We start from the raw sequence: 56824 nt of genomic DNA on the forward strand, positions 1-56824 counted from the left end.
GATAGGCCGCGCCTTCCGGGCCGGCGACCAGCGGCAGGCCGGAATCCACCGCCAGCGCCTTCAGCCCGGCGTCGACGACCACCCGTCCACTGGGCGCCGTGCTGAGCACGCCGGCCAGCACGAAGAGGCTGTGGCCGAACGTCGTCTCCGGCGTCCCTTCGGGTCCGAGATTGCGGGCGTAGTCAGCGTCCATGAAGATATAGGAGCCTGCCTGCAGCTCGTGCCAGAGGCCGCTCCCCGCTTCGAACTCGAAGCTGCCGGTCCCGGCGCCGGTCACCCGGACGCCGCCAAGGCCCGCCTGCTCCAGATCCGCCAGCACAACGCGTACCGCCTCGCCCGCGCGGGCGATCGCCGCGCCCCGTTCCCGGTGATCGCGTATGTGCTGCGCCCGGCCGTTATAGGCCTGCAGTCCGGCGAAGCGGACGCCCTCTTCGGCGGCGGCGGCACGGCACAACGCCCCCGCCTTCTCGGGCGCCACGCCGCAGCGGCCCATGCCGACCTCGACCTCGACATAGATGTCCAGTTCGGCCCCCGAATGCCGCGCCGCCGCCGCGATCTCGGCGAGGTTGTCGGTATCGTCGACGCAGACCCCCAGCCGGACATGCCGCGCGAGCCGCGACAGCCTGCCGATCTTGCGCGCACCGACGATCTGGTTCGTGACCAGGATGTCATCTACCCCGCCCGTGGCCATCAGTTCGGCCTCGGAAATCTTCTGGCAGCAGATCCCGACGGCGCCGCACGCCATCTGCCGCCGGGCGATGTCGGCCGACTTGTGACTCTTCGCATGGGGCCGCAGCGCCACCCCACGGGCGTCGGCGATATCCTGCATCGCAGCGATGTTGCGATCGAGGACCTCCAGGTCGATGACCAGCGCTGGCGTGTCCACCGATTCGAGAGGATCGCCGACCCGCGCCGGCGGCGGCAGTGACATGATGCGGAACCCTCCCTTCGATGTCGCCGGTTCGTGAACGATGGCGCATGGTATGCGCATCGGCGAGCGGATACGATGTGTCGGTGGAGACTATCCGATGACCTGCAAGGCGTATGTTGCGATCGTCATGGTGCTGCTGGCCCTGGCGCCGGCGGACCGGGTGGCCGCCCAGTCCGAACGCGACCCGGAGCGCGTGTTCGACGCGGTGACCGCCGTGACGGCCGAGATCCCGGCCGACGCCCGCACCGCGGAAGCGCTGGGCACCGCGCGCGCGGGTACTGGCGTCGTGATCGACGATTCGGGTCTGGTGCTGACGATCGGCTACCTCATCCTGGAAGCCATGGCCGTTACCCTGAGCGATCTCGACGGCCACCCGGTCGCCGCCGAGATTGTCGCCTATGACCACGACACCGGCCTCGGGCTGCTCCGGGCCGTGACGCCGCTGCGGCGGCCATCGATTCGTCTGGGCGATTCCGGGACGCTGTCGCCGGGCGATTCCGTGCTGGTGGTGGCCAGCCCCGGACGATCGGCGGCCCTGCCGGCGACGATCGCCGATATCCGGCGCTTCACCGGCTATTGGGAGTACCTGCTGGAGAGTGCGGTTTTCGCCTATCCGCCGCATCCGGACTGGCAGGGCGCGGCCCTGGTCGGCCCGGACGGCCGTTTGCTGGGAATCGGATCCCTGTTCGCCAACGACGCCCAGCGCCGCCCCCGACGGCGCCAGGGCAACATGTTCGTGCCTGTGAACGCGCTGAAGGCTGTACTGGCCGATCTGCTCACAGCCGGCCGGGCGCCGGCCTCCGACCGGCCATGGCTGGGCGTCTTCTCCGCGGATCATAGCGGCTATGTCGTGGTGACATACGTCTCCCCTGACGGGCCGGCGGCGACCGCCGGCCTGCGGCGCGGCGACATCATCCTGGAGGTCGACGACCAGCCCGTGCGGTCCATGGCCGAGTTCTATCGGGCCGTGTGGAAACGAGGGAAACCGGGGGTGACCGTGCCGCTGACCCTCGGTCGCGAAGACCACGTTACCCGGGTGCGGATCGTCTCGGGCGACCGTTACCGCTACCTCAAGCTGGAGAAGACGTACTGAGCCGCGCCGGGCCGAAAGGTTAAGTCCTTTTTTACTCCCTGAGCCTAAGAGTGGCAGGACGAAACGGGCCACTCCCGCTCGCCGCATGGGGACGAAGAATTGTCCCGCACCCCCAATCACCGCAGAAACGCGGGCAGAGTCACGGGGCACACGGATTTGAGACCTGGCATGATCAAGGGCCGATTCCAGGTTCTGACGATCGCGAAGGGCGCCAGCGTGCTGGACAATGTCGCACCGCGCCTGAGCATTTCCGGCGCGCGCGTCGTCACGGAGCGCGTGACCTCGGCCGAAGAAGCGGCCATCGCTCTGGACGTCGGCGACTATGATTGCATCCTGTTCGACGTCGGCAGTGACCCGGCGCCGGCCAAGGAGCTGCAGGCCAGCCTGCTGGACAGCAAGAAGAAGGTGCCGCTGCTGGTGATTTCGGACCGGCTCGCCTCCAACGACATGGTGGATCTGCTCCGCTCCGATATCGCCGACTGCATCAATTCCGACGAACTCAAGATCGACCGCCTGGTGCGCGCAATCTGGAACGCGACGCGAGCGAGCCGCACCGAGCGCGCGCTCGACATGGCCGAGTCCCAGCGCTCCTTCAATGCGCTGCACGACGGCCTGACGGGTCTGCCCAACCGCTCGCTCTTCTTCGACCGGCTGGATCAGGCCATAACCTTCGCCGAGCGCCAGCGGGAACCGGTCGCCCTGCTGACGCTGAACATCAACGGCTTCAACCGCATCAACGGCGAGATGGGGCACAAGATCGGCGACATCCTGCTGCAGCAGCTCGCCGACCGGATGAAGACGGCGCTGCGCCGCTCCGACACCCTGGCCCGGATCGGCGATGACGAGTTCGCCGGCATACTGCCCACGGGCGCCACAAACAAAGGCGCCGAGAAGGCCGCCAGAAAGCTGATCAACGCCCTCGAAGTGCCCTTCGAGATCAACGACCACAGCTTCACCATCGGCGTGCGCATCGGCCTCGCCTTCTATCCGCAGCACGCGACCTGCGCCTCCGACCTGATGATCCGCGCGGAGAACGCCATGCGCGATGGCCGGCGCACCAACAGCCGCTTCGCGATCAACATCGCCGGCGATGGCGCGCACGAGGCCAGCAACCGCCCTCTGGTGGAGGATCTGCGCCGGGCGCTGAACGACGGCGACCGCCAACTCTTCGTCACCTTCCAGCCCAAGATCGACCTGCGCAAGGGCCGCGTCGACGGTGTAGAGGCGCTGGTCCGCTGGCGCCATCCGGCGCGTGGCCTGGTGTTCCCCGACGCCTTCATCCCGCTGGCCGAGGACGCCGGGCTGATCGACCGGCTGACGCTGCACGTGCTGAACCATTCGCTGGCACAGCAGGCCGCCTGGCGCGCGGAAGGCATCGACCTGTCGATCGCGGTCAACGTCTCGGCCAAGACGCTCCAGAACCCGCGCCTGCCGCTGCACGCCAAGAACATGATCGAGGCCTGGTCGGCCGATCCCTCGCGGGTGATCTTCGAGATCACCGAGAGCGCCATCATCCTGGACGTCGAACGCGCCACTGCGACGCTGCAGGGTCTCGACCGTCTCGGCGTCGGCATCTCCATCGACGACTTCGGCACAGGCTATACCTGCCTGTCCTACATCCGCCGTCTGCCGGTGGAGGAGATCAAGGTGGACAAGTCCTTCGTCATGGGCATGTCGAAATCGCCCGACGACTGGGTGATTGTCTCCTCGCTGATCGAGCTGGGACACAATCTGGGCCTGTCGGTGGTCGCCGAGGGCGTCGAGGACGCCCGCACCCTGGCGGCGCTGACCGAACTCGGCTGCGACGTGGCTCAGGGGTACCACATGTCCCGCCCCCTGCCCGCCGACGACCTGGTAGGCTGGCTGGTCAACTCGCCCTGGGGTCCGGAAAGCGCGCTCAGGCTCCGCCCCTCGGCGAAAGAGAGCGACAATGTTCACCAGTTGCACCTGACCGCCGGTTCGTGACATCTATGCCCTCCTTCGATGGAGGGCCGAATGAACCGGGGAAAGCAGCGCTTCCTCGTCACACCGCAGAACGTTCTCAACCGTCTCCGGACCGCCGTTCCGGCCGCTTTCGCACTGATCGCCGCATTCGCCGTCCAGGCCGAGGAGCCGGGCCGGGAAGCCTTCGTGGCCGGCGACTATGCGAAGGCGCTCGAGATTTGGCAGCCCATGGCCGAGGAGGGGGACGCGCGCGCGCAGTTCAACGTCGGCCTGATCTATGACGAGGGCCTGGGCGTCGACCGCGACCGCGAAAAGGCGCGCGAATGGTGGTCCCTGGCGGCCGAGCAGGGGCTGCTGACGGCGGGCTACAACCTGGCGCTGCTGGAAATCGAACAGTCCACCGCAGACACCGGCGGCGGCGACATCGAACAGGCGCTGGCCGACCTGCGGAAGACCGCCGAGGCCGGCCATCTGCCCGCGCGCTACACACTCGGCAAGATCTATCAGTACGGCGTCGGCGTGGCAGAGGATCCTGCCGCGGCCGTCGAGCATATCCGGGCGGCGGCCGAAGGCGGCCTCGCCAAGGCTCAGTACAGCCTGGGCAAGGCCTATCGTGATGGCAGCGGCGTCGAACAGGACGCCGCGCAGGCCGCGAAATGGTTCGGACAGGCCGCGCTGCGCGGTCATGCCGGCGCGCAGGACCACTATGCCCGCCGTCTCGCCAACGGCGAGGGCCTGGAAAAGGATCCGGTTCGCGCCATGACTTTCGCCGTGCTGGCGATGCGCGCCGGCGTCGAGGATGCGGCGGCGCTGGCGGAGGAAATCCGGAAGGAACTGACGATCGAGGAGCTCGACGCCGCCTTCCGGGCCGCGGACGGATTCGAAGCGCGCGCCGAATCCCCGGCGGGCGAGGAATAGCCAAGCGCCGCGCCGGGCGGTTCCGCTTGGCAAGCCGGCGCGCCGCATGCCACGCTGCCGCCCGCAACGAACATGAAACCGGGGGAGATTCATGCCGATCTACGGGCCCGACGTCACGCTCGACAACCCAGCCTATATCGACGAGACCGTGCGCATTTTCGGCAAGGTCACGATCGGCGATGGCGCCTCCGTCTGGCCCAATGTCGTCATGCGCGCCGAGCAGCACGAGATCGTCGTCGGCCGGCGCACCAACATCCAGGACTTCACCATGGTCCATGTCGGCTCGGCCAGCGGTTCGATCATCGGCCAGGACTGCTCCATCACCCATCACTGCACGATCCACGGCTGCACCATCGGCGACGCCTGCCTGATCGGCATCAACGCGGTGATCATGGACGGCGCGGTGATCGGCGAGAACTCGATCGTCGGCCAGAACGCCTTCGTGCGCGAGAATCAGGAGATCCCGCCGAACTCCATCGTCGTCGGCGTGCCTGCCGCGGTGAAGGCGGAGCGCAACAGCCGCATCCCCAACAGCATGAACGCATTTCTCTATTACGAGAACGCCATCGCCTATTCGAACGGCTACTACCGGCGCTGGAGTGACGACAGCTTCTGGCAGCTCGCCGCCGACGAGATGGACCGCCTGAAGGCGGAAATGGCCCGGGAGGCGGAAGCAGGAAAATGACCGACGCCATCGAGATCGCCGCGCCCTATCTGATGTTCCTGGGCGACGTGCACGACCAGCTTGCCGCCAAGACGGCGACCGGCGTGGTGCACTGGCGGCGCGCCGACTGCATCGGCCAGGTGCGCTTCGATGGCTGCCAGGCCAATCTGGGCCTGCCGGACATGACCGTCGCCGACGGCGCGGCCTCCGGCGCGCGCACGCTGGTGATCGGCGCGGTGAACCCCGGCGGGGTGCTGCCCCAGCACTGGGAGAGTGCGGTCCTGGAGGCGCTCGACGCCGGCATGGACGTGGCCTCGGGCCTGCACATGCGGCTCACCGACAATCCGGTCATCGCCGGCCGCGCCGCCGAGAGGGGCCGCCAGCTCTTCGACGTACGTCATCCGCGCGGCGCCTTCCCGACCGGCAAGGGCGAGAAGCGGCCCGGCAAAAGGCTGCTCACCGTCGGCACCGACTGTTCGGTCGGCAAGATGTACACCTCGCTGGCGATCACCGAGGAGATGCGGCAGCGCGGCTGGAAGGCGGACTTCCGCGCCACCGGCCAGACGGGCATCCTGATCGCCGGTTCCGGCGTCTCGGTCGACGCCGTGGTTTCCGACTTCATCTCGGGCGCGACCGAGACGCTCTGCCCGGCGAACGACCCCGACCACTGGGACGTCATGGAGGGCCAGGGCTCATTGTTCCATCCCTCCTTCGCCGGCGTCACCATCGGGCTGATCCACGGCAGCCAGCCCGACGCCCTGGTCATGTGCCACGAACCGACGCGGACGCGGATGCGCAATGTCCAGCATCCCATCCCGCCTCTGGCGAAGTGCATCGACTGGCATGTCGAGGCGGCGACGCTGACCAATCCCGACTGCCGCTGCATCGGCATCGCCGTGAACACCAGCGCGCTCGACGACGCCGCGTCGGCCGATTGCCTGAAGCGAATCGAGGACGAGGCCGGACTGCCCGCGGTCGACCCCGTGCGCACCGGTGTGGCGCGCCTGGTGGACGCATTGTCTTGAGGCGGCTCGCCGTCGCGCGGGAGGAATGGCCCATTCGCGGGGCCTTCCGGATATCGCGGGGAACCAAGACGAAGGCCGAGGTGCTGGTCGCCACCGTCGAGGCCGGCGGCGCGGCCGGGCGCGGCGAATGCGTGCCCTATCGCCGCTATGGCGAGACCTTCGAGAAGGTCGAGGAGCAGATCGCCGGCGCAAAGGCCGCGATCGAGGACGGCGCCGGCCGCGAGGACCTGCTGTCGCTGCTGCCCGCCGGGGCGGCGCGCAACGCCGTCGACTGCGCGCTCTGGGATCTGGAATCGAAACAGGCAGGCCGGCCCGTGCACGAACTTGCGGGCCTGCCCGCGCCGGGACCGGTGACCACCGCCTACACCATCACCCTGGACGACCCGGCGAAGATGGCCGAGGTGGCGCGGGCCGAAGCGCACCGGCCGCTGCTGAAACTGAAGCTGGGCGAGACGGCGGGCGACATCGAGCGCGCCCGGACCGTGCGGGAGGCCGCGCCCGAGGCGACGCTGATCGTCGACGCCAACGAGGGCTGGAAGCCCGAACAGCTGGACGAGCTGTTCGCCGCCTTCGCCGAACTCGAGGTCCGCATGATCGAACAGCCGCTGACCGCCGGGCGCGACGAGGCATTGGAACGGGTCTCCCGCGCCGTGCCGATCTGCGCCGACGAGAGCTGTCACGACAGCGCCAGCCTCGCCGGGCTGAAGGGCCGATACGACATCGTCAACATCAAGCTCGACAAGACCGGCGGTCTGACGGAGGCCCTGCGCCTGCGCACAGCCGCGCGGGAGGCCGGGTTCCAGGTGATGGTCGGCTGCATGGTGGCGACCAGTCTGGCGATGGCGCCGGCCCTGCTGGTGGCGCAGGGCGCGGATTTCGTGGATGTCGACGGGCCGCTGATGCTGAAGCGGGACCGTGTGCCCGGTCTCGTCTTCGACGGCTCCACCGTGCGGTCCGCCGGCCGCGACCTCTGGGGCTGACGGACCGAGATCATGCCGACGCCCGTCATCGTCGCCTTCTGGATGTTCTTCGGCGCGGTCGGCTTCGCCGCGATCCTGGTGATCGTGCGCGAGCTGTCCCAGGACCTGCACGTCTTCGTCCTCAACTTCTGGCGCAACATCTTCGCCGTGGCGATCTTCCTGCCCTGGGTCTTCCGCGTCGGGACCGCGGGCCTCAGAACGAAGCGGATGCCGCTCTTCGCGCTCCGCTCCCTGATCATGGTCACGTCATCGATCATGCTGTTCTACTCGGCGGTGCTGATGCCGATCGGGGAGGCGACGGCGATCACCTTCACCGCGCCGCTGTTCACCACCCTTCTGGCGGCGCTGCTGCTCAAGGAGCACGTCGGCTGGCGGCGGGCGATGGCGCTGGCGGTCGGTTTCTGCGGCGTCCTGATCATGCTCCGGCCCGGCGTGGAGGCCGTCGGTCTCGGCGCGGCCATGGCGATCGGCGCCTCGGTGGTCTTCGCCTTCGTCGTCATCATGGGCAAGCAGCTGGCGGCCAGCGAAAGCCCGGAACTGGTGATCCTGATGCTGGCGATCTGGAACATCCCGGTTTCGGCGGTGCCGGCGTCCTTCGTCTGGGACATGCCGTCGGGCCGCGAGTGGTGGCTTCTCGCCGCCCTCGGCGTCGCCGCCAACATGAACATGTACGGCATCCAGCGCGCCATCTCCGCCGGCGACGCCAGTCTCAGCCAGGTCTTCGACTTCATGCGCCTGCCGCTGGCCGTCATCGGCGCCTGGTGGGCGTTCTCCGAAGTGCCCGATCCGTGGATGTGGGCCGGTGCGGCGGTAATCTTCACGGCGACGGTCTACACGACCCGCCGGGAGTCGCGGCTGGCGAGAGCGCGTCCGCCCGCCAATCCGCAGCCCTGAAGCGGCGCCAGATGTCTTGCGGCCCGCGATTTCGCTGGCAGACTGTCTCGCACGCTTTTCCTGGGGGACGAAAGCCATGATTCCGGACGACAGGCTGATCGAGGATTTCCGCCGCGATGGCGCCGCGGCGCTGCGCGGGGTGGCCGACGCCGGCTGGCTCGAGCGCCTGCGCGGCGCGCTGGAGGCGAACATCGCCGACCCCGGCCCGTTCGGGAAGATCTACACGCAACCGGGCGAGAGCGGCTTCTACTTCGGCGACTACTGCAACTGGAACCGCTTCTCCGGCTATCTCGACTTCGCGGTCGAAAGCGGCATCGCCGAAGCGGTGGCGGCTCTGATGGGCTCGTCGAAGGTCAACCTGTTCCACGAGCATGTACTGGTGAAGGATCCGGGCACCGAGAACCCGACGCCGTGGCACCATGACCAGCCCTACTGGGTCGTCGACGGCGATCAGGTGCTCTCGACCTGGGTCGCGCTCGACCCGGTGCCGGCCGACGTCGGCATGGAGTTCGTCGCCGGCTCACACCTGGACGGCACCCATTACAATCCCCGGTATTTCATCGATCAGCGCGACTTCGAGGACCATCACGGTCCCTCGGTGCCGGATATCGACGGCAACCGCGCGGCCTACCGCATTCTGAACTGGGATCTGGAGCCCGGCGACTGCGTCGTCTTTCACGCCCGCACGCTGCACGCCGCGCCCGGCAACCGCGGCCAGCACCGCCGCCGCGCCGTGGCCTATCGCTGGACCGGCGACGACGCCCGCTTCGCGCGGCGCGAGGGACGCATGTCGCCGCCGTTCGAGGAAGTTTCGCTGAAGCCCGGCGATCCGATGGACAGCGAGACATTCCCCGTCGTCTGGCCGCCCGAGAGGCGCATGGTCGGATGAACCTTCATCTCTACGACTATTTCCGCTCCTCGGCGGCCTACCGGGTCCGTATCGCCATGAACCTGAAAGGGGTTCAGGCGGAACGGTCCTACGTGAACCTGTTCCGCGGCGAGCAGGCCAATCCGGAGTTCCGGTCGCTCAGCCCCTCGGGCCTCGTGCCCGTGCTGGAGCACGACGGGCAGCGCATCTACCAGTCGCTGGCGATCATCGACTATCTCGACGGCCTCCATCCCGAGCCGCCGGTGCTGCCCGCAGACCCGGCAGGCCGGGCGCGGGTCCAGGGGCTGGCGCTGGCCATCGCCGCCGACATTCACCCGCTGAACAATCTCAGAGTCCTCAACTTCGTCGAGAACGATCTGGGCGCGGGCAAGGAGGGCCGCATGAAATGGCTCGCCCACTGGTGCCATGTGGGCCTGGAGGGGCTGGAGGCCCGGCTATCTGCCGAACCGGCGACCGGCCGCTTCTGCCACGGAGACCAACCCACCCTGGCCGATATCTGCCTGGCGCCGCAGGTCTTCTTCGCCCGGCGCTTCGACCTCGATCTCTCGGCCTATCCCACGGTGCTCCGCATCGACGCGGCGTGCCAGCAGATCCCCGCCTTCGCCGACGCCGCGCCGGGAAAACAGCCGGACGCGGCTTGAACGATCTCTTCGGCGTCCTGGAGTTCGCCGGGGCCCTGGATCACGCCTGCGCCAGACATGATCAGGGGTCAATTGGCGCGTGGGTCAAGCGCCTCTGGCCAAGGCAATCCTCGGAGTGTTGAACCGCCACCGCCACTTCTGTGTCATGCCCGCCTACGTGCGGGCATCCGGTCAGGCGGTCGACACGCCGCGAAGCCGCTCCGGACCCCCGCGCGAGGCGGGGGTGACACCATGAGGGCGCATATAATCTACGCCCGCTCCAGCCGCCGCAGCATCTTCTGCAGCAGCTTCGGGCCGACCTCCGGCCGGCTCCAGGGGCAGACGGCGATGCAGATGCCGCAGCCATAGGTCTGGTTGAAATACGGCACACAGCGGTCGAAATCGACGTACCACTTCTCGGTTCCGCGCACCGTCTGCTTGGCCGGCGCGATGGCGTCGGGCGGACAGGCCTGCTCGCAGACGCGGCAGTTCATGCAGAACGCGTCGACGCCGAAGCTGTCGGGGTTGTCCACTGATAGCGGCATGTCGGTCAGCACGCCGGCGAGCCGGAACGATGCGCCGAACTCACGGTTGATGATGGAGCCGTGCTTGCCCAGTTCGCCGAGTCCGGCCTCGATCGCCGGCGGGATCATCGTCACCGGTCCGGCCATTGGTCCGCCATGAGGCTCGGCGCGGTAGCCCTGCTCCCGGATCCAGTCCGCCAGCGATCGGGCGGCGCGGGTTCCGCGGTTGTACTGGCGGCTGACCTCGACGATGGAAGGCGGATCGGGGGCGTGCGCCAGCGCCGCGTGGTCCATGGCGACGGCCAGCACCACGATTCGTGGCAGGTCGACCTCGAAGCCCTCGAAGACCCATTCCGGCTTCATCCGGGCAATGCCCGCCGCATCGGCCTCGTGGGCCAACGCGAATCTCTTCGCGGCCTCGGCGAAGGCATCCGGCGTGGCCTCCGTCCTGCGTTCCGCCACAGACGTTCGCTTCCTGGACCCGCGGCCACCAAAGGCGGTCTCCATGTCCGCGGTCTCGGGCACATCGGCGCTGGTCTTGCGCAGCATCCACATCTGCATAGCACCATGCGGCAGGGACCGCGGGTCGTGCCAGTAGATCGGCGTCGGCCGGCGGACCTCCGTCTCGCCCAGGCCGTTTATTGCGTTGCCGGAAACGTTCGGGATCAGCGTGCGTTGCTCGGGATCGATCGTGGCCTCCAGCACCCGCCCGTCGAAGGCGCGCCCTGTCATGGCTTCAGGACCTGCCGCCCGCTGACCCGGCCCTCGATCAGATCCTGCAGCGCCTGGTTGGCCTCGGCCAGCGGCCTCGGCTTCACCGGGATCGGCGGCACCTTGCCTGCGCGGACCAGTTCCATCAGTTCCGTCATGTCCTGCAGATCGCCGACATAGGAGCCCTGGACGGTGAGCTGGAAGATCGGCATGCGCGGCAGGGCCAGCGGCAGGGCCTCGCCATAGAGCCCGACGAGAACGAGCTTGCCGGTCTTGCCCAGGCAATCGAGGCCGAAGCCGGCTGTCTCCGGCCGGCCGACGAAATCGATGACGCCGCGCAGGCCGCCGCCGCATTTTGCTTTCAGCTTTTCCGCCGCGTCCGGCTGGCCGTTGTCGAAGGTATCGAAGGCGCCGGCCTGGCGTGCGACCGAGCGCTTCTCCGGATCGGTGTCGGCGACGATGACCTTCGCCTTCGTCACGTGCTCCGCCAGCATCACGCCCGAAAGACCGACACCGCCCGCCCCGATGATGACGAGATGATCGTTCTCGGTCAGGTAGTCGAGCTTCTTCAGCGCGCTGTAGGCGGTCAGCCCCGAGCAGGCGTAAGTGCAGGCGAGGTCGATCGGCGCGTCGCCATGATCGAAAAGGTAGCGCTTGTCGGGACAGATAACATGGCTGGCGTAGCCGCCGTCGCGGCGCGTCCCCAGCGGCCGCGTCGTCAGGCAGTCGATATCGCGGCCCTTCCGGCAGTGCTCGCAGTCGCCGCAGCCGATCCAGGGATAGACGACGTACGATTTGCCGACTTCCACGCCATCGACGTCGGGACCGACCGCCTCGACCACGCCGCCGATCTCGTGGCCCATGGTCATGGGCAGTTCGACGCCCATGTCGGCGAGGCGGGCGAAATTGCCCTGCCCCATGTTGAAGCCGCCCTCGTGGAGGTGAAGGTCGCTGTGGCAGACGCCGCAGGCGGTGATCCGGATAAGGATCTCGCCGCCCTGCGGCTCGGGTGTCTCGTAGTCCCGCTCCTGCAGGGGTTCGCCCCACTCGATGATCTGCTGCGCCTTCATCTCAGGCCCTCCCCAGATAGTCCTTCGAACAGTTGAGCCCATCCCCCTCCTTCTCTTCAAGGCGGAAGACGGTGCGCAGGTGCACTTCGTCGGGACCGTCATAGATGCGGAAGGCCCGCGCCTGGGAGAGTGACTCGGCGAAGGGCGTTTCGTCGGTCAGGCCCATGGCCCCGAAGATCTGGATGCCGCGCTGGCAGATGTCGTGATAGGCGCGGGCGACGGCGATCTTGATGAGCGAGATATCCTTGCGCGCCAGCTTGTTGCCCTCCCGGTCCAGCCGCCAGGCGGTGCGCTGCACCAGCAGGCGGGCCTGCTCCAGGGCAAGACGTGAATCGGCGATGGCGTCCTGCACGGAACTGTAGTCCCGCAGGTCCGTGCCGAAGGTCCGGCGGCTCGCCGCGCGCTCCACCATCAGGCGGATCAGCACCTCGCAGCGGCCGATCGCGCGCATGCAATGGTGCACGCGGGCCGGGCCCAGCCGCGCCTGGCCGATCAGGAAGCCCGCCCCCTCCTCGCCCAGGCGGTTCTCGACGGGCACCTCGACATCTTCCAGCAGCAGTTCCGTGTGCGGCGCGACATGCTCCACATGGTTCATCACCGGGATCTTGCGGACAACCGTGACCCCCGGCGCATCCTTCGGCACCAGCACCATGGAGTGCGTGCGGCCGCGCGGCGCGCCCGGATCGGTGACGCCGACGACGATCAGGAGACTGCACTTCGGATTGGCCGCGCCGGTGGCGAACCACTTGCGGCCGTTGACGACATAGCGGTCGCCGCGGCGCTCGATCCGGGTGGCGATGTTATTGGCGTCCGAGGACGCCACATCGGGTTCGGTCATGGCAAAGGAGGAGCGCGTCTCGCCAAGCAGGAGCGGCGCCAGGTAGCGCGCCTTCTGCTCGGGCGTGGCGAACATCTGCAGGATCTCCATGTTGGGCACGTCGGGTGCGTGACAGTTGAAGACCTCCGACGCCCAGCCGACGCGCCCCAGGATCTCGGCGATGGGCGCGAACTGCAGGTTGGTGAGCCGCGTGCCCGGTTCGTCATCCGCCAGGCGCGGCAGCGCCATGTTCCAGAGCCCCTCCGCGAAGGCGCGGCGCTTGAGGGCCTTCAGGAATCCGGGCTCCAGGTCCCCGTCGACATCGACGGCGCGGTCATAGTCGGCCCGTCGCGGCAGGATCTCGTCGCGGAAGATGATCTCCACCCGGTCGGCGATTTCCCGCGTCATGGAATCGGTTTCGAAATCCATCGTTCCTCCCCTCAGGCTGGCGGTCGTATTAATGCAATCGGATTAGAGCCCCATATGCGCCGATGATGAAATGAAAATCCCGCTTGCGTGCATAATTCAGGCGCATTAATCTTGCCGGCAAGCGGCGCGAGATCGCGGACATCCGAACGAGATGACGGGGAGCGGACGGTTGGACACCCGCGAACGATTGCTGCTGACGGCGGAGAAGCTGTTCGGCCAACGGGGAGTAAACGGGGTTTCCCTGCGCGAGATCGTGCGCGCGGCCGGCCAGCGAAACGCATCGGCCCTGCATTACCATTTCGGCTCCCGCGAAGGGTTGATCGACGCGATCTTCGACAAGCGCATGCGCGCCATCGAGAAGCGCCGGATGGAGATGCTCGACCGCATCGAGGCGGAGAACCGCACGGACGATCTGCGCGCCATCGCCGAGGCGATCGTCTGGCCGCTGGCGGAAGTCATGGCGCGGGAAGAGGAGGGCGCCAACTACGTCCGGTTCCTGACCGAGATGTTCCTGACGCCCGATTTCGATATCGCAAAGATGGTCGAGGGCCGCCTGAACCATGGCGTCGGCCGCGCCTTTCGCATGATCGAGAAGAACCTGGGTGAGATGCCGGCCGCGATCCTGCGCCAGCGCCTGCCGCTGATCATGCATGCCGGCAGCTACGCCATCGCCGACATTCACGCGACCCGCCAGCGCCATCAGACGGCGGGACGGGAGCTCGATCTGGATCAGGCCATCAACAACCTGGTCGACATGTGGGTCGGCGCGGTGTCCGCGCCGGTCAGCGAGGAAACGCTCGAATCGCTGCAGAAGAAGGAAGCCGCCAGACGAACGGCCGCTGCGTAATTGGGGAGGAGACGTCATGACCTACGACCTTATCGACGTGAAGCCGATCGCCGGCGCGCTCGGCGCCGAGATCGAGGGCATCGACATGTCGAAGCCGCTCGGCAACCAGGCCTTCAAGGAGGTGCATGACGCGTTGATGGCGCATCAGGTCATCTTTTTCCGCGATCAGGACATCACGCCGGGCGAACACGTCGCCTTCGCGCGGCATTTCGGCGGCCTGCACGTGCATCCCTATGCGCCGAGCCACCCGGAGCATCCCGAGGTGCTGATCCTGAAGTCGTCGAAGGCCAATCGGTCGGCGGCCAACGCCTGGCATTCGGACGTGACCTTCCAGGAAGAACCGCCGCTGGGCTCGATCCTGCTGGCGCGGGAGGTCCCGGAGACCGGCGGCGACACGATGTGGGCCAACATGTACGACGCCTACGAGACGCTGTCGGCGCCGATGAAGCGCTACCTGGAGGGCATGAAGGCCCTGAACACCGCCGGCCGGGCCAGCTTCGAGAAGGCCTATGACAACCTTTCGAAGGAAGAGCAGGCCGAAATCAGGGCCGGCCGCATGTCGGAGGGCGGCGTGGAGCACCCCATCGTCCGCACCCATCCGGTAACCGGCCGCAAGGCGCTCTACGTCAATTCGATCTTCACCCAGAAGATCGTCGGCGTATCGAGCAAGGAGAGCCGGGCAATCCTGGGCTACCTGCTCGATCACCTGCAGAAGCCGGAGTTCACCTGCCGCTTCCGCTGGCGGAAGGGCTCGGTCGCCTTCTGGGACAACCGTTGTACCCAGCACTACGCCGTCGCCGACTATGGCGACGCCACCCGCGAGATGCACCGCGTCACTGTCAACGGCGACCGTCCTTTCTGAGGCACAAATGAGCACACGTTCCGACCTGGAGCCCGATCAGCCGCTGCCGGACGACGGGGCGATCCCCCCGCCGGCAGACCCGATCTCCCGCGCCTTCCGGATCGTCGGCCTGGCGCTGGCGGCGCTGATCGCCGTTCACGCGATCTACGTCGCCTTTGTCGGGCAGTATGTAAGTCCGGAACTGATCCGGGCCGGCGCACTGTTCATCTGCGCCGCCATCGTCGTCTTCACCTCGCCGCTGGCGGCCAACCTGAAGGTCACGGCGGCGCCGTTGGTGGTCCTGCTCTGGGCCGTGGACCTCGTGCTGCTCGCCAATCTGGGCTTCGCGTGCTGGAACTTCCTCGACAAGATCGACGACATCGAGAATCTCGTCGTTTCCTTCTCGGACTTCGATCAGGCGACGGCGCTGCTGGCGGTGCTGACCCTGCTGGAACTGACCCGCCGCGCCTTCGGCATCGTGCTGGCCGGCGTCGGGCTGATCACCCTGCTCTACTGCCTGTTCGGCCAGGACCTGCCCTGGATCTTCCGCCATTCGGGCTTCAGCCTGGAACTGACCATGGAGATCATCTGGTTCGGTGTGCAGGGTATCTTCGGCGATCCCGTGGGCATCGTCGTGCTGCTGATCTTCATCTTCATCGTCTTCGGCGCCCTGCTGGAAGGCACCGGCGCGGGCAACGTCATGATCCGCATGGCGCTGGCCGCGACGGCGGGGACGCGCGGCGGGCCCGCGCACTCCGCGATCATCGCCTCCTCCATCTTCGGCATGTCGTCGGGTTCGGTGGTGGCGAACGTCGTCGGCACCGGCGTGGTCACCATACCGCTGATCAAGCGCCGCGGCTTCAAGGGATCCTTCGCCGGTGCGGTGGAGGCCGCCGCCTCGACAGGCGGCCAGATCATGCCGCCGGTGATGGGCGCCGCCGCCTTCCTGATGGTCAGCCTGGCCGGCGTCCCCTACCAGACCATCTGCATCGCGGCACTGATCCCGGCGCTGCTTTACTACGGCAACCTGTTCGTCTCGGTCGGTCTTGAGGCCCGCCGCCTCGGCCTGAAGCCGACGCCCAGGGCCGAACGGCTGAAGATCACCGCCGACGACTGGCTGAAGTCGCTGATGTTCTTCATACCCATCGGCGCGATCATCGGCACCCTCGCGGCCGGCCGCTCGCCTTCGATGGCCGGTTTCTGGGCCGTGGTCGCGACCATCGTCGCCGGCTTCGCGCTCAACGCCGCGCTTCGGCGCGATCCGGCGCGGCTGCTGACCGCCCTCGCCAAGGGGGGCGTCGCGGGCGCGCGGATCATGATGGCGGTCGGCACCATCGGCGTCCTGATCGGTGTCTTCAACCTGACCGGCCTGGGGCTCAAGTTCGCCACCCAGGTGGCGCTGCTGGGCGACCAGTCGCTGTTCATTGCGCTGCTGCTGGCGGCCGGGTCGTGCCTGATCCTCGGCATGGGCATGCCGACGCTGCCGGCCTATCTGATCATCGTCCTGGTGCTCGGCCTGGCGATGAAGAAGCTGGGCGTGCCGGACCTCTCGATCCACCTGTTCGTGTTCTACTTCGGCGTCCTGTCCGCAGTAACGCCGCCGGTGGCGCTCGCCGCCGTGGCCGCCGCGCCAATCGCCGACGCCGAACCGATCCGAACCGGGATCGATGCACTGAAACTCTCGCTGGTGGGCTTCATCATTCCGTTCGTCTTCATCTACGAACCGTCGATCCTGCTGGTGGTGGTGGAGTTCGATCCGGTGGCCTTCGTCTGGGTCATGGCGCGGCTGTTGTTCGCCATCTGGCTGCTGTCGACGGCGCTGATCGGCTGCGAGATCGACCGGCTGCCCCTCTGGGCGCGCGCAGCCCGCCTGGCCGCCGGCTTCCTGCTGATCGTCGACTACACCCAACTCCAGTTCGCCGGCGTTGCGCTCGGGGCCGTTCTCATCGCCACCGAGACCTTTGCGGTGCGCCGGCGGCTGGCCGCCCAGCAGGGGGGCGGCGACGACTGACCCCCGCACGACCAACCGTCTTCAACAGGGAGGAACCCAATAAATGAAACGACGGACATTCCTGGCCGCTGCGGCGGCCATGACAACGGCCCTGGCGCTGAGCGGCGCCCAGGCCCAGGACAAGAAGTTCATCACGATGGACAGCTTCCCGGCAGGATCGACGCCGGGACAGTTCAGCATCGCCTTCACCCAGATCGTGCAGAAGCACCTGCCGATCGAAATTCAGGTGTCGGTGGGCAAACCGGCCACCAAGTCGGCGGTGGACGCGTCGCAGCAGAAGGTCGACCTGTTCCTGACGGCGCCGACCATCAACCAGTTCATGCAGACCAAGACGGCGATGTTCGCCAAGGTCGAGAACGCGCCGGAGCTGAACAGCAACCTGCGCAACATCCTGAACTACAACCTGGGTCCGTATCACATTGTCGTCTACGAGGATTCCGGCATCAAGTCGCTCAACGACTTCAAGGGCAAGAAAGTCTTCCTCGGTCCGCCTGCCGGCGCGGCGACCAAGGTCGCGACCCAGATCATGGAGGCGGCGACCGACCTGGTTCCGGGGGAGGACTACGAGGTCATGCGTTATGACTGGCAGTCTGCCGAGACCGCGTTCCTCGACCGGCAGATGGACGTCTATATCGCGCCCACCACACTGCCGAGCCCGTCGGTGCAGCAGTTTGCCCTGGTTTCGCCCATCCGCATCCTCGGCATTCCGGAACACGCTTGGGACAAACCGTCCATGAAGGCAGCCCTGGGCCTGCCAGGCCGGACCATTCAGGACATTCCAGCCGGCACCTACGACAACCAGGCGAACAAGGAAGACGTCAGGACAATCGGCTCATGGGTCGGCCTCGGCACCCACAAGTGGATGGACGAGGAGACGGTCTACAACATCACCAGGGCGCTCTGGGAGAACATCGCCGAGCTGCACGCCACGGCTGCGTGGATGAAGGGCATCAACAAGGACACCCTCTTCCACGAGAGCAACATCCCGCTGCACATCGGCGCATACCGCTATTACAAGGAAGCCGGCTTCGACGTGCCGGAAGACCAGATCCCGCCCGAGGCGAAATAGTCACGACCATCTTTGGGGGTGCGGTCCGTCCGCGCCCCCTTTTTGTGCCTTTCATTGACGAGTACGCATCCATGTCGAGAAAACAGAACCTGAAGCGCATGTTCGAGGCGCGTTCGATCGCCGTGATCGGCGCCTCGGGCGACGCCACGCGGATCGGCGGCCGGCCGGTCGCCATGCTGAAGTCCATGGGCTACCGGGGCGAGCTTCACCCGATCAACCCCAACCGCGACGAAGTGCAGGGCCTGAAGGCCTATCCGTCGATCGCCGAAGTGCCCGGCGCCGTCGATCTGGCCATCTGCGCCGTGCCCGGCGCGCTGGTCGAGGACGTGCTGAAACAATGCGCCGCCAGGGGCGTCGCCGGCGTCATCGTCTTCGCCGGCGGCTTCGCCGAGGTCGGCGGTGAAGGCGTCGAGGCGCAGGCCCGGCTGGCCGCGATCGGCCGTGAAGCGGATATGCGCATCATCGGGCCGAACTGCATGGGCTTCGCCAACTTCGCGCTGAACATGCCGGCCAGCTTCCATCCCGCCTTCGCGCGGCCCATGCCGGAAGGCCGCATCGGCCTGGTCAGCCAGTCCGGCGCGTTCGGGGGGCTGTCGGCCATCATGGCGATGGACCGCGGCGTCGGCTTCCGCCACGTGCTGACGACGGGCAATGAGGGGGACGTCGGCGTCGCCGACTGCCTCGACTATCTGGTCGACGACCCTGGCACCGAGGTCATTCTGCTCTATATCGAGGGCGTTCGCGACGGACCGGCCTTTCTCGACGCCCTTGCCCGCGCGAGGAAGGCGCAGAAGCCGGTCGTGGCGGTCAAGCTCGGCCGCACCGACGCCGGCGCGCGCGCCGCCCAGTCGCACACATCGGCGCTGGCCGGTGCGGACGCGATCTACGACGCCGTGTTCCACCAGTTCGGCGTTCACCGGGTCAGCTCGATCGAGGAATTCTTCGACCTCGGCGCGTCCATCGCCGTCGGCGGCCGTCCGCCCGGCGACCGCACGGCGCTTGTCACCGTCTCCGGCGGCGTCGGCGTTCTGATGGCCGACGACGCCGCGGCGCGCGGTCTCGACGTCGCCGAGCTGCCGGCTCCCACCCAGGCCAGGTTCAAGGAAATCGTGCCGTATGCAGGCGTCAACAACCCGCTGGACGTGACCGGCCAGATCATCAACCAGCCTGACCTGTTCGAAAAGGCGATGCGGTTGGTGCTGGACGAAGGCGATTACGATTCGGTCGTGGGTTTCCAGGGCGCGACGCTGTCGGTCCCGGAAAACGTCGAGCCCAGCCTGCAGATGTGGCGCTCGCTGAAGGCCGACTACCCGGACAAGACCTTCGCCGTCTCGAGCCTGATGTCCGATGAAGCCCAGCATCTGTTCGAGGGCGCCGGCGTGCCGGCCTTCCGGGAAGCCACCCACGCGACACGCTATGTCGCCGCCGGGGCCCATTTCACCCGCGCATTCGCCACGGACTTCGCCTGGAACCCGGAAGTCCGGGAAACGACGCCGCTGGCCGCGGGCCCCTACACCGAGGCGAGGGCCCTGGAGACGCTGGCGGCCGCCGGGGTGCCGGTCATGCCGACCCGGCTCGCCGGCAGCGCCGAGGCGGCCGTCGAAGCCGCGGCGGCGCTGGGCTTTCCGGTGGTGATGAAGATCGTCTCACCCGACATCGTGCACAAGACGGATGTCGGCGGCGTGCGGCTGGGCCTCGGCTCGGCCGAAGATGTGCGCGCGGCCTACGGAGAGATGATGACGACCGTCGCCGCGAAGGCGCCCGAGGCGAAGCTGGAAGGCGTGCTGCTCGCGCCGATGATCTCCGGCGGCGTCGAAACGATCATGGGCGTCCATGTCGATCCGATTTTCGGACCGGCGGTGATGTTCGGCCTGGGCGGCGTGTTCGTGGAGGTGCTGAAGGACGTGACCTTCCGCGTCGCCCCCTTCGACGCGGTGGAAGCGCGGCGCATGATCGACGAGATCAGGGGCCGCGCCATGCTGGATGGCGTGCGCGGCGCCCCGCCCGCGGACGTCGGTGCGCTGGCCGAAGCGCTGGCGGCGATGTCGCGCTTCGCTGCCGCCCACCGCGACCAGATGGCCTCGGTGGACGTCAATCCTTTCGTCGTTCTGCCCGAAGGCCGGGGCGCCATGGCGCTCGACGCCGTGATCGAGTTGAAGGACGCGTGAAATGACCTCTACCCTGCAGACACCGATCGGTGATCGCTTCGGCCTGAAATATCCGATCTTCGGCTTCGCCCACTCCATCGACGTCGTCTGCGCGCTGGCGGAGGCCGGCGGCATGGGCGTCTGGGGGGCGACGCGGGAGACGCCGGAGGAGATCGAGCGTGGCCTGGCCGAGATCCGCCGCCGCATCGGCAGCCGGCCCTTCGGCATCGATCTGGTGCTGCCGCGGGGCATGCCGAAGACCGCCGACAAGGCCGCGATCGAGGCGGAACTGCCCGAAGATCACAAGGCCTTCGTGAAGGGAATCTACGAGAAATACGGCGTGCCGGCGGCGACAAGGCCCGGCATGCGCTCGCGTTTCCTCCGCTCCGACGAAGTCGCCGAGGCGCAGATCGCCGCCGTGCTGGCGTCCGATGTCGACCTGTTCGCCTGCGGCATCGGCGCGCCGGCCGACGCCGTGGCCCATGCCAAGGCCGACGGCAAGACCACCCTCGCGCTGGTCGGCAGCGCCCGCCATGCCGAGGCCGCAATCCGCAACGGCGCGGAGATCATCGTCGCGCAGGGCTATGACGCCGGCGCGCATACCGGACAGATCGGCACCTTCTCCCTGATTCCGCAGGTTGTCGACGCCTGCGGCGACATCCCCGTGCTCGCCGCCGGCGGAGTAGCCACGGGCCGCCATATCGCCGCATCCTACGCGCTCGGCGCGCAAGGGGTCTGGCTCGGTACGGCCTGGCTGACCACCCACGAACATGCGCTGCAGGACGTCCTGGTCGAAAAGCTGCTCGCCGCGGGCAGCGACGACACCGTCATCAGCCGCGCCGATTCCGGCAAGACGCTGCGCCAGATCCGCTCCGCCTGGTCGGAGGAATGGGCCGCGCCTGGCGCCCCGGCTCCGCTGAAGATGCCCTATCAGGACATCCTGGTCGGCGATCTGCTGGGCGCCATCGACGAGCACGGCGTCGAGCCTCTGATGCACCACCCGGCCGGCCAGTCCATCGCCTACAGCCGCGAGCGCAAGTCCGTCGCCGACGTGGTCGCCGAACTCGTCGGCGAGGCCGAAGAGACGCTGACCCGCCTCTCCTGATCCGCGGCGCGCCACCTGCGCGAGACCCGGGCCACCGAACAGGCCTCAGACCGGTATCCGCATCTCCACGCGCAGGCCGCCGCCCGGCGCATCGAGCAGGCGGATGTCGCCGCCATGGCGGCGCACCACGTCCCGGGCGATGGTCAGGCCCAGCCCGGCGCCGCTCTGGTCCGGACCGCGGGCATTGTCGAGGCGGCGGAAGGGCCGGAAGACCTCGACGCGCTGGTTGGCGGGAATGCCCGGCCCGTTGTCGTCGATGCGGATGAGAATCTGGTTCGCCCGCCGCTCCGCCTGGAGCACGATGGAGGTGGCGAAGCGCCGGCTGTTGTCGAGCAGGTTGACCAGACACCGTTTCAGCGCATTCGGCCGCCCCATCATCTGCATGTCGCCCGTCACGCGCGTCTCGATGCCGACGCCCTGGCGCAGCATGTCGGCCCCGACCGCGGCGATCAGGTCGCGCAGGTCAAGCGGCTCCGCCGGTTCCTGGTCCTGGCCGCGGGCAAAGGCGAGATAGTCGTCGACCATGCGCTGCATGTCGGCGACATCGCTGCGCAGCGCCTCGATCTCCGGCGATTCCCCCAGCATGGCGAGCTGCAGCTTCATCCGCGTGAGCGGCGCGCGCAGGTCGTGGCTGACCCCTGCCAGCATCTCGCTGCGCTGCTCGATCTGGCGGGTCAGGCGGTTCTTCATCTCCAGCAGGTTGCGCGCCGCCTGGCGCACCTCCGCCGCGCCGCTGGGCCGGAAGTCCGGCGCCTCCTGTCCCTTGCCGAACTTCTCCGCCGCCGAGGCAAGCCAGCGGATCGGGCGCACCTGGTTGCGCAGGAACAGGATGGCGATGATCAGCGCCACCACGGAGGTCAGGAGCATGCCGACGATGACCACTTCCAGGGTCAGCGTGTAGAGCCGGGTATCGCGTGTGGTCATGCGCAGCACGCCGTCGGCCATCTCGACAGAGACGATGAAATTGCGCGGTTCCGTTTCCGTGTCGATCAGGAACGGCCGCTGCAACCGCTGCACCAGAAAGCGCGCCAGCATCCGGTCCTTCAGCGAGAAGTCGGATTCGTCGTAGGTCGTCGGCGTGACCGGGTTGTCCAGCGTGTCGCCGGGGAAGTACTGCACCCGCAGGCCGAGGCTGCGCGCGGCGACGTTGAAGATGTATTCGCGCGACTCCGGGTCCGGATCGCGTCGGATCTGCTCGATGATCATGACGATCTCGCCGGCCACGCCGTAGGCCATGTGGGCGGAGACGGACTTCCAGTGCCGTTCGTAGAACAGCCAGGCGACGATCGCCTGCAGCACGATCATGGGCATGATGATGATCAGCAGCGCCCTGGGGAACAGCCGCTTGGGCAGCGCGCGCCGGAGGCCCAGATCGAACGGGAAGGGAATCCGCATCAGGCCTGGTCCGCCGGCTCCGCGTGCAGGACGTAGCCTTCGCCGCGAACGGTCTGCAAATGCACGGGATTGCGCGGATCGCGCTCCAGCTTTCGTCTGAGCCGGGTGATCTGCACGTCTATGGCGCGTCCCGATGCATCGCCGTCATTGCCGATATTACCCGCCAGGGCCTCCCGGCTGAGCGTCTCGCCGGGCCGGGCGGAGAGCAGGAACAGCAGCGCCGCCTCGCCGGAGGTCAGCCGCACCGGCTCGCCCTCCCGCGAGAGACGCTTCGAACTCCTGTCGAAGCTGTAGACGCCGAAGCGGATGACGCGCTCCGTTCTGAGACGCCGCTCGCGGCGCAGGATGGCCTGGACCCTGAGCAGCAGTTCCTTCGGCTCGAATGGCTTTGGCATGTAGTCGTCGACGCCGGCCTCGAGCCCGGAGATGCGGTCGGCCGCCTCCCCAAGCGCGGTCAGCATCAGGATCGGCACGTCATGGCCCAGCTTCCTCAGCCGCTGTGCGAAACTGCGCCCGTCCTCGCCCGGCAGCATGACGTCGAGGATCAGCAGGTCGAAGACGATGCCCCGAAGCCGGCCTTCGGCGTCGGCCGTGTCCGGCGCCTCGGAAACGCGGTAGCCGTTGGCGCCGAGATAGCGTTTCAGCAGATCGCGCAGCCGGCTGTCGTCATCGACGATCAGGATGTGGGCCGCGTCCTCCAATCCGTTCAGTCCTTTTCGATCATCGCCAGCACCTCGGCCCGGTCGCCCGGATCGATCAGCGCCTTGAGCACAGCGGTATAGCCGTGCACGGCGTCGATGCCCGCTTCGGCGAAAGCCTCGGCGACCAGGCGGCGTTGCGGCGCCGAGCAGGCCGCCTCCAGCTCCCGTCCGCGATCGGTCAGGTGCAGGTGGCGCAGCCGCTTGTCGCGCCGGCCCTTGACCTGTTCGATGTAGCCGTCGTGGATCAGCGCGCCCAGCACACGCGAGAGCGACTGCTTGGTTATCCGCAGGATCCGCAGCAGCTGTTGCACCGTGATCCCCGGATTCCGGCCCACGAAATGGATCACGCGATGGTGCGCGCGCCCATAACCGAAATCGGCGAGGACCTCGTCGGGGCCGGACGTGAAATCGCGGTAGGCGAAGAACAGGAGTTCGATCGCCTGACGCACCGCGGGTTCCTCCGGCGCCAGGCTGGCCGAGCTCAACTTATTTAAGTCAACCATGTTGACATATATTCCTCACAATGTTACGAAACGCATGCCCTTGGAGACACATTCGTACAAACGAGGCCGAAAATGAGCAACTTCGCCGACCTGGACGGTCTGATCTGGTACAACGGAGAACTCGTTCCGTGGCAGGACGCCAATGTGCACGTGCTGACGCATGGCCTGCACTATGCCAGTTGCGTATTCGAGGGTGAACGGGTTTATGGCGGCGAGATCTTCAAGCTGACCGAGCACAGTCAGCGCCTGGTCCGCTCCGCCGAACTGCTGGACTTCGAGATCCCGTATTCCGTGGAGGAGATCGACGCAGCGTGCCGTCAGACGGTGGAGGCCAACAGCATCGTCGACGGCTATGTCCGGCCCGTGGCCTGGCGCGGCAGCGAGATGATGGGCGTCTCTGCCCAGTCGAATCGCATCAACCTGGCCATCGCCGTCTGGGAGTGGCCGAGCTACTTTGCGCCGGAGGAGCGCCTGCGCGGCATCCGGCTGCAGATTTCGAAGTGGCGGCGGCCCGACCCGGCGACGGCGCCGACGGATTCCAAGGCCGCCGGCCTCTACATGATCTGCACCCTTTCGAAACACCGGGCGGAATCGGAAGGCTATCAGGACGCGCTGATGCTGGACTGGCGCGGCCGGGTGGCCGAGGCGACCGGCGCCAACATCTTTTTCTCCAAGGACGGCGTGCTGCACACGCCGACGCCGGACTGCTTCCTGGATGGCATCACCCGCCGTACGGCCATCGAACTCGCGGGCCGGCGCGGCATCAAGGTGGTGGAGCGCCCGATCATGCCCGAGGAGATGGCCGATTTCGAGGAATGCTTCCTGACCGGCACCGCCGCAGAGGTGACGCCGGTGCGCGAGATCGGGCCCTACAGCTTCCAGCCGGGGACGATCTGCGAGCAGCTCATCGCCGACTATGACGCCGAGGTGCGCCGCAAGAACAGCGCCGCCGCAGCCTGAAACACGGCATTCACCTTTCGCCGGAGGGGCGGTTCTCCTATATGGGGGCCGCCCCTTTCATTTGCGGGAGACATCCCTTGGCGAACGGTCCGAAGAAGAACCAGAGCGGCGGCGAGCGGCGGCAGGGCCCGTCCGGTCCCCGGCGCACATCCACCGGCGCCCGGCACGGGTCGCCCGGCGCGCGCGGGCGCGGCCGCGGCGACGACCTCATCGTCCCGAAGGATGCGCTGACCGTGTGGCGGGACGACGGGCTGACCCAGTTCAAGTTCGCTGTCATCGAGGTCGACGAGACGCGCAGCAACCAGAAACTGGAAGCCGTGGCGCGGGCGCGGGCTGAACCCGTCGAGGCGGCGCTGACCTACGCCTATCTGCTGGATCGCCCGCAGAGCACGATCTGGTGGCGTGAATGGGCCGGTTACGAACTGGAGGACGAACTGCTGGCCGCCGCCGTCCTGGCGCGGCCCGCCATCAGGGCGAAGCTCGACGCCTTCGATCCGAAGGACAACGAGTGGGGCATCGAGGATATCGAGGACTACAGGGATGTCCTGGTCCACGCCCATCACGAGGAAATCGACGAAGCCGATATCCGCAACGGTTTCCGGCGCTGGCTACAGACCCTGCCGCCGGATGCGCGGCGTCTGCTGGCGAAGGATCTGAAGGCCTGGCGCCGCCCGAAATGAGAAACGCTCCGGACCGGGGACCGGAGCGTTCCGAATTCACAGGATGAAAGCGGAGCGAACTCAGGCGGCGGCTTCGGCCGCCTCCGGATCGCGCAGCACATAGCCGCGGCCCCACACCGTCTCGATGTAATGGTCGCCGCCGGTGGCCGAGGCAAGCTTCTTGCGCAGCTTGCAAATGAAGACGTCGATGATCTTCAGCTCCGGCTCGTCGAGACCGCCATAGAGATGGTTGAGGAACATTTCCTTGGTCAGCGTGGTGCCCTTGCGGAGCGATAGCAGCTCCAGCATCGCGTATTCCTTGCCGGTCAGGTGGATGCGCTGGGCTTCGACCTCGACGGACTTGGTGTCCAGGTTGACCGTCAGCTTGCCGGTGCGGATGACCGACTGGGCATGACCCTTGGAGCGCCGTACGATCGCATGAATGCGGGCGACCAGTTCCTCGCGGCGGAACGGCTTGGTGATGTAGTCGTCGGCGCCGAAGCCGAGACCCTTCACGATATCGCCCACGTCGCCCATGCCCGAGAGGATCAGGACCGGGGTGTCGACCTTGGAAACCCGAAGACGCTTCAGCACGTCATAGCCGTGCATGTCGGGCAGGTTCAGGTCCAGCAGGATGATGTCGTAGTCGTACAGCTTGCCCAGGTCGAGGCCTTCCTCGCCCAGATCCGTCGCATAGACGTTGAAGCCATCCGAAGCCAGCATCGTCTCGATGCCGCGCGACATTGCCATGTCGTCTTCGATCAACAGCACACGCATCCTGAGGTTCCTCGCAAAGGTAACGGCCTTGGTGAAGCAACTTGCGGCATTAATCTTAACCGAGGGTTAACGCCGTTAACAATTCTGAACGCGGGGATAACCGTGACCTGCATCGTGTTTACCCGGAATTAAGCCTGACCGGGGAATCATCGCTCCAGTCATCGGGACCGGAGATAGGGGATCGGCGCGTTGCGGACTTTGCTGGCTGAACTTGATCGGATCTCGTCGCGCAGCCACTACGGACGGGTCTCGGCCGTCCAGGGACTGATGGTCGAAATCGCCGGCATCGCCTGGCGGCTCAGCGTCGGCGCGCGCGTGGAGCTGGCGGCCCGCGACGGCCGCCAGGTGGAAGCCGAGATCGTTGGCTTCCGCGGCGACCAGGCGCTCGCCCTGCCCTTCGGCGCGCTCGACGGCGTCGGCATCGGCTGCAAGGCCGCCGTCAAGTCGGACCAGCCGGAAATCCGCCCCGACGTTTCCTGGCTCGGCCGGGTGGTCAACGCTCTGGGCGAACCCATCGACGGCGGCCCGCCGCTCGTCGCCGGCCCCCGCACCTGCCTGCTGCGCGCCCGCCCGCCCTCGGCGCATCTGCGCGACCGCGTGGGCGAGCCGCTGGATACCGGCGTCCGCGCCGTGAACACGTTCCTGACCACCTGCCGCGGCCAACGCATGGGCATCTTCGCTGGCTCGGGCGTGGGCAAGTCGGTGCTGCTTTCGATGTTCGCCAAGTACACGGAGTCCGACGTCGCCGTGATCGGCCTGATCGGCGAACGCGGCCGCGAGGTGAAGGAGTTCGTCGAGGACTATCTGGGCCCCGAGGGACTGGCCCGGTCCATCGTCGTGGTCTCGACCTCCGACGAGCCGCCGCTGATGCGCCGCCAGGCCGCGCACCTGACCCTGACGCTGGCCGAATTCTTCCGCGACGAGGGCCGCGAGGTCATGTGCATGATGGATTCCGTCACGCGCTTCGCCATGGCCCAGCGCGAGATCGGCCTTTCCGCCGGGGAGCCGCCCGCCTCCAAGGGCTACACGCCCTCGGTGTTCGCCGAATTGCCGCAGCTGCTGGAACGCGCCGGCCCGGGCGCCAATGGCTGCGCCATAACCGGCCTGTTCACCGTTCTGGTGGAGGGCGGCGACCATGACGAGCCCGTGGCCGACGCGGTGCGCGGCATCCTGGACGGCCATATCGTTCTCGACCGCTCGATCGCCGAGCGCGGACGCTACCCGGCCATCGATATCCTGAAGTCCATCTCGCGGACCATGCCCGCCTGCCAGACGCCCGAACAGCGCCAGGTGGTGCGCCGGGGACGCGAACTGCTGGCGACCTTCGAGGAGATGGGCGAGATGATCCGCATCGGCGCCTACCGCAAGGGCGCCGATCCCCGCATCGACGAGGCCATCGCCTACAACCCGCAGCTCGAGGCCTTCCTGACGCAGGACATGAACGAGAAGGCGCCGCTGGACGAGGGCTTCGCCGAACTGGCCGGCATCGTCCGGGCCGAGAGGGCCGCAGCATGAAGACTCTGGAACGCCTGGTGGAGATGGTCCGGCTGGACCTGGAGCAGAAGCGCCGCACGGTGAACGACCTGGAGGCGATGCGGCAGGGCTTCGCCGACCGCATCATCTCCATCGACAACGAGATCGCCCACGAGATGCGCTCCGCCCGGACCGATCCCTTGCTGACGGACGGCCTCGGCCGCTTCATCCAGACGGCGCGGGATCGCCAGGTTCGCCTGCGCGAGTCGCTGGCCGAGGTCGACCGGCAGCTCGAGTTCGCCCGCGAGCAGGTGACGGAAGCGTTCCAGGAGAAGAAGCGCTACGAGATCGTCCTGGAACGGCGCCGGCTGGAACGCCGCAAGGCCGCGGACCGCCGGGAGCAGCTCCGCCTCGACGAGATCGGCCTGCGCCGCGCCATGCGCCAGCGCGCGCCCTGAACCCCGGCCCCTTCCCCGCCATTGCGATTGACCTGACGCCCGCCGGAGCCTAGGGAATAGCGCAATTCATGCCAAGCCTGCCCGGGGAAGAGACTGCCGATCATGACCGCGCCTAGGACCCTCTACGACAAGATCTGGGACTCCCACCTCGTCGAGAACCGCGAGGACGGGACCGCCATCCTCTATATCGACCGCCATCTGGTCCACGAGGTGACCAGCCCGCAGGCCTTCGAGGGTCTGCGCACGGCCGGGCGCAAGGTGCGCCGTCCCGACGCCACGCTCGCCGTCGCCGACCACAACGTCCCCACCACGGACCGCAGCGTCGGCATCGCCGACGAGGAAAGCCGCATCCAGGTCGAGACGCTGGAGAAGAACTGCGCCGATTTCGGCGTGCCCTATTTCGGCATGGACGACATCCGCCAGGGCATCGTCCACATCATCGGCCCGGAGCAGGGCTTCACCCAGCCGGGCATGACCATCGTCTGCGGCGACAGCCACACGGCAACTCACGGCGCCTTCGGCGCGCTGGCCTTCGGCATCGGCACCTCCGAAGTGGAGCACGTGCTGGCGACCCAGTGCCTGCTGCAGGGCAAGTCGAAGAACATGCGCATCACCGTCGAGGGCGATCTGCCCGTCGGCGTCACGGCGAAGGACCTGATCCTGGCCATCATCGGCCGCACCGGCACCGCCGGCGGCACCGGCCACGTCATCGAATATGCGGGCTCGGCCATGCGCGGCCTGTCCATGGAAGGCCGCATGACCGTCTGCAACATGTCGATCGAGGCGGGCGCCCGCGCCGGCCTGATCGCGCCCGACGACGTCACCTTCGAATATCTCAAGGGCCGCCCCATGGCGCCGAAGGCCGGCGCCTGGGAACAGGCGGTGCAGTACTGGAAGTCCTACGCCTCCGATCCCGGCGCGCGCTACGACAAGGAAATCGAGCTTGCCGCCGCCGACATCGCGCCGCACGTCACCTGGGGCACCAGCCCGCAGGACGTGGCCCCGATCACCGGCCGTGTACCCGACCCCGCCGAGATCGACGACGAGATCCAGCGCAGTTCCATGGAACGCTCGCTCACCTACATGGACCTGAAGCCCGGCGTGAAGCTGACCGATGTCGCCATCGACAAGGTCTTCATCGGCTCCTGCACCAACGGCCGGATCGAGGACCTGCGCGCCGCCGCAGCGATCGCGAAGGGCCGCAAGGTCGCCGGCAATGTCCACGCCATGATCGTGCCCGGCTCCGGCCTGGTAAAGGAGCAGGCCGAGCAGGAAGGCCTGGACCGGATCTTTGTCGAGGCCGGCTTCGACTGGCGCGAACCCGGTTGCTCCATGTGCCTGGCGATGAACGCCGACCGCCTGGAGCCGGGCGAGCGCTGCGCGTCGACGTCCAACCGGAACTTCGAGGGCCGGCAGGGCCGCGGCGGACGCACCCATCTGGTGAGCCCGGCCATGGCCGCCGCGGCCGCGATCGCCGGCAAGCTGGCCGACGTCCGCGACTATCAGGGCTGACGGGTCAGTAGCCCCGCTCGATCCGGTCGACCACGGCGTTGTTCTCCGCCCGCACCATGCCGGGAATGAGGAACAGGTCGAGGAACCACCAGACCGCCCAGGGGATCAGCAGGAAGTAGCCGATCAGGATGAAGGCCAGGCCGCTGCCGGCGGCCCACATCAGCAGCATGATCAGGCCGGAAACCCAGCGGCCGAGATAGAAGCGGTGCAGCGCCAGCCAGCCGAGGAAGAACCAGAGCAGATAGGTGATGACGATCGATTTGACGTTGGCCTGATAGCGCGCCGAGGCGGTCTCGTCCTTCGGGTCGGGAAAGCGGGCGTCCGTGGGCATGGGTCTGATCTCCGTCGCCGAGGATCGGCTTGTACTTTAACTATGCGCCGCCCGGCGCTATGACAATGCGCACGCGTCCCGAGGGAGTGAGGCAGACATGCAGAAATTCGACCGGCTGAAGGCCATCGCCGCGCCGATGAAGGTCAACAACATCGACACGGACATGATCATCCCCAAGCAGTTCCTGAAGACGATCAAGCGGGAAGGCCTGGGCGTGCATCTGTTCGACGAGGCGCGCTATGCCGACGACGGCGCGGAGATCCTGGATTTCGTGCTCAACCGGGAGCCCTATCGCGGCGCGAAGATCCTGGTCGCGGGGAAGAACTTCGGCTGCGGTTCCAGCCGCGAGCACGCGCCATGGGCGCTGCTCGACTTCGGCATCCATTGCGTCATCGCCGAGAGCTTCGCCGACATCTTCTACAACAACTGCGCCAAGAACGGCATCCTGGCGGTCTCCCTGCCCAAGGAGGCGGTCGACTACCTGCTGGCGGACGCGGCCGAGGGCCTGGAGCTGGAGGTCGACCTGGAGACGCAGACGGTGAAGGCTTCCAACGGCAAGGTCTTCGAGTTCGAGATCGACCCCTTCCGCAAGCACTGCCTGCTGAACGGCCTGGACGATATCGGCCTGACCATGCAGTCCGCGCCCGCCATCGACAGCTTCGAGAGCGGCCAGAAGAACGCGCAGCCCTGGCTGTATCGCGCCTGATCCATGTTTCTGTCATCCCCGCCGTCGCGCCGCGGCGCGCGGGGATCGGGCGGCGGCTCACGCCAGTTCGGCTCCCGATCCCCGAGTCGTCCGGCGGTCCCGGACCGGTCGGGGATGACAACTGAAATGACCGCACGAGGGGAAAACACGAAATGGCTTCGAACCGCAAATTGCTGATCCTGCCGGGCGACGGCATCGGGCCGGAGGTGATGGGCACGGTCCGCAAGGTGATCGACTGGATGGACAGGCGCCGCGCCGTCAGCTTCGACGTGGACGAGGATCTGGTGGGCGGCGCCGCCATCGACAAACACGGCGCGCCCGTGACCGATGCGACCGTCGACAAGGCCATGAACTGCGACGCAGTGCTGCTGGGCGCCGTCGGCGGCCCGAAGTGGGACGACCTGCCCTTCGAGCGGAAGCCGGAGCGCGGCCTGCTGCGGCTGCGCAAGGATCTCGGTCTGTACGCCAATCTCCGCCCGGCAATCTGCTTCGATGCACTGGTCGAGGCCTCGACGCTGAAGCCCGAGATCGTCGCCGGCCTGGACATCATGATCATCCGCGAGCTGACCGGCGGCGTCTATTTCGGCGAGCCGCGCGGCATCGAAACCCTGCCCAACGGGGAGCGCCGTGGTGTCAATACTCAGGTCTACACCACGTCCGAAATCCGGCGTGTCGCGGCCGTCGCCTTCGATCTCGCCCGCAAGCGTTCCAACCGGGTCTGCTCGGTGGAGAAGGCGAACGTGATGGAGTCCGGCGTGCTCTGGCGCGAGGAGGTGACGAAGCTCCACGGGGAACAGTTCTCCGACGTCGAGCTCAGCCACATGTACGCCGACAACTGCGCCATGCAGCTCGTCCGCGCGCCGAAGCAGTTCGACGTCATCGTCACCGACAATCTGTTCGGCGACATGCTTTCCGATGCCGCGGCGATGCTGACCGGCTCGCTCGGCATGCTGCCTTCGGCCTCGCTGGGCGACGTGGACGAGAGCGGACGGCGCAAGTCGCTCTACGAGCCGGTGCACGGCTCTGCGCCCGACATCGCCGGCCAGGGCAAGGCCAATCCGCTGGCGACACTGCTCAGCTACGCCATGTCGCTGCGCTACACCTTCGACCTGCCGGAGGATGCGGACCTGATCGAGCAGGCGGTCAACAACGTCCTCGCCAAGGGCCTGCGCACCCCCGACATCATGGCGAGCGGCATGGCCGCCGTCTCGACGGCGACGATGACCGACGCCCTGATTCAGGAGCTGGACAAAATGGCGGCATGACGCCTGTTCGTTAAGCATTGTGCTTGCGTAACGGTGTCTCCGGCCATACCCTGAAACCTCGACGCCCAAGTCTCGGGAGGAAGCCGGTCGAGCGCCGCCGACAGATGCGCGCCGCCGGTCCAGCGAAGGCGACAACGAAAAGAGCCGTGATCGAAGGATCCGGCTCTTTTTTCTTTGCGCGGATTGCGCGCGCCTACTGCGTGATGATCTCCGGGCCCATGAAGGCTGTCGGCAGGAAGGTCGACAGCCAGGGCACGTAGGTCACCAGGATCAGGAACAGGAACAGGATCCCGAGCCAGGGTAGGGCCGCGCGGACGACGGCCATCATCGGCATCCCGGCGACGCCGGAAGTCACGAACAGGTTGAGCCCGACGGGCGGCGTGATCATTCCGATCTCCATGTTCACCACCATGATGATGCCGAGATGGATCGGGTCGATGCCAAGCTCGATGGCGATGGGAAAGACCAGCGGCGCGACGATGACGATCAGGCCAGAGGGCTCCATGAACTGACCGCCGATCAGCAGGATCACGTTGACCACGATCAGGAACATGATCGGCCCGAATCCGGCCTCCAGCATGGCGCTGGCGATGGACTGCGGGATCTGTTCGTCCGTCAGCACATGCTTCAGGATCAGCGCGTTGGCGATGATGAACAGCAGCAGGATGGTCAGCTTGCCGGCCTCGAACAGCGTCGCCTTGGTGTCCGGGTGGACGAAGGCCGTCAGCAGCGCGGCCGGGTTGCGCCACAGCTTTCTGCCGCCCTTCAGAGGGCCCATGTCCCTGTAGACGAAGTTGGCGATCAGGAAGGCGTAGACCGCCGCCACCGCGGCCGCTTCGGTGGGCGTGAAGATGCCGCCGTATATGCCGCCCAGGATGATGACGATCAGGAACAGGCCCCAGGCCGCATCCATCGCCGATTCCAGGATCTCCCGGAAGCCCGCCCAGGGCTGCGCCGGCAGGCCCTTGATGCGGGCGGCGATGTAGATGCCGATCATCAGCATGACGCCGGCGACGAGGCCGGGGATGACGCCGGCCAGGAACATGCGTCCGACCGAGACGTCTACCGCGGAGGCGTAGACCACCATGACGATGGAGGGCGGGATCAGGATGCCCAGCGTGCCGGCGTTGCAGATCACACCGGCGGCGAATTCGCGGCTGTAGCCGACCTTGATCATGCCGGCGATGACGATGGTGCCGATGGCGACCACGGTAGCCGGAGACGAGCCGGAGAGCGCCGCGAACAGCATGCACGCGAAGACGCCGGCGATGGCCAGCCCGCCGCGCAGATGGCCGACGCAGGCGATGGCGAAGCGGATGATGCGCCGGGCCACGCCGCCCGTCGACATGAAGGCGGAGGCGAGGATGAAGAACGGGATCGCCAGCAGCGTGTAGTGCCCGGCGAAGGCGTTGAACAGCGTCTGCGCGATGGAGCCGAGCGAGCTGTCGGAAAAGATCAGCAGGAAGCCGATCGATGACAGGCCGAGGGCGACGGCGATGGGCACGCCGATCAGCAGCAGCCCGATCACCATGGTGAAGAGAAGCGCGACTTCCATGGACTAGCGTCGCTCCCCCGGGTCAGGCAGGTCGGTGATCCGGTCGACCGGCGCCACGCCGGCGCTGTCGATATCGGTCTCGTGGGCGGCGATCAGCGTCTCCTGCTCGCCCTTCAGGACGCGCCAGCCGGCCTGCAGGAAGCGGAAGGTGAGCAGCGCCATCCCCAGCGGCAGGGCGAAATAGGGGATGAAGCGCGGCATCTTCTCATAGCGCTCGCCCTCGTTCAGCCAGTCGGAGAGGAACTGCAGGAAGGCCGGCATCGGAATGTCGTTGACCTCGTACCAGACCTGCCGGCCGAAGAACGGCGACCAGTATTGCCAGGCGCCGATCAGCAGCAGGATCGAGAAGGCGAGGCAGCAGACCACCGAGGTCAGGACCAGGATCCTGCGCACCGGCGGCGAGGCGAGACCGATCACCGCGTCCACTCCCAGATGCGCCGTGATCTTCACGCAATAGGACGCGCCCAGCAGGACCAGCCAGGCGAAGAGGAACACCGTGGTCTCCAGCGCCCAGAGAATGTTGTCGTTGAAGACGTAGCGGGCGATGACGTTGGCGAAGGTCACCAGCGTCATCAAGCCGAGCAGGAGGGCGATCAGCGTCTCCTCGATCTGGTCGACGACCCGGCCTGCGCCGGATTTCGGCTCGGCATTCACCCTGAGGTCCCCCCGGCCCGGCCGCCCGGGCGGCCGGTCGGGCCGCCGTACGAATACGGCGGCCCGCGGCGCCTGTCAGTTGGAGACGTTGTAGGAGACGGCGGCGTCGATCAGGTCCTGACCGATGTCGTCCTTGAACCGGTCCCAGACGGGCTTCATCGCATCGACCCAAGCCTGGCGCTGTTCCGCCGAGAGGGTGCGCACGGGGCTGCCCGCGGCGATGATGAGTTGCTTGTTGTGCTCGTTGACCGAGGTGGATTCGGCGTTCCGGGTCTGGGTCACTTCGGCGAGGATGGTCGAAAACTGATCGCGTACATCGGCGTCGAGGCCGTTCCACCAGTCCGTGGATGTCACCACCAGATAGTCGATGATGCCGTGGTTGGTCTCGGTCACGCCGTCCTGAACCTCGAAGAACTTCTGGCCGTAGATGTTCGACCAGGTGTTCTCCTGACCATCGACCACGCCGGTCTGCAGCGCGCCGTAGACCTCGGAGAAGGCCATCTTCTGCGGATTGGCGCCGATCGCCTCGAATTGGGCCTGCAGCACGTCCGACTGCTGGATGCGGAACTTCAGGCCTTCGGCGTCGGACGGGTGGATCAGCGGCTTGTTGGCCGACATCTGCTTCATGCCGTTGTGCCAGAAGGCGAGCCCGGTCAGGCCGCGGCGCTCCATCGACGTCTTCAGCTTCTGCCCGTCGGGCGAGTTCTGGAAGCGGTCGACGGCGTCGACATCGGTGAAGACGAAGGGCAGATCGAAGATGCGGAACTTCTTGGTGAACTTCTCGAACTTCGACAGCGACGGCGCGGCGAGCTGGACGTCGCCGGCCAGCAGCGCCTCCAGCACCTGGTCGTCGTTGTAGAGCTGGGAGCTCGGGAAGACCTGCATGCAGGCCTTGCCGTCCATCTCCTTGTTGACGCGCTCGGCCAGCAGGCTGGCGGCAATGCCCTTGGGATGCTTGTCGGTGTTGGTGACGTGGCTGAACTTGATGACGGTTTCGCCGTCCTGGCAGTCGGCATGGGCCGCGCCAGCGGCGAGAACCAGCGCCGCGGCGGCAGCGGTAGCGGCTAGGAATTTCATGATCATGCCTCCCTGTGGCTTATTGATCTTGTCGTCATTCTCAATACGCCAATCCCGAAGGCCCGGCAACGTCGACGCTCAGACGAGATCGCCGGCCAGGGAAGCCACCTGGTCGGGGGAGAGGATCGCGATGTGGTTGTAGTTGCGGTGCCCGATGCGGAGCTGCACCTCTGCGCCGCCCTTCTTCAGCGCCGCCGCCTGCGTCTCGCTCAGCGGGAAGCTGAAGAAGTGCACCGAGGACGCCTTGCCGTCGGCGGTCGTGCGGTCGACGTCGTCGTCGGCCACGCCCTTCGCCGTCTCGCCGTCGATGACAAGAGCCACCGTCTCCTCGATGCCGCCCAGGGTCGAAAGCTCGCGGTGACGGCGCACCGGATCCTCGATTTCGATCATCATGGTCGCGGTCAGGTTGCGGCCGCCAGGGATCAGCGGCGCGTAGGCCGTGATCTCGTCGGCGAGTTGCGCGTCGCCGCCGCGCTCCACCCGGAGCATCTCCTGGACCTGCCACCACATGGTGAAATAGCTCTCGAAATAGACCGAACAGAAGGGCCCGACATCGACGCGGCGGTGCTTCTTGTGGGCGCGGAGTTCGGCCTGAAGCTCCTTGCGGCGCGCCTCGAATTCCTCGACCGGAATGATGTCCTCGGGCTTCAGTTCGGTCTTGCTCTCGATCTGCATTCTACGGTCTCCATCAGTTTGGCTGTCCCCGCCCGGCGGGCGGACACCGTCCCGGCATGGACAGGCGCCGGCGCCGTGGACATCGTTCAGATCAGGCCGCAGGCCCGGGCAAACAGCTCTACCGGGTGATGTGATGTCTTCGGCGGCGCATGGAAGTTGTCCGGGTTCTCCCCGTTGAGGATCTCCATGCCCTGGAGCATGTGCATGCCGGCCAGCGGGCATTCCGAAGCCACGTATTCCTTGCCTTCGCGGCCGGCCGCCCGGGCGGCGTTCTTGCCCACCTTCAGCGCGGTCTCGAAGTTCTCCTTCTTGATGCCCCAGCTGCCGCCGTGGCCCGAGCAGCGCTCGATGATCTTGAGATCGCTGTCGGGGATCAGGCGCAGCATCTCGGCCGCCTTCTGGCCGATGTTCTGGGCCCGCGCGTGACAGGCCAGATGCAGGCTGACGCCGCCGTCCAGCGGCTTCGGCTTCACAGCCAGTCCCTCGCCCTTGGCGATCTCGACGATGTACTGGGCAACGTCTCGGGTGGCTTCGGCCAGACGCCTCACCGCCGGGTCGTCGGGCAGCAGCAGCGGCCATTCGAATTTCAGCATCAGCGCGCAGGACGGCACCAGGGCTATGATGTCATAGCCATCGTCCAGCCAGGGCTTCATCGCCGCGGCCACGCGCCGGGCCCGGCCGGCGACATCGGCCAGATCGCCGTGCTCGAGCTGCGGCATGCCACAGCATTCGGGATACTCGACCACGGTCTCGACGCCATTGGCGGCCAGGATGGCCTGGGTCGCCTCGCCGATGCCGGGGTTGTTGTAGTTCACGAAACAGGTCGCGTAGAGCACCGCCTTGCGCCCGGCGGCCGGCGCCTCGCGGTTCACCTCGGGGCCGTGCGCGGCGCGGGAGGCAAAGCTCTTCGAATGGAACTTCGGCAGCTCGGCCTTGCGGTCGACGCCGGCCACGTCCTCCAGGATCGGTCGCGTCAGACCGTTGCCGGTCTTCGTGGCCCAGTTCGCCAGCGGCGCGGCCATGCCGGCGAGGCGCCCGTTGCGGTCGGTGCGGGTAAGCTGATCGTCCCAGAAGCCCTTGCCCTTCGCCTTGTGCTCGGCGGCGCGGTGGCGGAGCATCAGGTGCGGGAAATCGAGCATGAACTCGTGCGGCGGCGTGTAGGGACAGGTCGACATGAAGCACATGTCGCAGAGCGTGCAGGCGTCGACGACGGGCTTGAAGCCATCCGAGGAAACGCTGTCCAGCTCGCCCGTCTCGCTCTCGTCGATCAGATCGAACAGCCGGGGAAAGCTGTCGCAGAGATTGAAACAGAGCCGGCAGCCATGACAGATGTCGAAGACCCGGCGCAGTTCGGCATCAATGGCCTCGGCGTCGTAGAACTCGGGATCCTGCCAGTTGAGCGGAATGCGCTGGGGCGCCTCGAGACCGCCTTCGCTCATGTCGATGGCTCCTGATAAATGACGTAACGGGAAATGATCTTGCAGTCGGACGAGCGGGCGGCCCCGTAAGGGACCGCCCGAACGTCGGCAGGGCTGCTCAGCCCAGCGTGTCCAGCGCCTTCTGGAAGCGGCCGGCGTGGCTCTTCTCGGCCTTGGCCAGAGTTTCGAACCAGTCGGCGATCTCGTCGAAGCCCTCGTCGCGCGCGGTCTTCGCCATACCCGGGTACATGTCGGTGTATTCGTGGGTTTCGCCCGCGATGGCAGCCTTCAGGTTCTCCTGGGTGGAGCCGATCGGCTCGCCGGTGGCCGGGTCGCCGACCTCCTCCAGGAACTTCAGATGGCCGTGCGCGTGGCCGGTCTCGCCCTCGGCGGTCGAGCGGAAGACCGACGAGACGTCGTTGAAGCCTTCGACGTCGGCCTTCTGCGCGAAATAGAGATAGCGGCGATTGGCCTGGGATTCGCCCGCAAAGGCTTCCCTCAGGGACTGTTCGGTCTTGCTTCCCTTGAGCTGCATGGTGCTCTCCTCCAGGTGATGCTTGGCATTGCGCGGCGCCTTCGCAGCGCTCGCAGTATTTCTAGCCAAGCATGGAGGAAGCGTCAACTAGATTAGAATAATTCTAAACTAATGCAGTTGCGACGCGATTGCAAATACTTCTTGCCGGCAGCTATTCGTCGGACAGGCGGATGATCACCTCGGCGCTCTCGACGCGCATGCCCTTCGGGGCCGATGGCAGGTCGCCCAGCGCGATCGCCGCGCCGGGAATGTCGATCAGTTCACCGGTGCGGGAATGATAGAAATGGTGGTGATCGCTGACATTGGTGTCGAAATAGGATCGCCCCGGATCCACCACGACCTCGCGCACCAGCCCCGCCTTGCGGAACTGGTGCAGGCAATTGTAGACGGTGGCGAGCGACACGGCGACGCCGGCCCTCAAGGCCTCGTCGAAGAGCTGCTCCGCCGTGAGGTGGCGATCGCCGCCGTCGAAGATCAGTTCCGCCAGCGCGACGCGCTGGCGCGTCGGCCTGAGACGGGCCGCACGGAGACGATCGACGAGCTTCGATGTTTCGGTTTCCGACATATCGCTTATATAGCGAGGAGAACAGGCGAACGGAACCCCTCTCGCCGCGGGACCGGCGGAGGTCCCGTCGCCGGGACATTCGGGTTTTGCGGCCAAGATGTTACGGTTATAGTCGCCGCGGAGTTCCGCACCAACCACCGCCGGACCGCCGGGTCCGGCCGAGCACCTATCGAGGCGACCTTTTGAGCGAACGTCAGTCCAGCTACACATATGAAGAACTGCTTGAATGCGGCCATGGGCGGCTGTTCGGAGAAGGCAATGCGAAGCTGCCATTGCCGCCGATGCTGATGTTCGACCGCATAACGAAGATCAACCAGGACGGCGGCGAGTACGGCAAGGGCGAACTGGAGGCCGAGCTCGACGTCAAGCCGGACCTCTGGTTCTTCAAGTGTCATTTCGAGAACGACCCGGTGATGCCCGGCTGTCTCGGTCTCGACGCGCTGTGGCAGTCGGTCGGCTTCTTCCTGGGCTGGCTTGGCCTGCCGGGCAAGGGGCGCGCACTGGGCGTGGGCGAGGTCAAGCTTGGCGGCCAGATCCTGAACACGGCCAGGCTGGTCACCTATCACCTGTCGATCAAGCGCACCATTGCGCGCCGGCTCGTCCTCGGCATCGCGGATGGCGTGGTCAAGGTCGACGGCGAGGAGGTCTACCGCGCCAACGATCTGAGGGTCGGACTGTTTACCACCGCCAACAATTGAGGGCTGCGCCTTGAAAAGAGTAGTCGTCACGGGCCTCGGCATCGTCTCTTCCATTGGCAACAACAAGGAAGAGGTGACGGCCAGCCTCAGGGAAAGCCGGTCAGGTATCGTCTTCGCGGACGAATACGCCGAACTCGGGATGCGCAGTCAGATTCACGGCTCGATCAAGCTGGATCCGGCGGACCACATCGACAAGCGCGTGCTGCGCTTCATGGGACCGGGCGCCGCCTACAACTACATCGCGATGAAGGAGGCGATCGCCGACGCCGGACTGGAGGAGAACGACGTATCCAATCCGCGCACCGGTCTGATCGCCGGCTCCGGCGGACCTTCCACCTCCAACCAGGTGCAGGCGGCCGACATCGCCAGGGAGAAGGGCGTGAAGCGGATCGGCCCGTTCATGGTTCCGCGATGCATGTGCTCGACCAACTCCGCCAACCTCTCGACGGCGTTCAAGATCAAGGGGATGAGCTACTCCATCTCGTCCGCCTGCTCCACCAGCGCCCACTGCATCGGCAACGGCTATGAATCGATCCAGCTCGGCAAGCAGGACATCGTCTTCGCCGGCGGCGGCGAAGAGCTGCACTGGTCGCTGTCGATGCTGTTCGACGCCATGGGCGCGATGTCGAGCAAGTTCAATGACCGGCCCACGGAAGCCAGCCGCGCCTATGACCGCGACCGCGACGGTTTCGTCATCGCCGGCGGCGGCGGCATGGTCGTTCTGGAGGAACTGGAGCACGCCCGCGCCCGCGGCGCGAAGATCTATGCCGAGGTCGTCGGCTACGGCGCCACTTCCGACGGCGTTGACATGGTCGCGCCCTCCGGCGAGGGGGCGAAACGCTGCATGGGCCTGGCGCTGGGCACCGTCGGCGGCACGCCGGTCGACTACATCAACGCCCATGGCACCGCGACCCCGGTCGGCGACATCATCGAACTGAATGCAATCCGCGAGGTGTTCGGCGAGAACCTCCCGAAAGTGAGCTCCACCAAGAGCCTGACCGGCCACAGCCAGGGCGCCGCCGGCGTGCATGAATCGATCTATTCCCTGCTCATGCTGGAAAACGACTTCCTCGCCAAGTCCGTGAACATCGACAATGCCGACGACGGTGTGGGCGATTATCCGCTGGTGCGCGAACGGATCGATAATGCCGGCCTCAACTGCGTGATGTCGAACAGCTTCGGCTTCGGCGGCACCAACGCCAGCCTCGTATTCAAGCGGCTGGCGGACTGATCGATGAAGACAGAGGGCATCCTGACCGGCCGCCGCGGACTTATCATGGGGGTCGCCAACGATCATTCCATCGCCTGGGCGATCGCCAGGGCAGCGCATGCGGCAGGCGCGAACCTGGCCTTCACCTACCAGGGCGACGCCATGCTGAAGCGGGTGAAGCCGTTGGCGGAGTCCGTCGGCGCAACCTTCCTTGAACCCTGCGATGTCGGCCAGCCGGGCGATCAGGCCCGGGTCTTCGAGAAGCTGGGGCAGCAGTGGGACAACCTGGACTTCGTCGTTCACGCCATCGCCTTCTCCGACAAGGGCGAGCTGAAGGGCCGCTATGTCGATACCAGCCCGGCGAACTTCCAGCGCACGATGGAGATCAGCTGCTACTCCTTCACCGAAACGGCCCGCCTCGCGGCGCCGCTGATGAAATCGGGCGGCAGTCTTCTCACGCTCTCCTTCTCCGGCGCCGAGCGCTGGATGCCGAGCTACAATGTCATGGGCGTGGCCAAGGCGGCGCTGGAGGCCAGCGTGCGCTACATCGCCGTCGACCTCGGCGCCCAGATGATCCGCGTCAACGCCATATCGGCCGGCCCCATGCGCACCGTTTCCGGCGCCGCCGTGGGCGACGCGCGCTATGTCTTCGGCTACACGCGTGACCACGCGCCGCTGATGCGCGCGATCACCCAGGACGATGTCGGCGGCGCGGGGCTCTACCTGCTCTCCGACCTGTCCTCGGGCGTCACCGGGGAGGTCCACCATGTGGACTCCGGATACAACGTCATGGGCATGATGAATCCGCATCAGCTCGACAAGCACGCCGACAAGCCGGTCAAGCCGGAGTAGCACGACAGCGCCTCAGGCGGCTGTCGTCTTTGCCTTGTAGCGGCAGAGATCGCTGACCACGCAGTTCGGACAGTCGGGCTTGCGCGCCTTGCAGACATAACGCCCGTGCAGGATCAGCCAGTGATGGGCGTGCCGCCGATAGGGCTCCGGCACGCGCTTCAGCAGTTTGGCCTCCACTTCGTCCGGCGTCTTTCCTCTGGCCAGTCCAGTGCGGTTGGATACCCGGAACAGATGGGTGTCCACTGCGATCGTCGGCTGTTCGAACCAGGTGTTGAGCACAACGTTGGCCGTCTTGCGCCCCACGCCGGCCAGTTTGACCAGCTTATCGCGGTCGCCGGGCACCTCGCCGCCATGCTCGGCGATGAGCTGCTCGCTGAGACGGATGACGTTCTTCGCCTTGTTCCTGTAGAGGCCGATCGTCTTGATCAGGTCGCGGACCCGATCCTCACCCAGTTCCAGCATCTTCTCCGGCGTGTCGGCGAGCTGAAAGAGCGGGCCCGTGGCCTTGTTGACGCCGATGTCGGTCGCCTGCGCCGACAGCACCACCGCGACCAGCAGGGTGTAGGCGTTGTGGTAGACGAGTTCGCCTTGGGGCTCAGGATTCGCCGCCCTGAGCCGGGCGAAGAATTCCTCGCGTTCGGCCTTGTTCATGAGGGCCTTTATGGCCGCCGGGCCGCGTCGCTTTCAACAAGATAGTCGGCGAGCCAGGCCCGCGCGGCTTCGACGCCTTCCGGGTTGAGACTGCAGCGTTTCATCCGGCCGTCCCGGCGGCGGTGTATCAGGCCGGCCTGCTGCAGCACGTTGAGATGCTTGGTGATGGCCGGCATCGACATGTCGAAAGGTTCGGCCAGTTCGCCGACCGTCGCCTCTCCCCGGTTCAGTCTTGTCAGGATGGCCCGGCGTGTCGGATCGGCCAGAGCGCCGAAGACGCGGTCGAGGTTCGGTTTACTATTAACCATATAGTTAATATATGGACCGCGGGCGCGTCTGCAAGCCCTGGATTCACCTAGCCGGGTAGCGGATAGGTTCCCATCAGATAGGGATGGGCGTGCAGAATGGCCATGAAGACGACGAAGCCGATGGCCAGGCGCCACAACCTCAGTTCGCCGAACACCAGCCGGTTTCGGCCCTGAATGATGGCCAGAAACGGCACGATCGACGTGACGGCGGCGAAGCGCTCCCACCCCGCCAGGCGGCGGCGCGACTTGCGGTCGATCAGCACCGTGCCGGCCGCGGCGAGCAGGCCGAGGCCGCCGAAGAAGACGATGGCCCGCAGGTCGCCGCGCACGATCAGATGAGCCACGGACCAGAGCACGACGCCGGTCAGGAAAGGATGGCGCGTGATGCGCAGGAAGCCCGTGGCCGGGTCGCCTTTCCTGGCCACGCCGCCGCCGCCGACCGCCGTCGGGCTGCGCCCGATCAGGCCGCCGACGCCGATCAGCAGGGCGACGAACATGAGCACCAGGGTGACGTATTGCGCGACGCCATGGTTCATCCACAGAACCGGGCCGGGCGGCGCTGCATTGAATGCGAGCACCATCCAGAGCAGCGCGGCGATCGAGAGGACCGAGAAGGCGATGGCGTAGCCGGCCTCCCCCAGCGCTCCGGTCAGCCTGTTCCGCAGCACGCTGGAGGGGATGACATGGATCGCCAGAAAGACCGCGGTCGCCACAACCAGGTGCCAGAACTCACCCACAGGCATGTTTACGTTACTCCTGTTTCCCGGCTTCGCCGTCCTGCATGGCCTTGTAGGTTTCCAGGCGCTGCCGGGCCTGAGGATGCCCCGCCCGCGCCGCCGCCGCCAGCCATTCCAGCGCCATGTCCATGTCCTTCCGGACGCCCCGTCCCGTCGCCAGATGATTGCCCATCAGGTACTGCGCGTCCGGATGGCCCTGCTCGGCGGCGCGGCGATACCAGAACACGGCTTCCGACTGGTCCGGCTCGCCGAAAGCGCCGTGAGCGCTCCAGACGCCGAGCTGGAACTGGGCGTCGGGCAGTCCCGCCCGAGCCGCGCGCAGGACCAGTTCGAAAGCCTTCTGGGATGAGGGGTTCACGCCCCTGCCCGACATGTAGAGCTGCGCCAGGGCGAGGTCGGCCTGCGGCAGACCCTGAGCCGCGGCGCGCTCGAACCACGTCTTCGCGGCAGCGGGGTCGGGCTCGCCCAGCAACTCGGTCAGGTGCAGGACGCCGAGGTGATACTGGCCGAGGGGGTGACCGGCCTGTGCTGCGGCGCGGAACAGTTCGATCGCGCGTTCGTTCGACTGGGCGCCCGCGATGCCCTGCTGATAGAAGACCCCCAGCGTCGCCTGCGCGGCCGGATAACCTTGCGCCGCAGACAATTCGAACAGGCCCCGCGCCCGCGCCGCGTCCGGGGACGCGATGCCGAAGCCGTTGGCATGAATGGTGCCCAGACGATACTGCGCCATCGCGTCGCCGGCCGAAGCAGCCATTTCCAGCGCCTCCATGGCGCGGCCGAAATCCGGCTCGACGCCGTCACCGTCGAGCAGCATCTCGCCGAGACGGGCCGCGGCCTCGCTGGAGCCGTTGTTCATCGCCTCGCCGTACCAGTAGACGGCCGTCTCGGGATTCGGCTCCGGCCCTTCCGGGTCGCCGTAGTAGTCGCCGAGCGCGATCTGCGCCTCGACCTCGCCGCCGCGCGCCGCATCCCACAGTTCCTGGGGCGTCCGGTCATCGGCGGCCGCAGCCACCGAGACCAGAAGCACGACGGCGGCCAGCATGGCGACGACCCGGATCATGCCCCCTCGGCGGCGTGGCGGCCGGCATCCGTCAGCCGGCAGACCAGCCAGTCCGGCTTGATCGGATTGTCGAACCATGGCTCGGCCCAGCCCTTCTCGATGCAGATCCTGATTGTCCGCGCGGACACAGCCTGACCATCCTCATCGAACAACGGCAGCTTGCCCCCGGGTTGAACCAACCCGCGCCTCAGATAGCTGAGCTGTGCCGCCGACGGCGCGTCGTCCATTCTGTCATTGTCGCCCCCTCGCGCCATGCCGGGATGGTAGCTCAAGCCAGTGAGGCCGAAAAGCGGCGGATGGCTGGCAGGACCGCCTCGGGGCGGTCGCGGTGCGGGCTGTGACCGCAGTCCGGCAGCAGCAGGGTCTCGACCGGACCGGCGACACCCCGGGCGATGCCGTCGACCTGCTTCTCCGTGCCGTACTCGTCGCCCTCCCCCTGGATGACCAGGCACGGCGCCTCGATTCGCGGCAGCAGGTCGACCAGGTTCCACTCGTCGAAGGCGCCGCTCAGCCAGGCATCGGCCCAGCCGCGGAAGGCGCAGTCGACATTGTCGCCGTGATGGCGGGCCAGCGCCTCGCGCAGCTTACCGCGTTCGTAAGCCTCGCGGGCCCTGGCGATGGATTCGATGCTGACCGTTTCGGCAAAGATGTGCGCGGCCATGGTGACGAGGCCGACGAGACCGGACCGGGCCGCCAGCGCGGCGTAGGCGAGCGCGATGGAGCCGCCATCCGAATGACCGACCAGCAGGTGCGGGCCGATCTTCAGCGCCGAGAGCAGTTCCGGCAGCACTGTCCGGCCCTCGTCATGCATGTAGCTGATGGGCCGGGGTAATCGGCACGGGGCCGAGCGGCCGTAGCCATAGCGGCTGTAGGCCAGCACGCGTAGGTCCAGCGCCGCGGCGAGGCGATCGGGAAAATCGCGCCAGAGGTCGACGCAGCCAAGACCCTCATGCAGCAACACCACCACCGGTTCGTCGGCGCCGGAGACCGGCCGCCCGTACCAGCGGTACTCGATCCGGCCGCCGGCCAGTTCCACGAAATCGGACCCGGCCAAGACCCGTCAGTCCCTCAGCTTGAAACGCTGCGTCTTGCCGGTCGCGGTCTTCGGCAGTTCATCGACGAAGTTGATCCAGCGCGGATACTTGTACTTCGCCAGCCGGTCCTTCACGAAGCCCTGCAGTTCCCCGGCCAGCGCGTCATCGCCGGTGCGGCCCTCCGCCAGGGTCACGAACGCCTCCGGCTTGACCAGGCCATCATGGTCCGCGCGGCCGACCACGGCGGCTTCCAGTACGGCCTCATGCTCGCCCAGGGCCGATTCCACCTCGAAGGGCGAGACCCAGATTCCACCGACCTTGAGCATGTCGTCGGACCGCCCCTGGTAGACATAGCAGCCGTTCTCGTCGATCAGGTACTTGTCGCCGGTCCGGGTCCACGGCCCGTGGAAGGTCTCCAGGCTCCTCGCCCGGTTGTTCCAGTAGGCCACGGCTGAGGACGGCCCGCTGATCCACAGATCGCCGATCTCGCCCTGCGGCACGGCCTGACCGTCTTCGGTGGTCAGCTTCGCCTCGTAGCCGGGCACCGGCTTGCCTGTCGTGCCGTAGCGGACCTCGCCGGGACGGTTGGACAGGAAGATATGCAGCATTTCCGTGGAGCCGATGCCGTCGATGATGTCGACGCCGAATCGCTGCCGCCAGCGTTCGCCGACATCCCGCGGCAGGGCCTCCCCGGCGGAAACGCAGAGACGCAGGTCCGCATCTTCCCGTGCCGGCTTGAGCGCCGGATCGGCCAGCATGCCGGCGTAGAGCGTCGGCACCGCGTAGAACACGGTCGGATTGTGGTCGTTCAGGCGCTTCAGGACGCTTTCCGGCGTTGGCCGTTCCGCCATCAGCACCGCCTTGCCGCCGACATAGAGCGGAAACGTCATCGCATTGCCCAGCCCGTAGGCAAAGAACAGCTTGGCGGCAGAGAACACGGTGTCGTTCTGGCTCAGTCCGAGGATCTGCTGGCCATAGAGGACCGCTGTATTGACCATGTCGGAGTGGATGTGGACCGCGCCCTTCGGCCGGCCCGTCGAGCCGGAGCTGTAGAGCCAGAAGCAGGTTTCGTCCGCCAGGGTCTCCGCCGGCGCGAGATCGGCGTCGGCGCGGGCCATGAGGTCGGCAAGCCGCGGCCGCCCCCCGGCCGCCTCGCCGGAGACGACGACGTCCCGCACGAAGGGCTGATCTTCCAGCGCGCTTTCGATGACGGGATAGAGGGCGTCGGAGACGAAGACCGCCCTGGCCCGCGAATCCCTGAGCATGTAGGCGTAATCGTCGGCCGTCAGCAGCGTGTTGACGGGCACGGGCACGATGCCGGCCTTGATCGCGCCGAAGAACAGCGCCGGGAAATCGATGGTGTCCAGCATCACCATCATGATGCGGTCCTCGGGCTGCAGCCCCAGCGCCTTCAGCGCATTGCCCGCGCGGTTCACGCGCCGGGCAAGCTCGCCATAGGTGACCTGTTCGCGGTCGTCGATGAAGGCGACCCGCTCGCCGCGGCCCTCGGCGATGTGACGGTCGATGAAGTCGGCCGCGGCGTTGTAGGCCCGCGGGACCCGGATCTCAGGCGGGCTGGCGCCCCAGTCGACCTCGGTGAAGCGCGAAAGGTTCATGTGATCCCCCCATCATGCGGCCTCCTGGCTGCGGTTCAGTTCCCCCAGCCATTGCCTGACCCATTCGACGCCTGCATCTTCCGGCAGGTCGCCGCCGCTGGCATTGTGTGCGAAGCGTTCGCCGATCTGGCGCGCGCCGCGTTCCCGCAACACCTTCTCGAACCGTTTGCCGCCGTGGTTGAACGTGTCGGCGTAGGTCGAATCGCCCAGGCCGAAGACGCCGAAGCGGATGCCGCTCAGGTCCGGCGCCTTCTCTTCCAGGGCCTCGTAGAAATCGAGCGCGTTGTCTGGCACGTCGCCCTGACCGTAGGTGGACGTGACGATCAGATAGACGGCCTCGACGTCGTCAAAGACCGTCTCGTCCAGATCGTCCATCAGCAGGATTTCGGTCTCCCGCTCGGTTTCGGCCTCGATCGCCGCCTGCATGTCCTCGGCGACCATTTCGGCCGTGCCGGTCATGGTGCCGACGAGTATCTTGATCGGATCGGCCATGGGTCCACGCTCCCAGTTGCGGTTCCGCCGCGCGCCCGCCCCTATAGCCCATAAGCGGATGCGCCGCCAGATCAAATGCATTATACTGCAGGCATGACAATGCGCGAGCCGCCTGCCCGAGACCAGATGGATCCGACCGCCGCCTTTCTCCAGGGGGTCGGCACACGGGTGCGCGATGCACGCGCCCGTCACGGCATGACGCGCAGGGATCTCGCCAAGCATTCCGGGGTCTCTGAGCGGCATCTGGCCCAGCTCGAGGCGGGCAAGGGCAACATCTCGATCGTCCTGCTGCGGCAGGTCGCCGGCGCACTGGCGACGCCGCTGTCGGAACTGCTCGACGACGGCCCCGACCGCTCGCCCGATCACAGGTTGCTCGCCGGTATGCTGGACCAGTTGGGGGCGGATCAGATCGCCGAGGCGCGCCGGCTGCTGGAACAGCGCTTCGTGCGCAGCAGCGAGCGCAATGGCCGTCTCGCGCTGATCGGATTGCGCGGCGCCGGCAAGTCGACCGTCGGCCGGCTGGTCGCGGCGCGGCGCGGCAGCGAATTCGTCGAACTGGCCGAAGAAGTCGAACGGGTCGCCGGGCTCGGTCTGGACGAGATATTCGAGTTTTCCGGGCAGGCCGGCTATCGCCGTTTCGAAGGCGAGGCGCTGCGGCGTCTGCTCGGCGACCGCCGGCAGGCCGTGCTGGCGACGGGCGGCGGCATCGTCTCCAACCCGGCAACGTTCCAGATGTTGCTGGGCGGCTGCTTCACGATCTGGCTGCGGGCCGACCCGCAGGCGCACATGGCGCGGGTCGTGGCCCAGGGCGACCAGCGGCCGATGGCCGGCAACCGGCAGGCGATGGAGGATCTGGAGCGCATCCTGCGGAACCGGGAAGCGCTCTATGCGCAGGCGGACGCGGTCGTCGACACCTCCGGATTGGCCCCCGATGCGGTGGCCGAACGCGTCCTGCGCTGCTGGCCCGCTGTCCGGGCCGCATGAGCGGCTGGCCGTCAAGTGACCGTCGTCGCAAATTGCAATGTATGATGTTCGGCCGCAGTGCCGCATTGAGACGTATCGACAAAATCGGACACGGAATGCGACCAGGCGGCATCCGGTCGGCCGGGGCGCCTGAGGCAAATCCGACGCGAACTTCCGGGACGTATGAATCAAGGCTTGGTTGTTGGTTCGGATTCTCGACATGAAGGCTTCGGTCAACCGGCAGCAGGTGCGGGTAATCCGTATTGGCCCGTGATTTGCTTGTACTGCACGCGAAAGCGCACGAAGAGGGTTGCGTCAGGTTCCATTTCGTACGGACCAGTTTGTTGCGTATCGGAATCCCGGGAAGGAAGGATCGAGACATGTTCATCAGGACGGCCATTACCTCCATCTCCATGCTGGTCGCGCTTGGCGTCGGAACGGCGCAGGCGGGCCTCAAGGAGGCGGAACAGCTCTATGCCGCCGGCGATCACAAGGCCGCGTTGCAGGAATATGTGAACACCGGCGGGCAGGGTGACGTGGAAGCCACGTTCCGCGCCGCGCAGATGTTCGAGCGCGGCGAGGGCACCGGCGAGCCCCGCCTCGACAAGGCCGCCGCGTGGTACCAGACCGCCGCGCGCGCCGGGCATCTGACCGCGCTGAAGTCGCTGGCGGAGATGTTCGCCGCGGGACGCGGCGTCGACGAGGACAAGGTTCAGGCGTACGCGCTGCTTGAGATCGCGGCGCAGAAGGGCGACTCCGAGGCTGCGGAGGTGCGCGACAAGCTGAGCGCCGACCTGCGCCCCGGCCAGGTCGCCGCGGGCCAGCGCCGGGCCGAGAAGCTGGCGCCCAAGTACGAAGGCTCCTGAACCGACCCGACCACCGATTCCGATAGCTTGGGAGACGCCCGCCGGCACATGGCGGGCGTCTCTCATTTCGGGTTGTTGGCTCTTCTTGCATGCATTATAGTGCATGTTCAGGACAAGGGAGAGCCGCTGCCCGATGATCGACTTCGAGAGACATCCCGACAGCTACCGCCACTGGCGCCTGGACATCGACGGCGAGATCGCCTGGGTGCGCATGGACGTCGATGAAAAGGGCGGGCTGCGCGACGACGTCGAGCTGAAGCTCAACTCCTACGATCTCAGCGTCGATATCGAACTATACGACTGCATTCAGCGTCTGCGTTTCGAGCACCCCGAAGTCCGGGCCGTGATCCTGACCTCGGCCCATGACCGGGTGTTCTGCGCCGGCGCCAATATCCGCATGCTGGCCAGCGCGACGCACAGCCACAAGGTCAACTTCTGCAAGTTCACCAACGAGACGCGTCTGTACATGGAGGACGCGACGGAGAATTCGGGCCAGCGCTACATCTGCGCGGTGACCGGCTCCTGCGCCGGGGGCGGCTATGAACTGGCGCTGGCCTGTGACTGGATCATGCTGGCCGACGACGGCTCTTCCTCGGTGTCCCTGCCCGAGGTGCCGCTGCTGGCGGTGCTGCCCGGCACCGGCGGACTGACGCGACTGGTCGACAAGCGCCGGGTGCGCCGCGACCGGGCCGACTTCTTCTGCACCACCGAGGAAGGCGTCCGGGGCAAGCGCGCTGTCGACTGGAAGCTGGTCGACGAGACCGTGCCGCGCAGCAAGCTGATGGAAGCCGCGGAGAAGCGCGCGCACGAATTCGCCGCCGCTTCCGACCGGCCCGCGGACGCCAAGGGCGTCGAGCTCACGCCGCTGGGACGGAAGATCGACGGCGACGTCATCCGCTACACCACCGTCCGCGTCGAGATCGACCGGGAAGCCCGCGCCGCCGAGATCACGGTGCGGGGTCCGCAGGCCGACGCGCCGGCGGACGCCGCGGCCGCCGAAAGGGAGGGCGCGGGCTTCTGGCCGTTGCGTCTGGCCAGGGAACTGGACGACGCCATCCTGCATCTGCGCATCAACGAGGAAACCATCGGCGCCTGGGTGTTCCGCACCGAGGGCGACGGCGAACGCGTGGCCGGCCACGACGCGCTGCTGGCCGGCAACATGGACAACTGGTTCATCCGCGAGGTCGCGCTCTATCTGCGCCGGGTGCTGAAGCGCGTCGACGTCTCGGCGCGGTCGCTGTTCGCCTTCATCGAGCCCGGGAGCTGTTTCACCGGCGTCCTGCTGGAACTCGCCCTGGCCGCCGACCGCTCCTACATGCTCGACGGCCAGTTCGAAGGCGACAACCGGCCGCCGGCGGCCCTGAGGCTGACCGTCGCCAACCGCGGGGCCTATCCGATGGGCAACGGACTCACGCGCCTGCAGAGCCGTTTCCTCGGCGATGAGGCGGCGCTCGCCGCTGCGCTGGAACGCGACGGCGAAGACGTGGAGGCATTGGAAGCCGAGGAACTCGGCCTCGTCACCTTCGCGCCCGACGACATCGACTGGGAAGACGAGGTCCGCATCGCGCTGGAGGAGCGCGCCGCATTCTCGCCGGACGCGCTGACGGGCATGGAGGCGTCGCTCCGCTTCGCCGGTCCCGAGACCCTGGAAACCAAGATCTTCGCCCGCCTCTCCGCCTGGCAGAACTGGATATTCCAGCGCCCCAACGCCACCGGCGAGAAGGGCGCGCTGCCACTCTACGGCTCCGGCGAGCGCACCGAATTCGACCAGAGGAGAGCCTGATGGCGATCGACTACGTCAACAAGATCCCGAACAATGTCGACCTGTCCGACAATCGCCGCCTGCAGCGCGCGCTTGAGGCCTGGCAGCCGAACTTCCTGAGCTGGTGGGACGACATCGGTCCCCTGGGATTTCAGCAGAAGGACGTCTACCTGCGCACCGCGACCTCGGTCGACGCCAAGGGCTGGGCCCATTTCGACTATGTGAAGATGCCGGACTACCGCTGGGGCATCTTCCTGGCCGACCGCAATCCCGACCGGCAGATCAATTTCGGCGACCACAAGGGCGAGCCCGCCTGGCAGGAAGTCCCGGGGGAGTACCGCGGCGTGCTGCGCCGTCTGATCGTCACCCAGGGCGACACCGAGCCCGCTTCCGTCGAACAGCAGCGCCTGCTGGGCGCAACCGCGCCGTCGCTCTATGACCTGCGCAATCTCTTCCAGGTCAATGTCGAGGAAGGCCGGCACCTTTGGGCCATGGTCTACCTGCTGCACGCCCATTTCGGCCGCGACGGCCGCGAGGAGGCCGAGGCCCTGCTGGAGCGCCGCTCTGGCGACGAGGACAAGCCGCGCATCCTGGGCGCCTTCAACGAGAAGACGCCGGACTGGCTCAGTTTCTTCATGTTCACCTACTTCACCGACCGCGACGGCAAGTACCAGCTCGCCAGCCTGGCGGAGTCCGGCTTCGATCCGCTCTCGCGCACCTGCCGCTTCATGCTGACCGAGGAAGCCCATCACATGTTCGTCGGCGAGACCGGCATCGGCCGCGTCATCGACCGCACGCTGGAGCTGATGAAGGAGCACGACACCGACGACGTCAGCCCCTTCGGCGGCGTGAATCTCCCGCTGCTGCAGAAATACCTGAACTTCCACTTCTCGGTATCGGTGGATCTGTTCGGTTCGGAACTCTCCACCAACGCCGCGAACTACTACACGATGGGCCTCAAGGGCCGGTTCGAGGAAACGCGGAAGGACGACGACCACCTGCTGAAGGACGCCAGCCACGAGGTCATGCACCTGGAGGACGGCCGCTTCGTCATGCGCGACGATCCCGCGCTTCAGGCACTCAACGAGGCGCTCCGCGACGACTACGTCCTCGATTGCCAGCGCGGCGTGGACCGCTGGAACAAGGCGATCGCCAAGGCGGGCGTCGACTTCCGGCTGAAGCTGCCGCACCGGGCCTTCCATCGCCAGATCGGGCAGTTCGCCAGCATCCACTGCACGCCGGAAGGCAAGCTGATTCCGACGGAAGAGTGGAATGCGCGCTGCCATGAATGGCTGCCGACCGACGAGGATCAGAAGTACGTCGAATCGCTGATGAAACCGGTCTACGAGCCCGGAAAGTTCGCCGCCTGGATCGCGCCGCCGCGCCGCGGCATCAACGGCCGGCCCATAGACTTCGAGTATGTCCGCTTCAACTAGCTGACGGACCGCCGTCCGCGCCGGGTCCGCGTCTCGCCTCCTTCGGCTGCGTGACCGATGATGCAGTCGGGCGGAAAGGTCACGCGCGCCGTCAACCCCTTGCCCGGCGCGCTGTCGATCCAGATCGAGCCGCCATGCATGGCGGCCAGTTCACGCGCGATGGGCAGACCGAGACCGATGCCGTCGACATTGGCGAAACGCGGGTCGCCGGCCCGCTCGAAGGGCTGCAGTAGCCGGCGGAGTTCGGCCTTCGCGATGCCGACGCCATCGTCGGCGATGATCACGCCCGCTTCCATCGCATCGCCGAAGATGCGGATCGAGACAATGGCGCGCGGCCCGGCGTACTGCACCGCGTTGGCGACCAGATTGCCGACGATCTGGCGGAATGCGCGCCGGTCAACGCTGAGCACCGGCGCCGCCGAGGCGGGTTCGACGCGCACGAACACCCCGTGCTCCGAGGCCACAGGCTCGTAGAGGCCGACCACGCGACGCACCTCCTGATCCAGATTGACCGCCTCGCGGCGCAGTTCCATCGCGCCCGACTCGATCTCGGAGAAGCCGATCAGGTTTTCGACGATGCTCATCAGCCGCTCGCCGCTCAGCTTGATGTCGCGCGCATAATCCAGGTATTTCGGGTTGTTCATCGGCCCGAAAGCCTCGCTGCCCATCAGTTCGGAAAAGCCGATGATGGCGTTGAGCGGCGTGCGCAGTTCGTGGCTGACATTGGCCATGATGCGCGACTTGGCCTCGGAGGCCGCTTCGGCATGAATGCGCGCCTGGGCGAGCTGGCGATTGCGCTGGCGGGCATAATCGAGCGCGCGCCGCAGCCGACGCATCAGCACCAGAAAGACGGCGCAGATCGCGGCCAGACCGGCCAGCAGGGCCAGCATCGGCCAGAATGTCGGATTGGACGGATCGATCACGCGGCTCAACGAAGGAAACAGCGGGGGCAGCGCGATACTGACCGCCTGAACGCCGCGCACGTCGCCGGCCTTCCAGTCGTCACGCGGCGAATCGGGATGGGTGTTGTGGCAGGCCGCACAGCCGGCGCCCATGACCACGGGCTCCGCGTGGCGCAGGCGCAGCCCGTCGCCATCACGGACGACCCGGCTGAAAGCCGGCTCCCGGTTGTTCACCAGCCGCTCCAGCGCCTCCGCCTCGAAGGCGTTGCGCGGCCCGCCGTCATCCCGGTAGTCGAACGGGTGACCACTGAAAAAGCGGAATTCGGCGGGACGGACCAGGTCGTTGATCCAGATTCCCAGTTCGATCGACATGGTCGCCGGCGTGGGAATCGCGCGTTCGCGCTGATGGTAATCGCGGGCAACTTCCAGACCGCCGATACGGGCCCGGGGCACGACCACGGAGGTGTAGTATTCGCGGACGGCGGTGAGGGTTGCCGAATAGGACCGTGCGCTCTCCAGCGCGGTACGGTAGCGCAGGTCGTCCAGCACCATCGCAGCGAGTACGGCGATCAGGCCCAGACCGGCGGCGGCAAAGAAGGCGACGGACACGACCGGCCGCCGCGCCATGGCGTCGATGACCTTGCGCGCCTGGTGCAGAATGCTCCGCCGTCCGTCCACGGATCTTCTCTTTGCAGGTTGTCCGGCTCCTGCCGAACCATGACCGGCCCGCGTTAAATTTGCGTTCACCTCCCTCTGCGCCCGTTCGCAGCCGGGAGGCTCATATCGGGGTGTGCCGGCGACCGCCGCGCGCTAGGCTGCGGAGAACGATCCCCCAACGGGACCGAGGGAGGAACTGGAATGCTCGAAGACGCGCCGCTGGTGACGGTGCGGCGGAACACGCCGCGGCCGAGCGCCGAACAGGTCGCCGCGATCACCGGGGCGCCGACGGGATTCGTCGTCGACGCGCTGGGCGGGCGCGGCGCCATGGGACCCGCGGTCAAGCCCGTCATTGCCGGTCAGTCGGATTTCTGCGGCGTGGCGGTGACCTGCCATACCGGGCCGGCGGACAATCTGGCCCTGCTCGCGGCCCTGCCGCTGCTGCAGCCGGGCGACGTGGCGGTGGTCGCGACCGACGGCTATGTCGAGACCGCCGTGGTCGGCGATCTGGTGCTGCAGATGGCGAAGAACCGGGGCGCCGCGGCTCTGGTGACCGACGGCGCGGTACGCGACACGCCGGGCATCCGCCATGTCGGTCTCCCCTGTTTCGCGACTGCGGTCACGCCCAACTCCCCGGCCAAGAATGGCCCCGGCGTGGTCAACGAACCAGTCGTGCTGGCCGGGCTGACGGTCGCCGCCGGCGATATCGTGGTCGGCGACGTCGACGGCGTGGTGGTCGTGCCCCATGCCCGTATCGACGCGGTGATCGCAAAGCTGCACGACGTGCGCCGCGCCGAGGCGGAGATGCTGGCGAAGGTCGAGGGCGGGCTTGGCGTGCCGGCCTATATCGAGGACATGTACGCCAGCGGCAAGGTCCGGGAGATCGGATGACGCCGGCGGAAGAAGGGGGAATCATGAACGAGATTCGCGAACGCGACGGTCAGGTCTTCGTGCCGGTCGAGACCATGCACCGCGTCGGCGCGGCCACTTTCGAGGCGGCGGGCTGCGCGCCCGAGGAAGCGCGGCGCATCATCACCCGGCTCGCCGGCGCCAACCTGCGTGGTCACGACAGCCACGGCGTGATCCGCATACCGCGCTATGTGCAGTGGGCCGAGGACGGCGTCCAGATCCCCGGCCAGACGATCGCGCTGATGGTCGACCAACCGGTCTTCGCGGTGATCGACGGCCGCTTCGGCTTCGGCCAGACCATCGGCGAGCAGGCCGTCGACATCGGCATCGCCAAGGCGAAGGAACACGGCGTCTCGCTGACCGCGCTCAGGAACTCGGGCCATCTGGGCCGCATCGGCGACTGGGCGGAGCGTGCGGCCGAGGCCGGGCTGGTCTCCATGCACATGGTCAATGTGCGCGGCTCCCTGCTGGTCGCGCCTTTCGGCGGCATCGACCGGCGCAGCAGCACCAATCCCTTCTGCATCGGCGTGCCGCGGGAGGGCGAGGAGCCGATCGTGCTCGACTTCGCCACTTCCCTGGTGGCGGAGGGCAAGGCGCTGGTGGCGCTGAAGGGCGGCAAGCCCCTGCCGCCCGACGCCATCGTCGACGGCGAAGGCAATATCACTGGCGATCCCCGCCCGCTCTATGGCGACGTCTCCGACGGCGCCTTTCCCGACCCGGCCAAAGGGCCCGGCGCGCTTCGCGCCTTCGGTGAACACAAGGGCTTCGGCATGAATTTCATGATGGAGATGCTGGCCGGCGCGCTGACCGGCTCCGGCACGGCCGGCGCTCTGGGCGAGGAGGAGCGGCGGCGGTTCTGCAACGGCATGCTGTCCATCTACATCGATCCGTCAGCGCTGGCCGCCGCACCGCGGGAGATGGGCAGTGGCCTGTTCGAGGAGATCACCGCCTACGCCGCCTTCGTGAAGTCGGCGCGACCCACGGCGCCCGGCGGCGAGGTGCTGATCCCCGGCGAGAAGGAGCGCCAGGTGATGGCGGAACGGCTGGAAAGCGGCCTGCCGCTGGCGCCGGAAGCATGGGCGGATATCGTTGCCACGGCCGCGCGAAAGGGCGTGGACCTGACCGGGGCGGCGGCCTGACCGGAACCCTCCGCCGGGGCGGTCAGCAAGATTGTTGCAGACGCGGCCGCCCCCCTTGGCCAAGATCGTGTGCAGCCGCACAATGGAAATCGGGTCTGCGTGATCATGGAACGGCTGGAAATCTGGTTGGAACGCAACCTGGCGCTGGTTGAAACCACGCTGAGCGGGACCGCGTTCTACTATCAGCTCGGCGCCATCGCGGCCGCGCTCGCCGCATCCTGGCTGCTCTCCACCCTGATCCAGCGCCGCTTCTTCTGGTTCAGCCGGGAGCCGAAGGCGTCCGAGGGCTACGAGATCAGATGGGCCTTCTTCCGCGCCCGCACGCTGGTCTTCCCCTTCACGTGCGTGGTCGTCTTCGGCGCTCTCTCGGTCTTCGGCGAGACCGCGTTCGGGGAGAACTGGCTGATCCGCATCGCCCAGGGCGTCTCGGTGGTTCAGCTCATCTACCGCCTCGGCACGCACCTGATCCGCAACCAGGCGATCAACCGCATCCTGACCTTTATCGGCCTGCCGATCGCGCTGCTCTACGTCTTCGGCTGGCTCGACACGGTGACCAGCGAGCTCGAGGAAATCAGCTTCGAGATCGGCAATATCCATTTCTCGGCCTACACGATCGTGCGCACGCTGATCTTCGGCGCGGTGCTGTTCTGGCTGGGGCGTATCTCCAACCGCACCGGCCAGAAAGTCATCCGCAGCCAGAAGCAGCTCGACACCTCCACGAAGGAAGTGGCCGCCAAGCTGTTCCAGATCGCGCTGTTCGTGCTGATCTTCATCCTGCTGCTGC

57 protein-coding genes (2 of these 57 only partly in view) are annotated in these 56824 nt (G+C 67.0%); 32 read left to right on the forward strand and 25 right to left on the reverse strand.

Annotated elements, in window-relative coordinates; genetic code table 11:
* Positions 1-931, reverse strand: partial view of a DSD1 family PLP-dependent enzyme gene (locus CWC60_RS01400; RefSeq protein WP_109792269.1) — the 5' portion only. The gene continues 185 nt to the left of window position 1, outside the view; 931 of the gene's 1116 nt are visible here — the first part of the coding sequence; its start codon is at positions 929-931; its stop codon lies off the left edge, out of view.
* A 97-nt stretch (positions 932-1028) separates the two neighbouring features.
* On the opposite strand from CWC60_RS01400, the gene CWC60_RS01405 reads away from it, so the two are divergent.
* From CWC60_RS01405 to maiA, 9 genes are all read left to right on the forward strand, one after another.
* Positions 1029-2024, forward strand: a complete 996-nt coding sequence (locus CWC60_RS01405) for a S1C family serine protease (protein ID WP_206419708.1) — start codon at positions 1029-1031, stop codon at positions 2022-2024.
* 168 nt (positions 2025-2192) lie between these two features.
* Positions 2193-3989, forward strand: a complete 1797-nt coding sequence (locus CWC60_RS01410) for a putative bifunctional diguanylate cyclase/phosphodiesterase (RefSeq protein ID WP_109792270.1) — start codon at positions 2193-2195, stop codon at positions 3987-3989.
* Between the two features lie 30 nt (positions 3990-4019).
* Positions 4020-4886: a tetratricopeptide repeat protein gene (locus tag CWC60_RS01415; RefSeq protein ID WP_109792271.1), complete on the forward strand. Its 867-nt coding sequence runs from the start codon at positions 4020-4022 to the stop codon at positions 4884-4886.
* A 91-nt stretch (positions 4887-4977) separates the two neighbouring features.
* On the forward strand, positions 4978-5571 hold the full coding sequence (locus CWC60_RS01420; RefSeq protein ID WP_109792272.1) for a gamma carbonic anhydrase family protein: 594 nt from the start codon (positions 4978-4980) through the stop codon (positions 5569-5571).
* 8 nt (positions 5572-5579) lie between these two features.
* Positions 5580-6575, forward strand: coding sequence for an N-acetyltransferase DgcN (gene dgcN, locus CWC60_RS01425; RefSeq protein WP_109792398.1), 996 nt, complete (start codon positions 5580-5582; stop codon positions 6573-6575).
* Positions 6572-7555 carry an N-acetyl-D-Glu racemase DgcA gene (gene dgcA / locus CWC60_RS01430; RefSeq protein ID WP_109792273.1) on the forward strand — a complete coding sequence of 328 codons (984 nt, stop codon included), beginning with the start codon at positions 6572-6574 and terminating at the stop codon, positions 7553-7555. Before dgcN ends, dgcA begins: the two co-directional genes overlap by 4 nt.
* 12 nt (positions 7556-7567) lie before the next feature.
* Positions 7568-8449, forward strand: a complete 882-nt coding sequence (locus CWC60_RS01435; protein WP_109792274.1) for a DMT family transporter — start codon at positions 7568-7570, stop codon at positions 8447-8449.
* A 76-nt stretch (positions 8450-8525) separates the two neighbouring features.
* A complete protein-coding gene (locus tag CWC60_RS01440) occupies positions 8526-9338 on the forward strand; it encodes a phytanoyl-CoA dioxygenase family protein (RefSeq protein ID WP_109792275.1) in 813 nt (270 codons plus the stop codon).
* Positions 9335-9979 carry a maleylacetoacetate isomerase gene (gene maiA, locus CWC60_RS01445; RefSeq protein WP_109792276.1) on the forward strand — a complete coding sequence of 215 codons (645 nt, stop codon included), beginning with the start codon at positions 9335-9337 and terminating at the stop codon, positions 9977-9979. Before CWC60_RS01440 ends, maiA begins: the two co-directional genes overlap by 4 nt.
* Before the next feature lie 248 nt (positions 9980-10227).
* Here the strand turns inward: maiA and CWC60_RS01450 are convergent, their stop codons facing one another.
* From CWC60_RS01450 to CWC60_RS01460, 3 genes are read right to left on the reverse strand one after another with little or no spacing between them, the layout of a single operon-like run.
* A complete protein-coding gene (locus tag CWC60_RS01450) occupies positions 10228-11214 on the reverse strand; it encodes a 4Fe-4S dicluster domain-containing protein (protein WP_109792277.1) in 987 nt (328 codons plus the stop codon).
* On the reverse strand, positions 11211-12263 hold the full coding sequence (locus tag CWC60_RS01455) for an alcohol dehydrogenase (protein ID WP_109792278.1): 1053 nt from the start codon (positions 12261-12263) through the stop codon (positions 11211-11213). Before CWC60_RS01455 ends, CWC60_RS01450 begins: the two co-directional genes overlap by 4 nt.
* Position 12264: 1 nt before the next feature.
* Complete coding sequence (locus tag CWC60_RS01460) at positions 12265-13509, reverse strand: acyl-CoA dehydrogenase family protein (protein ID WP_206419710.1); 1245 nt, start codon at positions 13507-13509, stop codon at positions 12265-12267.
* A gap of 169 nt (positions 13510-13678) precedes the next feature.
* Between CWC60_RS01460 and CWC60_RS01465 the strand changes: the two genes are divergently transcribed.
* The 6 genes from CWC60_RS01465 (at position 13679) to CWC60_RS01490 (ending at position 21529) form a co-directional block, all read left to right on the forward strand.
* Positions 13679-14356: a TetR/AcrR family transcriptional regulator gene (locus tag CWC60_RS01465; RefSeq protein WP_164516309.1), complete on the forward strand. Its 678-nt coding sequence runs from the start codon at positions 13679-13681 to the stop codon at positions 14354-14356.
* A gap of 16 nt (positions 14357-14372) precedes the next feature.
* Positions 14373-15218, forward strand: coding sequence for a taurine dioxygenase (gene tauD, locus CWC60_RS01470; protein WP_109792280.1), 846 nt, complete (start codon positions 14373-14375; stop codon positions 15216-15218).
* A gap of 7 nt (positions 15219-15225) precedes the next feature.
* Positions 15226-17208 (forward strand): TRAP transporter permease, encoded by a 1983-nt coding sequence (locus CWC60_RS01475; protein ID WP_164516310.1) that lies wholly within the window; start codon positions 15226-15228, stop codon positions 17206-17208.
* Between the two features lie 43 nt (positions 17209-17251).
* Positions 17252-18277: a TAXI family TRAP transporter solute-binding subunit gene (locus CWC60_RS01480; RefSeq protein WP_109792282.1), complete on the forward strand. Its 1026-nt coding sequence runs from the start codon at positions 17252-17254 to the stop codon at positions 18275-18277.
* A gap of 71 nt (positions 18278-18348) precedes the next feature.
* Positions 18349-20445: an acetate--CoA ligase family protein gene (locus CWC60_RS01485; protein ID WP_109792283.1), complete on the forward strand. Its 2097-nt coding sequence runs from the start codon at positions 18349-18351 to the stop codon at positions 20443-20445.
* Between the two features lies 1 nt (position 20446).
* The gene (locus CWC60_RS01490) at positions 20447-21529 is read left to right on the forward strand and encodes an NAD(P)H-dependent flavin oxidoreductase (RefSeq protein WP_109792284.1); all 1083 of its coding nucleotides are present in this window, start codon (positions 20447-20449) and stop codon (positions 21527-21529) included.
* 45 nt (positions 21530-21574) lie between these two features.
* Here CWC60_RS01490 and CWC60_RS01495 read toward each other — a convergent pair whose 3' ends face one another.
* From CWC60_RS01495 to CWC60_RS01505, 3 genes are read right to left on the reverse strand one after another with little or no spacing between them, the layout of a single operon-like run.
* Positions 21575-22924, reverse strand: a complete 1350-nt coding sequence (locus CWC60_RS01495) for a sensor histidine kinase (protein WP_109792285.1) — start codon at positions 22922-22924, stop codon at positions 21575-21577.
* Positions 22924-23625 carry a response regulator gene (locus CWC60_RS01500; protein WP_206419711.1) on the reverse strand — a complete coding sequence of 234 codons (702 nt, stop codon included), beginning with the start codon at positions 23623-23625 and terminating at the stop codon, positions 22924-22926. Before CWC60_RS01500 ends, CWC60_RS01495 begins: the two co-directional genes overlap by 1 nt.
* 5 nt (positions 23626-23630) lie before the next feature.
* Positions 23631-24128 (reverse strand): MarR family winged helix-turn-helix transcriptional regulator, encoded by a 498-nt coding sequence (locus tag CWC60_RS01505; RefSeq protein WP_109792287.1) that lies wholly within the window; start codon positions 24126-24128, stop codon positions 23631-23633.
* Between the two features lie 72 nt (positions 24129-24200).
* Between CWC60_RS01505 and CWC60_RS01510 the strand changes: the two genes are divergently transcribed.
* The gene (locus CWC60_RS01510) at positions 24201-25088 is read left to right on the forward strand and encodes a branched-chain amino acid aminotransferase (RefSeq protein ID WP_109792288.1); all 888 of its coding nucleotides are present in this window, start codon (positions 24201-24203) and stop codon (positions 25086-25088) included.
* Positions 25089-25165: 77 nt separating this feature from the next.
* Positions 25166-25768 (forward strand): hypothetical protein, encoded by a 603-nt coding sequence (locus CWC60_RS01515; RefSeq protein WP_109792289.1) that lies wholly within the window; start codon positions 25166-25168, stop codon positions 25766-25768.
* A gap of 60 nt (positions 25769-25828) precedes the next feature.
* Here the strand turns inward: CWC60_RS01515 and ctrA are convergent, their stop codons facing one another.
* On the reverse strand, positions 25829-26524 hold the full coding sequence (ctrA, locus tag CWC60_RS01520) for a response regulator transcription factor CtrA (protein ID WP_109792290.1): 696 nt from the start codon (positions 26522-26524) through the stop codon (positions 25829-25831).
* Between the two features lie 189 nt (positions 26525-26713).
* Between ctrA and fliI the strand changes: the two genes are divergently transcribed.
* The 3 genes from fliI to leuC all read left to right on the forward strand — a co-directional run bounded on the left by fliI (position 26714) and on the right by leuC (position 29967).
* Positions 26714-28039 carry a flagellar protein export ATPase FliI gene (gene fliI, locus CWC60_RS01525; protein WP_109792291.1) on the forward strand — a complete coding sequence of 442 codons (1326 nt, stop codon included), beginning with the start codon at positions 26714-26716 and terminating at the stop codon, positions 28037-28039.
* Entirely contained in the window at positions 28036-28455 is a 420-nt protein-coding gene (locus CWC60_RS01530; protein ID WP_109792292.1) for a flagellar FliJ family protein, read from the forward strand. The genes fliI and CWC60_RS01530 overlap by 4 nt, the downstream gene beginning before the upstream one ends.
* 102 nt (positions 28456-28557) lie before the next feature.
* Positions 28558-29967 carry a 3-isopropylmalate dehydratase large subunit gene (gene leuC / locus CWC60_RS01535; protein ID WP_109792293.1) on the forward strand — a complete coding sequence of 470 codons (1410 nt, stop codon included), beginning with the start codon at positions 28558-28560 and terminating at the stop codon, positions 29965-29967.
* A gap of 4 nt (positions 29968-29971) precedes the next feature.
* Here leuC and CWC60_RS01540 read toward each other — a convergent pair whose 3' ends face one another.
* Positions 29972-30298, reverse strand: a complete 327-nt coding sequence (locus CWC60_RS01540; RefSeq protein ID WP_109792294.1) for a TM2 domain-containing protein — start codon at positions 30296-30298, stop codon at positions 29972-29974.
* A gap of 97 nt (positions 30299-30395) precedes the next feature.
* Between CWC60_RS01540 and leuD the strand changes: the two genes are divergently transcribed.
* Both leuD and leuB read left to right on the forward strand, forming a co-directional pair.
* Positions 30396-31004: a 3-isopropylmalate dehydratase small subunit gene (leuD, locus tag CWC60_RS01545; protein WP_109792295.1), complete on the forward strand. Its 609-nt coding sequence runs from the start codon at positions 30396-30398 to the stop codon at positions 31002-31004.
* Between the two features lie 152 nt (positions 31005-31156).
* Complete coding sequence (gene leuB / locus CWC60_RS01550; RefSeq protein ID WP_109792296.1) at positions 31157-32269, forward strand: 3-isopropylmalate dehydrogenase; 1113 nt, start codon at positions 31157-31159, stop codon at positions 32267-32269.
* A gap of 193 nt (positions 32270-32462) precedes the next feature.
* Here leuB and CWC60_RS01555 read toward each other — a convergent pair whose 3' ends face one another.
* The 7 genes from CWC60_RS01555 to irrA form a co-directional block, all read right to left on the reverse strand.
* Positions 32463-33824 (reverse strand): TRAP transporter large permease, encoded by a 1362-nt coding sequence (locus CWC60_RS01555; RefSeq protein WP_109792297.1) that lies wholly within the window; start codon positions 33822-33824, stop codon positions 32463-32465.
* A gap of 3 nt (positions 33825-33827) precedes the next feature.
* A complete protein-coding gene (locus CWC60_RS01560) occupies positions 33828-34478 on the reverse strand; it encodes a TRAP transporter small permease (RefSeq protein WP_241147883.1) in 651 nt (216 codons plus the stop codon).
* 75 nt (positions 34479-34553) lie between these two features.
* The gene (locus CWC60_RS01565) at positions 34554-35555 is read right to left on the reverse strand and encodes a TRAP transporter substrate-binding protein (RefSeq protein ID WP_109792401.1); all 1002 of its coding nucleotides are present in this window, start codon (positions 35553-35555) and stop codon (positions 34554-34556) included.
* A 78-nt stretch (positions 35556-35633) separates the two neighbouring features.
* On the reverse strand, positions 35634-36230 hold the full coding sequence (locus CWC60_RS01570; protein WP_109792298.1) for a DUF3501 family protein: 597 nt from the start codon (positions 36228-36230) through the stop codon (positions 35634-35636).
* 86 nt (positions 36231-36316) lie between these two features.
* The gene (locus tag CWC60_RS01575) at positions 36317-37669 is read right to left on the reverse strand and encodes a heterodisulfide reductase-related iron-sulfur binding cluster (RefSeq protein ID WP_109792299.1); all 1353 of its coding nucleotides are present in this window, start codon (positions 37667-37669) and stop codon (positions 36317-36319) included.
* 97 nt (positions 37670-37766) lie between these two features.
* On the reverse strand, positions 37767-38183 hold the full coding sequence (locus tag CWC60_RS01580) for a rubrerythrin family protein (protein ID WP_109792300.1): 417 nt from the start codon (positions 38181-38183) through the stop codon (positions 37767-37769).
* A gap of 151 nt (positions 38184-38334) precedes the next feature.
* Positions 38335-38748: an iron response transcriptional regulator IrrA gene (irrA, locus tag CWC60_RS01585; RefSeq protein WP_206419712.1), complete on the reverse strand. Its 414-nt coding sequence runs from the start codon at positions 38746-38748 to the stop codon at positions 38335-38337.
* Between the two features lie 182 nt (positions 38749-38930).
* Between irrA and fabA the strand changes: the two genes are divergently transcribed.
* The 3 genes from fabA to CWC60_RS01600 are packed head-to-tail and all read left to right on the forward strand — an operon-like array spanning position 38931 to position 41508.
* Positions 38931-39446: a bifunctional 3-hydroxydecanoyl-ACP dehydratase/trans-2-decenoyl-ACP isomerase gene (gene fabA, locus CWC60_RS01590; RefSeq protein WP_109792302.1), complete on the forward strand. Its 516-nt coding sequence runs from the start codon at positions 38931-38933 to the stop codon at positions 39444-39446.
* Between the two features lie 10 nt (positions 39447-39456).
* Positions 39457-40677 (forward strand): beta-ketoacyl-ACP synthase I, encoded by a 1221-nt coding sequence (fabB, locus tag CWC60_RS01595; RefSeq protein WP_109792303.1) that lies wholly within the window; start codon positions 39457-39459, stop codon positions 40675-40677.
* Between the two features lie 3 nt (positions 40678-40680).
* The gene (locus CWC60_RS01600; protein WP_109792304.1) at positions 40681-41508 is read left to right on the forward strand and encodes an enoyl-ACP reductase FabI; all 828 of its coding nucleotides are present in this window, start codon (positions 40681-40683) and stop codon (positions 41506-41508) included.
* A 12-nt stretch (positions 41509-41520) separates the two neighbouring features.
* Here the strand turns inward: CWC60_RS01600 and nth are convergent, their stop codons facing one another.
* The 8 genes from nth to CWC60_RS01640 are packed head-to-tail and all read right to left on the reverse strand — an operon-like array spanning position 41521 to position 47406.
* Positions 41521-42159, reverse strand: coding sequence for an endonuclease III (gene nth, locus CWC60_RS01605; RefSeq protein WP_109792305.1), 639 nt, complete (start codon positions 42157-42159; stop codon positions 41521-41523).
* Between the two features lie 8 nt (positions 42160-42167).
* On the reverse strand, positions 42168-42467 hold the full coding sequence (locus CWC60_RS01610) for an ArsR/SmtB family transcription factor (protein ID WP_109792306.1): 300 nt from the start codon (positions 42465-42467) through the stop codon (positions 42168-42170).
* A 47-nt stretch (positions 42468-42514) separates the two neighbouring features.
* The gene (locus CWC60_RS01615) at positions 42515-43210 is read right to left on the reverse strand and encodes an NnrU family protein (protein WP_109792307.1); all 696 of its coding nucleotides are present in this window, start codon (positions 43208-43210) and stop codon (positions 42515-42517) included.
* 7 nt (positions 43211-43217) lie between these two features.
* Positions 43218-44264, reverse strand: coding sequence for a tetratricopeptide repeat protein (locus CWC60_RS01620; protein WP_164516311.1), 1047 nt, complete (start codon positions 44262-44264; stop codon positions 43218-43220).
* Positions 44261-44518 carry a hypothetical protein gene (locus CWC60_RS01625; protein WP_420891141.1) on the reverse strand — a complete coding sequence of 86 codons (258 nt, stop codon included), beginning with the start codon at positions 44516-44518 and terminating at the stop codon, positions 44261-44263. Before CWC60_RS01625 ends, CWC60_RS01620 begins: the two co-directional genes overlap by 4 nt.
* 14 nt (positions 44519-44532) lie before the next feature.
* Positions 44533-45318: an alpha/beta fold hydrolase gene (locus CWC60_RS01630; protein ID WP_109792309.1), complete on the reverse strand. Its 786-nt coding sequence runs from the start codon at positions 45316-45318 to the stop codon at positions 44533-44535.
* Between the two features lie 6 nt (positions 45319-45324).
* Complete coding sequence (locus CWC60_RS01635) at positions 45325-46914, reverse strand: benzoate-CoA ligase family protein (RefSeq protein WP_109792310.1); 1590 nt, start codon at positions 46912-46914, stop codon at positions 45325-45327.
* Between the two features lie 12 nt (positions 46915-46926).
* Complete coding sequence (locus CWC60_RS01640) at positions 46927-47406, reverse strand: flavodoxin domain-containing protein (RefSeq protein ID WP_109792311.1); 480 nt, start codon at positions 47404-47406, stop codon at positions 46927-46929.
* 99 nt (positions 47407-47505) lie between these two features.
* Here CWC60_RS01640 and CWC60_RS01645 point away from each other — a divergent pair, with 99 nt between their 5' ends.
* From CWC60_RS01645 to boxB, 4 genes are all read left to right on the forward strand, one after another.
* Positions 47506-48390 carry a helix-turn-helix transcriptional regulator gene (locus CWC60_RS01645; protein ID WP_207761178.1) on the forward strand — a complete coding sequence of 295 codons (885 nt, stop codon included), beginning with the start codon at positions 47506-47508 and terminating at the stop codon, positions 48388-48390.
* Between the two features lie 359 nt (positions 48391-48749).
* On the forward strand, positions 48750-49235 hold the full coding sequence (locus tag CWC60_RS01650; RefSeq protein WP_109792313.1) for a tetratricopeptide repeat protein: 486 nt from the start codon (positions 48750-48752) through the stop codon (positions 49233-49235).
* Between the two features lie 133 nt (positions 49236-49368).
* Complete coding sequence (boxC, locus tag CWC60_RS01655; protein ID WP_109792314.1) at positions 49369-51018, forward strand: 2,3-epoxybenzoyl-CoA dihydrolase; 1650 nt, start codon at positions 49369-49371, stop codon at positions 51016-51018.
* Positions 51015-52433 (forward strand): benzoyl-CoA 2,3-epoxidase subunit BoxB, encoded by a 1419-nt coding sequence (boxB, locus tag CWC60_RS01660; protein ID WP_109792315.1) that lies wholly within the window; start codon positions 51015-51017, stop codon positions 52431-52433. Before boxC ends, boxB begins: the two co-directional genes overlap by 4 nt.
* On the opposite strand, the gene CWC60_RS01665 is transcribed toward boxB, so the two are convergent.
* Positions 52430-54013, reverse strand: a complete 1584-nt coding sequence (locus CWC60_RS01665) for an ATP-binding protein (protein ID WP_109792316.1) — start codon at positions 54011-54013, stop codon at positions 52430-52432. The two genes, boxB and CWC60_RS01665, sit on opposite strands and share 4 nt — an antisense overlap.
* A gap of 180 nt (positions 54014-54193) precedes the next feature.
* Here CWC60_RS01665 and CWC60_RS01670 point away from each other — a divergent pair, with 180 nt between their 5' ends.
* The 3 genes from CWC60_RS01670 to CWC60_RS01680 all read left to right on the forward strand — a co-directional run.
* Positions 54194-54883 (forward strand): RraA family protein, encoded by a 690-nt coding sequence (locus CWC60_RS01670; RefSeq protein ID WP_109792317.1) that lies wholly within the window; start codon positions 54194-54196, stop codon positions 54881-54883.
* Between the two features lie 74 nt (positions 54884-54957).
* Positions 54958-56040 (forward strand): Ldh family oxidoreductase, encoded by a 1083-nt coding sequence (locus CWC60_RS01675; protein ID WP_109792403.1) that lies wholly within the window; start codon positions 54958-54960, stop codon positions 56038-56040.
* A gap of 105 nt (positions 56041-56145) precedes the next feature.
* On the forward strand, positions 56146-56824 hold the 5' portion of the coding sequence (locus tag CWC60_RS01680) for a mechanosensitive ion channel family protein (protein WP_109792318.1). It continues 641 nt past the right edge of the window; 679 of the gene's 1320 nt are visible here — the first part of the coding sequence; it begins with the start codon at positions 56146-56148; the stop codon falls past the right edge of the window.

It is taken from the genome of Minwuia thermotolerans (genome assembly GCF_002924445.1).
In the GTDB taxonomy this organism is placed as follows: domain Bacteria; phylum Pseudomonadota; class Alphaproteobacteria; order Minwuiales; family Minwuiaceae; genus Minwuia; species Minwuia thermotolerans.

Coding starts and splice junctions, on each gene's coding strand:
- CWC60_RS01565 (WP_109792401.1), bottom strand. CDS start 35,555: ATGAAATTCCTAGCCGCTACCGCTGCCGCCGCGGCGCTGGTTCTCGCC.
- leuB (WP_109792296.1), top strand. CDS start 31,157: ATGGCTTCGAACCGCAAATTGCTGATCCTGCCGGGCGACGGCATCGGG.
- CWC60_RS01635 (WP_109792310.1), bottom strand. CDS start 46,914: ATGAACCTTTCGCGCTTCACCGAGGTCGACTGGGGCGCCAGCCCGCCT.
- CWC60_RS01490 (WP_109792284.1), top strand. CDS start 20,447: ATGACCTCTACCCTGCAGACACCGATCGGTGATCGCTTCGGCCTGAAA.
- CWC60_RS01580 (WP_109792300.1), bottom strand. CDS start 38,183: ATGCAGCTCAAGGGAAGCAAGACCGAACAGTCCCTGAGGGAAGCCTTT.
- CWC60_RS01460 (WP_206419710.1), bottom strand. CDS start 13,509: ATGGATTTCGAAACCGATTCCATGACGCGGGAAATCGCCGACCGGGTG.
- CWC60_RS01435 (WP_109792274.1), top strand. CDS start 7,568: ATGCCGACGCCCGTCATCGTCGCCTTCTGGATGTTCTTCGGCGCGGTC.
- CWC60_RS01530 (WP_109792292.1), top strand. CDS start 28,036: ATGAAGACTCTGGAACGCCTGGTGGAGATGGTCCGGCTGGACCTGGAG.
- CWC60_RS01645 (WP_207761178.1), top strand. CDS start 47,506: ATGCGCGAGCCGCCTGCCCGAGACCAGATGGATCCGACCGCCGCCTTT.
- CWC60_RS01440 (WP_109792275.1), top strand. CDS start 8,526: ATGATTCCGGACGACAGGCTGATCGAGGATTTCCGCCGCGATGGCGCC.
- CWC60_RS01610 (WP_109792306.1), bottom strand. CDS start 42,467: ATGGTTAATAGTAAACCGAACCTCGACCGCGTCTTCGGCGCTCTGGCC.
- CWC60_RS01640 (WP_109792311.1), bottom strand. CDS start 47,406: ATGGCCGATCCGATCAAGATACTCGTCGGCACCATGACCGGCACGGCC.
- boxC (WP_109792314.1), top strand. CDS start 49,369: ATGATCGACTTCGAGAGACATCCCGACAGCTACCGCCACTGGCGCCTG.
- CWC60_RS01670 (WP_109792317.1), top strand. CDS start 54,194: ATGCTCGAAGACGCGCCGCTGGTGACGGTGCGGCGGAACACGCCGCGG.
- CWC60_RS01475 (WP_164516310.1), top strand. CDS start 15,226: ATGAGCACACGTTCCGACCTGGAGCCCGATCAGCCGCTGCCGGACGAC.
- CWC60_RS01410 (WP_109792270.1), top strand. CDS start 2,193: ATGATCAAGGGCCGATTCCAGGTTCTGACGATCGCGAAGGGCGCCAGC.
- CWC60_RS01675 (WP_109792403.1), top strand. CDS start 54,958: ATGCACCGCGTCGGCGCGGCCACTTTCGAGGCGGCGGGCTGCGCGCCC.
- CWC60_RS01405 (WP_206419708.1), top strand. CDS start 1,029: ATGACCTGCAAGGCGTATGTTGCGATCGTCATGGTGCTGCTGGCCCTG.
- leuD (WP_109792295.1), top strand. CDS start 30,396: ATGCAGAAATTCGACCGGCTGAAGGCCATCGCCGCGCCGATGAAGGTC.
- CWC60_RS01415 (WP_109792271.1), top strand. CDS start 4,020: ATGAACCGGGGAAAGCAGCGCTTCCTCGTCACACCGCAGAACGTTCTC.
- CWC60_RS01615 (WP_109792307.1), bottom strand. CDS start 43,210: ATGCCTGTGGGTGAGTTCTGGCACCTGGTTGTGGCGACCGCGGTCTTT.
- CWC60_RS01480 (WP_109792282.1), top strand. CDS start 17,252: ATGAAACGACGGACATTCCTGGCCGCTGCGGCGGCCATGACAACGGCC.
- CWC60_RS01450 (WP_109792277.1), bottom strand. CDS start 11,214: ATGACAGGGCGCGCCTTCGACGGGCGGGTGCTGGAGGCCACGATCGAT.
- CWC60_RS01510 (WP_109792288.1), top strand. CDS start 24,201: ATGAGCAACTTCGCCGACCTGGACGGTCTGATCTGGTACAACGGAGAA.
- tauD (WP_109792280.1), top strand. CDS start 14,373: ATGACCTACGACCTTATCGACGTGAAGCCGATCGCCGGCGCGCTCGGC.
- CWC60_RS01495 (WP_109792285.1), bottom strand. CDS start 22,924: ATGCGGATTCCCTTCCCGTTCGATCTGGGCCTCCGGCGCGCGCTGCCC.
- CWC60_RS01620 (WP_164516311.1), bottom strand. CDS start 44,264: ATGATCCGGGTCGTCGCCATGCTGGCCGCCGTCGTGCTTCTGGTCTCG.
- CWC60_RS01575 (WP_109792299.1), bottom strand. CDS start 37,669: ATGAGCGAAGGCGGTCTCGAGGCGCCCCAGCGCATTCCGCTCAACTGG.
- ctrA (WP_109792290.1), bottom strand. CDS start 26,524: ATGCGTGTGCTGTTGATCGAAGACGACATGGCAATGTCGCGCGGCATC.
- CWC60_RS01650 (WP_109792313.1), top strand. CDS start 48,750: ATGTTCATCAGGACGGCCATTACCTCCATCTCCATGCTGGTCGCGCTT.
- leuC (WP_109792293.1), top strand. CDS start 28,558: ATGACCGCGCCTAGGACCCTCTACGACAAGATCTGGGACTCCCACCTC.
- CWC60_RS01505 (WP_109792287.1), bottom strand. CDS start 24,128: ATGGTTGACTTAAATAAGTTGAGCTCGGCCAGCCTGGCGCCGGAGGAA.
- nth (WP_109792305.1), bottom strand. CDS start 42,159: ATGAACAAGGCCGAACGCGAGGAATTCTTCGCCCGGCTCAGGGCGGCG.
- CWC60_RS01600 (WP_109792304.1), top strand. CDS start 40,681: ATGAAGACAGAGGGCATCCTGACCGGCCGCCGCGGACTTATCATGGGG.
- CWC60_RS01625 (WP_420891141.1), bottom strand. CDS start 44,518: ATGGCGCGAGGGGGCGACAATGACAGAATGGACGACGCGCCGTCGGCG.
- CWC60_RS01570 (WP_109792298.1), bottom strand. CDS start 36,230: ATGCAGATCGAGAGCAAGACCGAACTGAAGCCCGAGGACATCATTCCG.
- CWC60_RS01420 (WP_109792272.1), top strand. CDS start 4,978: ATGCCGATCTACGGGCCCGACGTCACGCTCGACAACCCAGCCTATATC.
- CWC60_RS01555 (WP_109792297.1), bottom strand. CDS start 33,824: ATGGAAGTCGCGCTTCTCTTCACCATGGTGATCGGGCTGCTGCTGATC.
- CWC60_RS01485 (WP_109792283.1), top strand. CDS start 18,349: ATGTCGAGAAAACAGAACCTGAAGCGCATGTTCGAGGCGCGTTCGATC.
- irrA (WP_206419712.1), bottom strand. CDS start 38,748: ATGTCGGAAACCGAAACATCGAAGCTCGTCGATCGTCTCCGTGCGGCC.
- CWC60_RS01455 (WP_109792278.1), bottom strand. CDS start 12,263: ATGAAGGCGCAGCAGATCATCGAGTGGGGCGAACCCCTGCAGGAGCGG.
- maiA (WP_109792276.1), top strand. CDS start 9,335: ATGAACCTTCATCTCTACGACTATTTCCGCTCCTCGGCGGCCTACCGG.
- CWC60_RS01540 (WP_109792294.1), bottom strand. CDS start 30,298: ATGCCCACGGACGCCCGCTTTCCCGACCCGAAGGACGAGACCGCCTCG.